General features: G+C 69.3%; 50 protein-coding genes, 1 tRNA gene, 1 pseudogene and 1 CRISPR repeat array (2 of these 53 running past the window's edge). Of the genes and pseudogenes, 28 read left to right on the plus strand and 24 right to left on the minus strand.

The window, feature by feature from the left end:
* The 8 genes in view from NI17_RS20030 to cas2e are tightly spaced (each overlapping or abutting the next) and all read left to right on the plus strand, a layout consistent with a single transcriptional unit that may run on beyond the window.
* Positions 1–586, plus strand: the 3' portion of a protein-coding gene (locus NI17_RS20030) for a CRISPR-associated helicase/endonuclease Cas3 (RefSeq protein ID WP_068693549.1). Its footprint begins 2,333 nt before the window's first position; 586 of the gene's 2,919 nt are visible here — the last part of the coding sequence; its start codon lies off the left edge, out of view; its stop codon occupies positions 584–586.
* Positions 576–2,252 carry a type I-E CRISPR-associated protein Cse1/CasA gene (casA, locus tag NI17_RS20035; protein ID WP_068693547.1) on the plus strand — a complete coding sequence of 559 codons (1,677 nt, stop codon included), beginning with the start codon at positions 576–578 and terminating at the stop codon, positions 2,250–2,252. The genes NI17_RS20030 and casA overlap by 11 nt, the downstream gene beginning before the upstream one ends.
* Entirely contained in the window at positions 2,249–2,905 is a 657-nt protein-coding gene (gene casB, locus NI17_RS20040) for a type I-E CRISPR-associated protein Cse2/CasB (RefSeq protein ID WP_068693545.1), read from the plus strand. Before casA ends, casB begins: the two co-directional genes overlap by 4 nt.
* A complete protein-coding gene (cas7e, locus tag NI17_RS20045; protein WP_068693543.1) occupies positions 2,902–4,089 on the plus strand; it encodes a type I-E CRISPR-associated protein Cas7/Cse4/CasC in 1,188 nt (395 codons plus the stop codon). The genes casB and cas7e overlap by 4 nt, the downstream gene beginning before the upstream one ends.
* Positions 4,086–4,799 carry a type I-E CRISPR-associated protein Cas5/CasD gene (gene cas5e, locus NI17_RS20050; protein WP_119268208.1) on the plus strand — a complete coding sequence of 238 codons (714 nt, stop codon included), beginning with the start codon at positions 4,086–4,088 and terminating at the stop codon, positions 4,797–4,799. The genes cas7e and cas5e overlap by 4 nt, the downstream gene beginning before the upstream one ends.
* Complete coding sequence (cas6e, locus tag NI17_RS20055; RefSeq protein WP_068693541.1) at positions 4,799–5,503, plus strand: type I-E CRISPR-associated protein Cas6/Cse3/CasE; 705 nt, start codon at positions 4,799–4,801, stop codon at positions 5,501–5,503. The genes cas5e and cas6e overlap by 1 nt, the downstream gene beginning before the upstream one ends.
* Positions 5,500–6,468 (plus strand): type I-E CRISPR-associated endonuclease Cas1e, encoded by a 969-nt coding sequence (gene cas1e, locus NI17_RS20060; RefSeq protein WP_068693535.1) that lies wholly within the window; start codon positions 5,500–5,502, stop codon positions 6,466–6,468. The genes cas6e and cas1e overlap by 4 nt, the downstream gene beginning before the upstream one ends.
* Positions 6,465–6,815, plus strand: coding sequence for a type I-E CRISPR-associated endoribonuclease Cas2e (cas2e, locus tag NI17_RS20065; RefSeq protein WP_068693534.1), 351 nt, complete (start codon positions 6,465–6,467; stop codon positions 6,813–6,815). The genes cas1e and cas2e overlap by 4 nt, the downstream gene beginning before the upstream one ends.
* Before the next feature lie 89 nt (positions 6,816–6,904).
* Positions 6,905–7,543: direct repeats of the CRISPR family, unit length 29 nt; unit sequence GTGCTCCCCGCGCACGCGGGGATGGTCCC.
* Between the two features lie 124 nt (positions 7,544–7,667).
* Here cas2e and NI17_RS24565 read toward each other — a convergent pair.
* Positions 7,668–8,681, minus strand: coding sequence for a tyrosine-type recombinase/integrase (locus NI17_RS24565; protein WP_369975008.1), 1,014 nt, complete (start codon positions 8,679–8,681; stop codon positions 7,668–7,670).
* Positions 8,682–8,759: 78 nt separating this feature from the next.
* Positions 8,760–9,026 carry a hypothetical protein gene (locus NI17_RS20075; protein ID WP_068693082.1) on the minus strand — a complete coding sequence of 89 codons (267 nt, stop codon included), beginning with the start codon at positions 9,024–9,026 and terminating at the stop codon, positions 8,760–8,762.
* Between the two features lie 1,030 nt (positions 9,027–10,056).
* Here NI17_RS20075 and NI17_RS20080 point away from each other — a divergent pair.
* Together NI17_RS20080 and NI17_RS20085 are read left to right on the plus strand one after the other, a co-directional pair.
* The gene (locus NI17_RS20080; RefSeq protein ID WP_119268209.1) at positions 10,057–10,956 is read left to right on the plus strand and encodes an alpha/beta fold hydrolase; all 900 of its coding nucleotides are present in this window, start codon (positions 10,057–10,059) and stop codon (positions 10,954–10,956) included.
* A 219-nt stretch (positions 10,957–11,175) separates the two neighbouring features.
* Positions 11,176–12,426: a PP2C family protein-serine/threonine phosphatase gene (locus NI17_RS20085; protein ID WP_068693142.1), complete on the plus strand. Its 1,251-nt coding sequence runs from the start codon at positions 11,176–11,178 to the stop codon at positions 12,424–12,426.
* Between the two features lie 15 nt (positions 12,427–12,441).
* Here NI17_RS20085 and NI17_RS20090 read toward each other — a convergent pair whose 3' ends face one another.
* Complete coding sequence (locus tag NI17_RS20090) at positions 12,442–13,401, minus strand: sensor histidine kinase (RefSeq protein WP_068693083.1); 960 nt, start codon at positions 13,399–13,401, stop codon at positions 12,442–12,444.
* A gap of 693 nt (positions 13,402–14,094) precedes the next feature.
* A complete protein-coding gene (locus NI17_RS20095; RefSeq protein ID WP_068693084.1) occupies positions 14,095–14,310 on the minus strand; it encodes a hypothetical protein in 216 nt (71 codons plus the stop codon).
* Between the two features lie 187 nt (positions 14,311–14,497).
* Here NI17_RS20095 and NI17_RS20100 point away from each other — a divergent pair, with 187 nt between their 5' ends.
* From NI17_RS20100 to NI17_RS20115, 4 genes are all read left to right on the plus strand, one after another.
* On the plus strand, positions 14,498–15,094 hold the full coding sequence (locus NI17_RS20100; RefSeq protein ID WP_234402073.1) for a TetR/AcrR family transcriptional regulator: 597 nt from the start codon (positions 14,498–14,500) through the stop codon (positions 15,092–15,094).
* Positions 15,091–15,957 (plus strand): ABC transporter ATP-binding protein, encoded by an 867-nt coding sequence (locus NI17_RS20105; protein ID WP_068693085.1) that lies wholly within the window; start codon positions 15,091–15,093, stop codon positions 15,955–15,957. The genes NI17_RS20100 and NI17_RS20105 overlap by 4 nt, the downstream gene beginning before the upstream one ends.
* Positions 15,954–17,477, plus strand: a complete 1,524-nt coding sequence (locus NI17_RS20110; protein ID WP_068693086.1) for a fluoroquinolone export ABC transporter permease subunit — start codon at positions 15,954–15,956, stop codon at positions 17,475–17,477. Before NI17_RS20105 ends, NI17_RS20110 begins: the two co-directional genes overlap by 4 nt.
* 232 nt (positions 17,478–17,709) lie before the next feature.
* Positions 17,710–18,648, plus strand: coding sequence for an amidohydrolase family protein (locus NI17_RS20115; RefSeq protein WP_084012778.1), 939 nt, complete (start codon positions 17,710–17,712; stop codon positions 18,646–18,648).
* A gap of 317 nt (positions 18,649–18,965) precedes the next feature.
* Here NI17_RS20115 and NI17_RS20120 read toward each other — a convergent pair whose 3' ends face one another.
* From NI17_RS20120 to NI17_RS20160, 9 genes are all read right to left on the minus strand, one after another.
* Positions 18,966–19,553, minus strand: a complete 588-nt coding sequence (locus NI17_RS20120; RefSeq protein WP_068693088.1) for an AAA family ATPase — start codon at positions 19,551–19,553, stop codon at positions 18,966–18,968.
* The gene (locus NI17_RS20125) at positions 19,550–20,266 is read right to left on the minus strand and encodes an HAD family hydrolase (protein WP_068693089.1); all 717 of its coding nucleotides are present in this window, start codon (positions 20,264–20,266) and stop codon (positions 19,550–19,552) included. Before NI17_RS20125 ends, NI17_RS20120 begins: the two co-directional genes overlap by 4 nt.
* Before the next feature lie 62 nt (positions 20,267–20,328).
* On the minus strand, positions 20,329–20,574 hold the full coding sequence (locus NI17_RS20130; protein WP_068693090.1) for an acyl carrier protein: 246 nt from the start codon (positions 20,572–20,574) through the stop codon (positions 20,329–20,331).
* A gap of 32 nt (positions 20,575–20,606) precedes the next feature.
* Positions 20,607–21,617 (minus strand): beta-ketoacyl-ACP synthase III, encoded by a 1,011-nt coding sequence (locus NI17_RS20135; protein ID WP_068693091.1) that lies wholly within the window; start codon positions 21,615–21,617, stop codon positions 20,607–20,609.
* A 132-nt stretch (positions 21,618–21,749) separates the two neighbouring features.
* Positions 21,750–22,445 (minus strand): AAA family ATPase, encoded by a 696-nt coding sequence (locus tag NI17_RS20140; protein ID WP_068693092.1) that lies wholly within the window; start codon positions 22,443–22,445, stop codon positions 21,750–21,752.
* A gap of 37 nt (positions 22,446–22,482) precedes the next feature.
* Positions 22,483–23,487, minus strand: a complete 1,005-nt coding sequence (locus NI17_RS20145; protein WP_068693093.1) for an AvrD family protein — start codon at positions 23,485–23,487, stop codon at positions 22,483–22,485.
* A gap of 94 nt (positions 23,488–23,581) precedes the next feature.
* On the minus strand, positions 23,582–25,024 hold the full coding sequence (locus tag NI17_RS20150; RefSeq protein ID WP_084012779.1) for an MFS transporter: 1,443 nt from the start codon (positions 25,022–25,024) through the stop codon (positions 23,582–23,584).
* Between the two features lie 382 nt (positions 25,025–25,406).
* A complete protein-coding gene (locus tag NI17_RS20155) occupies positions 25,407–26,255 on the minus strand; it encodes an MBL fold metallo-hydrolase (protein WP_068693095.1) in 849 nt (282 codons plus the stop codon).
* Positions 26,167–27,567 (minus strand): helix-turn-helix transcriptional regulator, encoded by a 1,401-nt coding sequence (locus NI17_RS20160; protein WP_424565559.1) that lies wholly within the window; start codon positions 27,565–27,567, stop codon positions 26,167–26,169. Before NI17_RS20160 ends, NI17_RS20155 begins: the two co-directional genes overlap by 89 nt.
* 324 nt (positions 27,568–27,891) lie before the next feature.
* Between NI17_RS20160 and NI17_RS20165 the strand changes: the two genes are divergently transcribed.
* The 5 genes from NI17_RS20165 (at position 27,892) to NI17_RS20185 (ending at position 34,564) form a co-directional block, all read left to right on the plus strand.
* Positions 27,892–29,043 (plus strand): acylneuraminate cytidylyltransferase, encoded by a 1,152-nt coding sequence (locus tag NI17_RS20165; RefSeq protein WP_068693097.1) that lies wholly within the window; start codon positions 27,892–27,894, stop codon positions 29,041–29,043.
* A gap of 6 nt (positions 29,044–29,049) precedes the next feature.
* A complete protein-coding gene (locus NI17_RS20170; RefSeq protein ID WP_068693098.1) occupies positions 29,050–29,961 on the plus strand; it encodes an N-acetylneuraminate synthase family protein in 912 nt (303 codons plus the stop codon).
* A gap of 88 nt (positions 29,962–30,049) precedes the next feature.
* Complete coding sequence (locus NI17_RS20175; protein WP_068693099.1) at positions 30,050–31,012, plus strand: glycosyltransferase family 2 protein; 963 nt, start codon at positions 30,050–30,052, stop codon at positions 31,010–31,012.
* A gap of 2 nt (positions 31,013–31,014) precedes the next feature.
* Entirely contained in the window at positions 31,015–32,343 is a 1,329-nt protein-coding gene (locus NI17_RS20180) for an alpha-2,8-polysialyltransferase family protein (protein WP_119268210.1), read from the plus strand.
* A 139-nt stretch (positions 32,344–32,482) separates the two neighbouring features.
* A complete protein-coding gene (locus NI17_RS20185; protein ID WP_068693100.1) occupies positions 32,483–34,564 on the plus strand; it encodes an acyltransferase family protein in 2,082 nt (693 codons plus the stop codon).
* Positions 34,565–34,570: 6 nt separating this feature from the next.
* Here NI17_RS20185 and NI17_RS20190 read toward each other — a convergent pair whose 3' ends face one another.
* The 4 genes from NI17_RS20190 to manA all read right to left on the minus strand — a co-directional run bounded on the left by NI17_RS20190 (position 34,571) and on the right by manA (position 39,335).
* Positions 34,571–35,332 (minus strand): metal-dependent hydrolase, encoded by a 762-nt coding sequence (locus NI17_RS20190; RefSeq protein ID WP_341721505.1) that lies wholly within the window; start codon positions 35,330–35,332, stop codon positions 34,571–34,573.
* Positions 35,333–35,705: 373 nt separating this feature from the next.
* Positions 35,706–36,971 carry a DUF6716 putative glycosyltransferase gene (locus NI17_RS20195; protein ID WP_068693101.1) on the minus strand — a complete coding sequence of 422 codons (1,266 nt, stop codon included), beginning with the start codon at positions 36,969–36,971 and terminating at the stop codon, positions 35,706–35,708.
* Positions 36,968–37,999 carry a hypothetical protein gene (locus NI17_RS20200; RefSeq protein ID WP_119268211.1) on the minus strand — a complete coding sequence of 344 codons (1,032 nt, stop codon included), beginning with the start codon at positions 37,997–37,999 and terminating at the stop codon, positions 36,968–36,970. Before NI17_RS20200 ends, NI17_RS20195 begins: the two co-directional genes overlap by 4 nt.
* 67 nt (positions 38,000–38,066) lie before the next feature.
* On the minus strand, positions 38,067–39,335 hold the full coding sequence (manA, locus tag NI17_RS20205) for a mannose-6-phosphate isomerase, class I (RefSeq protein WP_068693103.1): 1,269 nt from the start codon (positions 39,333–39,335) through the stop codon (positions 38,067–38,069).
* Positions 39,336–39,743: 408 nt separating this feature from the next.
* On the opposite strand from manA, the gene NI17_RS20210 reads away from it, so the two are divergent.
* On the plus strand, positions 39,744–40,976 hold the full coding sequence (locus NI17_RS20210; protein ID WP_119268212.1) for a L,D-transpeptidase: 1,233 nt from the start codon (positions 39,744–39,746) through the stop codon (positions 40,974–40,976).
* Positions 40,977–41,093: 117 nt separating this feature from the next.
* Here NI17_RS20210 and NI17_RS20215 read toward each other — a convergent pair whose 3' ends face one another.
* A complete protein-coding gene (locus NI17_RS20215) occupies positions 41,094–42,512 on the minus strand; it encodes an LCP family protein (protein ID WP_068693105.1) in 1,419 nt (472 codons plus the stop codon).
* Between the two features lie 199 nt (positions 42,513–42,711).
* Complete coding sequence (locus NI17_RS20220) at positions 42,712–43,731, minus strand: sodium:calcium antiporter (RefSeq protein WP_068693106.1); 1,020 nt, start codon at positions 43,729–43,731, stop codon at positions 42,712–42,714.
* A gap of 446 nt (positions 43,732–44,177) precedes the next feature.
* On the opposite strand from NI17_RS20220, the gene dnaB reads away from it, so the two are divergent.
* Positions 44,178–46,553, plus strand: coding sequence for a replicative DNA helicase (gene dnaB / locus NI17_RS20225; RefSeq protein ID WP_068693107.1), 2,376 nt, complete (start codon positions 44,178–44,180; stop codon positions 46,551–46,553).
* Positions 46,554–47,235: 682 nt separating this feature from the next.
* Here the strand turns inward: dnaB and NI17_RS20230 are convergent.
* From NI17_RS20230 to upp, 4 genes are all read right to left on the minus strand, one after another.
* Positions 47,236–47,748, minus strand: a complete 513-nt coding sequence (locus tag NI17_RS20230) for a PH domain-containing protein (protein ID WP_068693108.1) — start codon at positions 47,746–47,748, stop codon at positions 47,236–47,238.
* A 15-nt stretch (positions 47,749–47,763) separates the two neighbouring features.
* On the minus strand, positions 47,764–47,931 hold the full coding sequence (locus tag NI17_RS20235; RefSeq protein WP_170163103.1) for a hypothetical protein: 168 nt from the start codon (positions 47,929–47,931) through the stop codon (positions 47,764–47,766).
* Positions 47,932–48,076: 145 nt separating this feature from the next.
* Positions 48,077–48,301, minus strand: a complete 225-nt coding sequence (locus tag NI17_RS20240; protein ID WP_068693109.1) for a hypothetical protein — start codon at positions 48,299–48,301, stop codon at positions 48,077–48,079.
* 396 nt (positions 48,302–48,697) lie between these two features.
* A complete protein-coding gene (gene upp, locus NI17_RS20245) occupies positions 48,698–49,351 on the minus strand; it encodes a uracil phosphoribosyltransferase (RefSeq protein WP_068693110.1) in 654 nt (217 codons plus the stop codon).
* 310 nt (positions 49,352–49,661) lie between these two features.
* Here upp and NI17_RS20250 point away from each other — a divergent pair, with 310 nt between their 5' ends.
* The 6 genes and pseudogenes from NI17_RS20250 to NI17_RS20275 all read left to right on the plus strand — a co-directional run bounded on the left by NI17_RS20250 (position 49,662) and on the right by NI17_RS20275 (position 52,668).
* On the plus strand, positions 49,662–50,165 hold the full coding sequence (locus NI17_RS20250; protein ID WP_068693111.1) for a tRNA adenosine deaminase-associated protein: 504 nt from the start codon (positions 49,662–49,664) through the stop codon (positions 50,163–50,165).
* A 69-nt stretch (positions 50,166–50,234) separates the two neighbouring features.
* Positions 50,235–50,729, plus strand: a complete 495-nt coding sequence (locus tag NI17_RS20255) for a tRNA adenosine deaminase-associated protein (RefSeq protein ID WP_068693112.1) — start codon at positions 50,235–50,237, stop codon at positions 50,727–50,729.
* A complete protein-coding gene (locus NI17_RS20260; RefSeq protein WP_068693113.1) occupies positions 50,726–51,211 on the plus strand; it encodes a nucleoside deaminase in 486 nt (161 codons plus the stop codon). The genes NI17_RS20255 and NI17_RS20260 overlap by 4 nt, the downstream gene beginning before the upstream one ends.
* A 10-nt stretch (positions 51,212–51,221) precedes the next feature.
* Positions 51,222–51,306: transfer RNA gene (locus tag NI17_RS20265), tRNA-Ser, on the plus strand.
* Positions 51,307–51,809: 503 nt separating this feature from the next.
* Positions 51,810–52,316: pseudogene (locus NI17_RS20270) on the plus strand (IS30 family transposase); the annotation flags it as partial.
* 148 nt (positions 52,317–52,464) lie between these two features.
* The gene (locus NI17_RS20275) at positions 52,465–52,668 is read left to right on the plus strand and encodes a Scr1 family TA system antitoxin-like transcriptional regulator (RefSeq protein WP_234402083.1); all 204 of its coding nucleotides are present in this window, start codon (positions 52,465–52,467) and stop codon (positions 52,666–52,668) included.
* 203 nt (positions 52,669–52,871) lie between these two features.
* Here NI17_RS20275 and eccCa read toward each other — a convergent pair whose 3' ends face one another.
* Positions 52,872–56,753, minus strand: coding sequence for a type VII secretion protein EccCa (gene eccCa, locus NI17_RS20280; protein WP_243597721.1), 3,882 nt, complete (start codon positions 56,751–56,753; stop codon positions 52,872–52,874).
* A 288-nt stretch (positions 56,754–57,041) separates the two neighbouring features.
* On the opposite strand from eccCa, the gene eccD reads away from it, so the two are divergent.
* Positions 57,042–57,671, plus strand: partial view of a type VII secretion integral membrane protein EccD gene (gene eccD / locus NI17_RS20285; protein ID WP_243597554.1) — the start only. Its footprint extends 693 nt past the window's final position; only the first 630 of its 1,323 coding nucleotides appear in the window; the start codon lies at positions 57,042–57,044; its stop codon lies off the right edge, out of view.

The raw sequence follows: 57,671 nt of genomic DNA on the forward strand, positions 1-57,671 counted from the left end.
GGCCTACGGCTCCGAATCGGTCGGCCCCGCCACATGGCAGGAAGCCTTGGAGAAGGCCCGGTACGACCACGAGGTTCACCAGTCCGAACAGCGCGTCAAAGCCGAGGACTTCCTGCTCGACAAGGTGAAGAAGCCCGGCAGAGCCCTGACCGGGTGGGTGGACGCCGGGGTGGGCGACGCCGACGACACGCGCAAGGGCGCGGCGCAGGTCCGCGACAGCCGCGAGAGCCTGGAGGTCCTGGTCGTTCAGCGGCGCGTCGACGGTGTGTTGACCACCCTCCCGTGGCTGAGCAAGAACCGCGGCGGCCTGGAACTGCCCACCGACGCGGTGCCCCCCGCCTGGCTCGCGCGCACTGTCGCCGCGTCGGCCCTGCGCCTGCCCTACCAGTTCGGCTTCCCCAAAGTCCTCGATCAAGCCATCGCCGAACTCGAAGCCGAATGCGTCCCGGCGTGGCAGACCAAGGAATCGCACTGGCTGGCAGGGGAGCTGATCCTGATCCTGGACGAGAACTGTCGTAGCCGCCTGGCAGGCTACGGCCTCCGCTACACCCGCACCGACGGTCTTGAGGTCCACCGTGACAACTGAAACCTCTCACCTCTCCTTCGACCTGGTCACGCGGCCGTGGCTTCCGGTGCAGTACCGGGACGGTTCCCAGAGTGAACTGTCGCTGCTGGAGGTCTTCGAGCAGGCGCCGCGCCTGCGTCGTCTCGTCGGGGACGTCCCCACCCAGGAGTTCGCGCTGGTGCGGCTGCTGCTGGCGGTCCTGCACGACGCGATCGACGGGCCCGAGGACTCCGACGAGTGGTCCGAGTTGTGGACGGAGGCCGAGGAAGAACAGGAACTGCCGGTCGACCGGATCGCGGACTACCTGGAGCAGCACCGCGACCGCTTCGACCTGCTGCACCCCACCACCCCGTTCTTCCAGGTCGCTGACCTGCACACCGCGAAGAACGAGATCTTCTCGCTGGACCGGATCGTCGCCGACGTCCCCAACGGGGCGCCGTTCTTCACCATGCGGGCCCGCGGTGTGGACCGCATCGGTTTCGCCGAGGCCGCACGCTGGGTGGTGCACGCCCACGCCTACGACGTCTCCGGCATCAAGTCCGGCGCCGTGGGCGACCCCCGCGTCAAGGGCGGCAAGGGCTACCCGCAGGGGGTGGGCTGGGCCGGAAACCTCGGCGGCATCCTGGTCGACGGCACGAACCTGTACGAGACGCTGCTGCTCAACCTCGTCGCCTTCGACACCGACAACCTCAGAGTCACCCCGGACGACCGTCCCGCCTGGCGGCACACACCCACCACCGCCGCCCCCACCGACGCCAAGGAACTGGCAGGCCGCCCGCAGGGCCTGCGCGACCTCTACACCTGGCAGAGCCGCCGCATCCGGCTGCACTACGACGCCGGCGGCGTGTACGGGGCACTGCTCACCTACGGCGACCCGCTGCCCGCGCGCAACATGCACAACCGCGAACCGATGACCTCATGGCGGCGCAGCCCGGCCCAGGAGAAGAAACTCGGACTGGCACAGGTCTACCTGCCACGCGAGCACGATCCGGCCCGCAGCGCCTGGCGTGGCCTGGGCGCGCTGGTAACGGGTCAGGTACACGGAGCCGAGCAGCGCGGTGAGGCCGCCACCGTCGTGCGGCCGCGCATCCTCGACTGGGTGGCCCGCCTCGTCAACGAGGAGTTCCTCCCCAAGGACTACCTCATCCGTGCCCGGCTCATCGGCGCCTTCTACGGCACCCAGCAGTCCGTCATCGACGAGATCGTCGACGACCAGGTGGCCATGGCCGTGGTGCTGCTGCACGAACGCGACAGCGGACTCGGACACACCGCAGTCAGAGCCGTCGAGGATGCCGAAGCCGCGGTCACCGTCCTGGGGAACCTCGCCACCGCGCTGGCCGAAGCCGCCGGAGCCGAACCCGAAACGCCTCGCGCCACGGCACGCGACCTCGGGTTCGGCGCACTCGACGGCCCCTTCCGCGCCTGGTTGAGCACCCTCACCCCTGGAGTTGACGCCGCCGAACGCCGTAGCGCCTGGCAGCAGCAGACCCATCGCATCATCAGCGGCCTCGGCCGGCAGTTGGTGCACGAGGCGGGGGAAGCGGCTTGGACCGGGCGGGTTGTCGAGATCAAGAGCGGCAACTCCGTCTGGCTCAACGCCTCCCATGCCGACCTGCGGTTCCGTACCGAACTGAAGAAGAGGCTCTCCATGTCCAGCACCGAGCAGACAGGCGAGGCAGCAGCGTGACCACCACCGACACCACGCGGACATCCCTGACCTGGGTGGGGACGTTCGTCGATCAGCGCGTCCGAGAAATCCAGGAAGGCTACCGCCAAGACCGCCCCGATGCCGTGGCGGCCTTGGCCCGACTGCGGCGAGGCGCGGGCAGGACCATCGAGGAAGCCCCCGACCTGTGGGGACTCGCCCTGGACGACCGGTTCTACGAAAACGCCCCCCGCATCGGTGAGGAGGAGATGAGCCGCGCCGAGAACGCCGCGCACATCGCCCTCACCCTCTATGCGGTCCATCAGCAGTCACGCCGCGACGACCGCATGCACCAGCGCGGCCGCGGCCTGGGCGAAGCCGTGCGCAGACTCATGCCTCCCGGCGAGATCGAGGAGCCGCTGCGCCGACGCTTCGTACAGGCGGGCAGCGCCACCACTGTCCACGTTCTCGCCTACCGGCTGCGCGAAATCGTCACACTGCTGCGCCGCGACGCCATCCCACTCGACTACGGACTGCTCGCCGACCAGATCCACCAGTTCCGAACCCCAGAGGGGGCGAAGAAGGTCCGCGCCGCATGGGGACGCGGATTCCACGCCTACCGGCCCAAGGCCACCCAAAACCCCGCACCGGGCACCGGCACCTCCACCGACACGACCGACAAGGACCACTCATGAGCCGCACCATCATCGACCTGCACATCCTGCAGACCGTCCCGCCCAGCAACCTCAACCGCGACGACACCGGCACCCCCAAGACCGCGATCTACGGTGGAGTGCGCCGCGCCCGGGTCTCCAGCCAGGCGTGGAAGCGCGCCACCCGCATGGCCTTCAACAGCCTGCTGCCCCCCGAGGACCTGGGCGTGCGCACCAAGCGCGTGGCCGAGTTGCTGGCCGAGCGGATCCGCCGCCTCGACAACTCCATCGAGGAGAAGGAAGCCTGGACCCTGGCCGCCGAAACCATCCAGGCCGCCACCGGATCCAAGATCGAGGTGCCCAAGCGCAAGGCCGCCGCGGCGAAGAAGAGCGAGGACAACCCCGCCCCCGAATCCTCCTACCTGATGTTCCTGAGTACCCGCCAACTCGACGGCCTGGCCGGGCTCGCCGTCGAGGGCCGCGCCGACATCAAGGCGTTCCTCAAGGACAAGGACACCAAGAAGCGGGCCAAGGAGATCGCCGACACCCGCCACTCGGTCGACATCGCCCTGTTCGGCCGCATGGTCGCCGACGGTGCCGACATCAACGTCGACGCCGCCGCCCAGGTTGCCCACGCCATCAGCGTGCACGCGGTGGAGAACGAGTCCGACTACTACACCGCCGTCGACGACCGCAACCCCGACGACGAGACCGGCGCGGGCATGATCGGCACCGTGGAGTTCAACTCCGCCACCCTCTACCGCTACGCCGCCCTCGACGTCGACCTGCTGCGCAAGAACCTCGGCGAAGGGCTGCGCGAGGACGAGTCGGTCACCGAACCGCTGCGCCGCGCTGTTGAGGCGTTCGTGCGCGGATTCGTCGAGTCACTGCCCACCGGCAAGGTCAACACCTTCGGCAACCACACGCTCCCTGACGCGGTGATCGTCAAAGTCCGCACCTCCCGACCGGTCAGCTTCGCCAGCGCCTTCGAAGAACCCGTCACGGTCACGGAAGACAGTGGCCACCTGCGGCAGGCCAGTGAGCGCCTGGCCGCCTACATCCCCGACATCGAACGCGCCTACGGTGTCGAGGACGACACGGACACGTGGGTGCTCCGCGTGGGGCAGAGCACCGAGAAACTCTCCGGCCTCGGCACCGAGGTGGCACTGCCCGACCTGGTCACCGCGGTCGGCGCGGCCGTCGCGCAGCGAGCGGCGGACCAGTGAGCGTTCTGGCGCTGCTGCTGGCCGGCCCCTTGCAGGCGTGGGGGGCCTCGGCCCGCTTCGCACGGCGCACCACCGAACACGCCCCCACCAAAAGCGGCGTCCTCGGTCTGCTCGCCGCAGCCCAGGGACGCGAACGCACCGATGACCTGTCCGACCTTGCCGCGCTGCGCTTCGGCGTGCGTATCGACCAGCGCGGCACCCGCATCCGCGACTACCAGACCGCCAAGCACCTCGACACCGGCAGATCCATGCCGGTCTCCGAACGCTTCTACCTGGCCGACGCCGTGTTCGTGGCGGCGGTCGAAGGCGACGACACACTCGTCAACGACCTGCACCGGGCCGTACGCAATCCGGTGTACCTGCCCTACCTGGGACGGCGCTCCTGCCCACCCGCACGCCCCCTTGACCTTGGCATCCACGACGGCAGGACACTCGAACAGGTCCTGAAAGAAGAGAAGTGGCACGCCGCCGGCTGGTACCAGCGCCGCCTGCGCGACCAACCCGAGGTCACACTCGGCCTCCTCATCGACGCGTTTCCAGGAGATCCCGGCGCCGACAGCCTGCGCGACCTGCCGCTCAGCTTCGACCCGCTGCACCGCCGCTACGCCCTGCGCGGCGTCCGCTCCGACACGGTCAGCGTCCCCAACCCGTGCGCGCGCCGGACCACACCTCCCGACCACGACCCGATCTCCGCGCTGGGAGGCGAATGATGTACCTCACCCGCTTCCGCCTCAACACCGCACGCAGCGGGGCGCGTAAACTGCTGGCCTCACCACAGGCCATGCACGCCGCCGTCATGAGTTCCTTCCCGACCCTGCTGCCCAGCGACACCAGCGGTCCGCGCGTGCTGTGGCGAGTCGACCGCACCTCCAGGGCCGAGGTGTTCCTCTACATCGTCAGCCCGCCCGAACCCGACCTGACCCACCTGGTGGAACAGGCCGGATGGTCGACCCAACCAGAGTGGCAGACCCACGACTACGCCCCGTTCCTGTCCCGGCTGGCCAGGGGAGACGTCTGGGCGTTCCGGCTCACCGCCAACCCGGTGCACAGCATCCGCCGCAAGCCCGGAGAGCCGACCAAGCTCACCGCGCACGTCACCCCGCGCCACCAGATGGGCTGGCTGCTGAGTCGCCAGGACGCCGCGGGCTTCCGGGTGGTGGAGAAACCGGTGGAGCAGCGTCGGCTCCCCCAAGGAGACGAGTACGAGCTGGTCGTGCACAACCGCCAGAACCGCGCATTCACCAAGAAGACGTCGAAAGACGGCCTGGTATCCCTGGTCACCGCGACCTTCGACGGCCGACTGGAAGTCACCGACCCCGACGCGCTGCGCCGCACCCTCACCACAGGACTGGGGAGGGCCAAAGCCTACGGGTGCGGCCTGATGACCCTGGCCCCGGCGGACTCCGACCGATGACGACGGTCGGGAAACGACGCGCCTCCACCCCGCGCGAACTCACCCGGGCGGCGGACCGGCTGTCCTTCGTCTACCTGGAGCGGTGCACCGTGCACCGCGACGCCAACGCCATCACCGCCGAGGACGGCGAAGGAGTCACACACATTCCCTCGGCCACCATCGGAACCCTGCTGCTGGGGCCGGGAACCCGCGTCACCCACCAGGCGATGAGCGTGCTCGGCGACAGCGGCGCGGGCGTGGTGTGGGTGGGAGAACACGGAGTGCGCTTCTACGCGGGCGGCCGGTCACTGACACGCTCGGCCGCCCTGGCCGAGGCCCAAGCCAAAGCCTGGGCCAACCGCACCACACGGCTTCAGGTAGCCCGTGCCATGTACCGGATGCGTTTCCCCGGTGAGGACCCCTCAGGCCTCACCCGCCAGCAGATGCTCGGCAGAGAGGGAAAACGGATCAGGGAGTTCTACCGCAGGGAAGCCGCCAGGGTCGGCGTCCCCTGGCACGGTCGACGCTTCACACCCGGGGATTTCAACTCCGGCGACCCGCCCAACCAAGGAATCACCGCGGCGGCGCAGTGTCTCTACGGCATCGCCCAAGCGGTTGTCGCCGCCTTGGGGTGCGTTCCCGCACTGGGATTTGTGCACTCCGGCCACGAGCTGTCGTTCGTGCTCGACGTCGCGGACCTCTACAAGACCGAGGTGGGCATCCCCATCGCTTTCGAGGTTGCGGCGGAAAGCCCGGAAGAGGTCGGGCCCCGCACCCGCCGGGCCGTCCGTGACCACGTGAGCAGAACCGGATTCCTCAACCGCTGCGTCCGCGACATCAAAACCCTCCTCCTGCCTGAAGGGGGAGACGCCGACACCGCAGAGGACACCGCTTTCGACCGCGTCGTCCTGCTGGCGGACCGCGGAGCCGACATGGAGTCCGGCCGCAACTACGCCGACGCCTTCGAACACGGAGTGATCTGGTGACCGTCATCGTGCTCACGAACTGCCCCGCAGGACTGCGGGGCTTTCTCACACGCTGGCTCCTGGAGATCTCCCCTGGCGTCTTCATTGGAGGCCCTTCAACCCGTATCCGAGAGGTGCTCTGGGCCGAGGTGAAGGAATACGCAGGCAACGGGCGCGCCCTGCTGGCCTACAACACCGACAACGAGCAGGGCTTCGCCTTCAAAACCTACGACCACAAGTGGATCCCGGTAGACCACGAAGGCTTGGTGCTCATCCGTCGGCCCAGCGAACCGCAGACTGTCACCTCACAGGTCAAGCCCCAGGGGTGGAGCAAGGCAGCGAAACGCCGCCGATTCGGGAGGCGGTAGTAGTTCGAGTGCCAATGGCTGATTTGTCCGATTTTCAAGAAGTGAATGAAATCCGCTCCGACGGCAGGTAAAGGTGCAGGTCATTCAGTGTGCTCCCCGCGCACGCGGGGATGGTCCCGAGTACCCGCCCGGGACGAAACTGTTCCAGCTGTGCTCCCCGCGCACGCGGGGATGGTCCCATCGTCGCCGCCTTCTACGACTTCGGTGTCTCGTGCTCCCCGCGCACGCGGGGATGGTCCCTACTACCCCCAAGCCGAACCGACCAGCGTGACGTGCTCCCCGCGCACGCGGGGATGGTCCCGCTGAGGTTCGGGTCGTCGATGAACTCGTTGCGTGCTCCCCGCGCACGCGGGGATGGTCCCCTGTCCGGGCGGCCCGAGCGGGTGCTGTCGCCGTGCTCCCCGCGCACGCGGGGATGGTCCCGGCCAGACCGACATGCGAGAGCGCGCCGCCATGTGCTCCCCGCGCACGCGGGGATGGTCCCGCCGCACCAGGAAGGAGACCCCCGGTGAGTGAGTGCTCCCCGCGCACGCGGGGATGGTCCCGCCGCACCAGGAAGGAGACCCCCGGTGAGTGAGTGCTCCCCGCGCACGCGGGGATGGTCCCCTCAGCACAGCCGCCCGCGTCGCCTGGGCAGTGTGCTCCCCGCGCACGCGGGGATGGTCCCAGTGAGGGCTGCGACGTTTTCCAAGAAGACGAGTGCTCCCCGCGCACGCGGGGATGGTCCCTCCCCGGTGCGCCGTAGATCCACGCGAGAGAAGTGCTCCCCGCGCATAGAGATTTCCGCGCGTGGGTTTGGAAACTCCGTCACCGCTTGCTTCACTTCCCTATTGGTGAGTTCGCACCTATCTGTCAACTGATAGGCAATCGGTTGGCGTTCTGACGGTTTCGTCCTCGGATGTTGGCGAGTGCGTCAAGCGCGGTGTCGTCGGCGTTCGGGAGCGTGTGCAGGTAGCGCTCGGTTGTGGTGATCGATGCGTGGCCGAGGCGCTCCTTGACGACCATGAGGTCGGCTCCGCCGGCCAGGAGCCAGGATGCGTGGGCGTGGCGGAGTTCGTGCGGGGTGATGTCCTTGGGCAGGTCGGCCTCCTCGCGGGCCGGGTGCCAGATGTTGGTGCGGAAACACTGGGCGGGGATGTGGCCGTCGGTGTTGACCTGGCGGCGCCTGCGTGGTTGGTCCTTGCCTTCGGCGCGGCGCAGAGCGCGGTAGCGGGCGAACGCCGTGCGGCAGTGTTCGCAGCGGCACTTGCCGTTGGTGTAGGCCGCTGTGGTCCCGTGCCGGTAGCGGCGGCCCTTGTCGTTGGGTGAGGTCATCCCCAGGTCCACCCCGTCGGGGAGTTCGGGGATCGGAGCATCGTCGTGGTCGGGGAACTGGAACAGCAGGTCCTCGTCCCTGATGCCGTTGGCCAGGGCGAACGCTGCGATCCTGGTCACCAGCGGGCGGCGTGGCTTCAGGCGGCGGAACTTGCCGTCCTTGGGATAGTCCTTGGCGAGGAACCGGCCGCCGGTGGAGTGGAGGCGAGGCGCGATCTCGACCGCGGCGCGGCTGGCGGTGAGGATGCCGCTCGGCCGCTCCAGGTCTTTCATCCGCAGCTCGCTCGGCTCACCCCAGCGCAGCCCGGGCTCGATCGCGACCTCGACCAGAAGCTGGAAGACCTCACCGTCGATGTGGGAGTAGAACTCGCCGAACTGCTCTGGGGTGATGGTCTTCAGGGGCTTGCGGCCGACCTTCGGCAGGACGACGCCTTCGCACGGGTGGATGAAGATGATCTGGTTCAACAGGGCTGTAGAGAATATCGCGCTGAGAACGGTGACGATCCGCTGGATCGTCGAAGCCGCGAGGCTGTCCTGCTGCCGAGCACGCACCCACTCCTGGACATGGCCTGGAAGAATCTCATTCATTCTCATCGCCCCGAACTCGGGGATGAGATACCGGTTGACCGTTTAGGTGACGTTCTGTCGTGTGCTCGGCTCCATCACATGGTTGGGGAGCCAGGTCCCGGTGACGTAGTCGACAAAGCGCTGCTTGCCGTGGCGTGTGCTGGTGATACGCCCCTCTGACACCTTGACCTCGGCGCGCTGCCACGCTCTGTCGGCCTCTTTCTTCGTCGAGAAAGTCCCGGCGGAGCGCTCTCTTCTCTTGATGTCGGTGTAGTAGGCGGTGTACCGAAGTTCGCCGTTCCTGCCGATGCGCTTACGTGAGAAGCCCACTCCTCACTGAGGTTTGAGTGTTCGGTTCTGCGGTGGGCGCGGGTTCTTTTCGGAGAAACCGGAGAAAGACGAGACATTCCACCCCCGCGTTCGGGGCGCCTCGACCGGCCACCGGCAGCCCGTGGTGGCCCATCGCGGGGGTTGGTGTGGAATGCCCTGGGCCGATCGGCCGCCCCCTCCTCTCCGCACGGCCGGTGTCCGTCGCGAAGGCGGCCGTCAAACCTCAGTCTGCCCTCACTCACCTGACCGTGATCTGACCGTGGCAGCCCCCGGTACTCAGCGGTTCCAGGCAGCAGCGTGCGGCCCCTGATTCCCTGCGTCACCAGGGGAAACGGGAGAAAGGCGAAGCATGTGACAGGGCTTCGAGGAGTGTCTATTTTCGCTGATAAGGATGAGGCCCCAGGTTCAAGTCCTGGTACGCCCACTTGTTCTCCCAGTCCAGAGCCCGGTTCTCCACAGCGGGAACCGGGCTCTTGATTGTTTGGGGCACCATCCGTCCGCGAGGCGGACGGATGGTGCGCATGACCGCGGCGCCCGGGCGCGGGCACTCGTGCCCACGCCCGGGCGCCGTCGGAGAAGACGGATGCGGTATCCCTTCTCCGAGGTCGGAATCCCCCTCGGTCGACGGCGGGAGCGGCCGCTGATTCGGCGCGACGGCGGTTGCGCTGGAGCGGCTCCGTCTGGGACGCCGACACCGGACCTCGGCGTTTCCCGCCGGTCCGCGTGGCCTCGCCTCCGGACCGGAACCCGCGGACAACCTGGATCGGTTCGGCGAGGTCCTCGGCCGGAACCCGGTACTCCAGGATGTCCCTGTACCGGACCGGCCCGGGGACCTGGGCGGTGAACGGACGGAGCGGTCCCACATGCTTCGATCACCGGCCGGGTAGACCCAGGCGGAGAAGCTTTCACCGGAGGAGGAGTGGCTTGTGCTGTCCGACCGCGGTCCAACCCGCACTCCCCCATCCGTTCCGGACTCCGGCGGGAACCCTCCGCACCTCGCCGGTGGACCGGGCGACCTCGGGGACCGGCTGTGAGGCGGCTTGTCCCTCCCGAGGCCTCGGAGGAGTACCTCGACCTGGACGGTGGACGGGTCCGTGTGCTGACAGGTGGAGAGACCGACCGCCGACCGGTGCTTCTGCTGCACGGAGGCAGCATCGACAACGCGGCGGTCTCCTGGTACCGGCTCTTCGCCCCGCTCAGCGGGGACTGTCGGGTGGCCGCCCCGGACCTGCCGGGATTCGGCGCCACCTCGGGGATCGAGCCGGTGGGCGGCCCCGCCGACCAAGCCGACTTCGTCGCCCGGGTCATGGACCGACTGCGCTTGGCCGAAGCGGTGGTGATCGGGGTGTCGATGGGGGGAGACGTGGCGCTCAACCTGGCGCTGCGCCATCCCCGACGAGTTCGCGCCCTGGTGCTTGTCGCCCCCGGCGGACTCATCCCCGCGATCGCCAACCCGGTGGCGCACACCGCCAGTTGGTTGAGCATGCAACTTCCCGACAGGCTGCTGCTGGGCGCCGTGAACCTGGCCAACCGGTTCGTCCGGATCGCGCTGCGCGCCGTCGTGCACGACCCCGCGACACTTCCGGAGGAAGTGGTCGCCGAGGTCGGACGTGAGGCGCTGCGTCCGAACGCGGGCATCGGCTACCTGCGGTACAACCAGGCGTGCATCGGCCGGAGGGAGATGCGCAACAACCTGCTGCCAGTGGTCGACCGGATCACTGTTCCTGCCCTCTTCTTCCACGGGGAATCCGATCCACTGGTACCGCCGGAAGGCTCCCGCCGCGCCGCCGCACTGATGCCCGACGCCCGTCTGGTCCTGGTGCCGGAGTGCGGGCACTGGGCGCAGTTGGAGGCTCCTGGGCGTTTCGAGGCCGAGGTCACCGAGTTCCTCACCGCTTTGGACCGTGGAGGGCCGCGGATGGCGGAATGACCGTCACGTCCCGGTGCTGTGGTGCTCAGATCCTCCCGGTGGCGGCGGGATTCTTCGCCGACCGCCGGATCGCCCCGAACGCGGTACGGCGGGGCCCAGCCGACGCCTGCTGCCAGCGGTTGCGGAGCCGCAACCGAGGAGTTCCGTGGAAGGACGGTACTTCGTGCGGCGAACCGGGGTAGCGGAGTGATGACGGACGGAGGAACCGTGGGGGAGAGTATGCGCGATCGGAGCGGCTCGATGCTGGGCGGCCTGCTGAGAGCCAGCCACCTGGTCTCGTTGGAGGAAATTCCGGCTCTGGCTGCCGAGCATGCCGCCACGGGGGGGTTCTCCCAGACGATGATCTACCTGTCCGACCTGCGGCAGCAGTCCCTGCTGCCGCTACCGGGCCAGTACGACGAGTTCGGCGAGCCGCTCAAGCCGATCCGCATCGACACCACCCTGGCGGGACTGGCCTTCCGGAGCGAGGAGACCATCGCCACCAGTGCGGTCTCCCCCTCGGAGTCGGACACCGCGCCGGCGACACCCCACACCGACGGGGAACTCCAGCGGCTGTGGGTGCCGCTGCTCGACGGCACGGAGCGTATCGGCCTCCTCGGAGTCACCGCGCCCGGTGTGGACGAGGACGTCCGGCAGCGGGCGAAATGGCTTGCCTCCCTGGTCGCACTGATCGTGGTGAGCAAACGCGCCACCAGTGACGCCTACGCGCGCCTGGTGCGCGCCGACAGGATGTCGGTCTCCGCCGAGGTCCTGTGGAATCTGATGCCCACCTCCACCTTCGCCAACAGGAAAGTCGTGGTCAGCGCCGCGCTGGAACCCGCCTACGACGTCGGCGGCGACGCCTACGACTACTCTCTCGACGGCGACATACTGTACCTGGCGGCTTTCGACGCCATGGGCCACGATCTGTCCTCGGGGCTGACCGCGAGCATCGCCATGGGCACCTGGCGCAACCACCGCCGCCAGGGCAGGGATCTGCTCACGACCAGTGAGGCGATCGACGAGAGGGTCGGGGAGCAGTTCGGCTCCTCGCGGTTCGTCACCGGGATCCTCGCCGAACTGGACCTCCGAACGGGGTGGCTGACCTGGGTCAACTGCGGCCACCACCCGCCGCTGGTGCTGCGCCGCGGCCGTCCGGTCGCCGTTCCGGAGAGTTCGCCGGTGCCCCCGATGGGCCTCAGAACGGGTATCGCGGCCGAACCCGTCCGCTACCAGCTCGAACCCGGGGACCGGCTGGTGTTCTACACCGACGGTGTCACGGAGGCGCGAAGCCCCGGGGGAGAACTGTTCGGCCTGGAACGCTTCACCGATTTCCTCGTCCGCCACGAAGCCGACGGCCTGTCGACACCCGAGACCCTGCGCCGACTGATGATGAGCATCCTGGACCACCAGGACAGACGTCTCCAGGACGACGCCACGGTGCTTCTCGCCGAGTGGCGTACCCAGCGGCACCGGCAGTTCCTGATCTGATCACGGGAACGGCGCTCAGAGCCGGAAGTGCAGCCGGAACTCGGTGTGGCCCGGGCGGGTGTGGACGCGGACCAGGTCGCACAGGTGGTTGACGAACACCAGGCCCCGGCCGCGCGGCTGGGTGATGTCGGGGCGGAGGCGGCCGGTGAGCGGATTCGGGAGGTGGCCGGTGTCCTCGACCTGGCAGACGAAGACATCCGGCTCGGTCCACACGGCCACCCTGCCCCCGGTGGCGGTGTGTTCGACGGTGTTGGCGACCAGTTCGTTGACGGCGACGGCCAACTCCGCGATCCGGACCTCAGGCACTCCGGCGGCCTCGGCCTGCTTGGTGACGAAGAGGCGCGCCTCGGAGAGCGCGGTCTGGCCCGCGTAGTCGAGGACGGCCGCGTCCGAGGGCGGGAACGGCAGCGGACGGTTGAACTCGGCAGCCAGTTCCAGCGGGTCGGTGTAGGCGTCACTGGGATGGCGTGCCCCCCGCTGCTCCACGAGGGGATGGGTGCGGTGGGCGTCGGAGAGCGTGACGGTGCCGAGGCGGCGTGCGTCGTAGGGGCACAGGATCGTCGCGTCGCGTCCCGCGAAGGCGGCGTTGATGAGCGCCTCGTGGGTGACACAGGCGGGGTATTCGACGCCGGTGCGGCCCGGCCAGACGGGCTCGCCGATGATGGACACCCGCCGTCCGGGGTGGGCGTCGGCGAAGTCGAGGAGGACGCCGGGCAGGATACGGCCGGGGTTGCGGCCGGCCGTGGCCATGTCGGCGAAGTCGACCTGCCGCGCGTCGGCGCCCAGTGCGGCGCGGAGGAGGTCCAGGTTGTCCGAGGGAACGGCTACCAGGACAGGACCGCCGCTGGACAGGGCGGTCCGTACGAACGGCACGGTGCCGGCCAGGTAGTCCGCCTCGCTGCGGTACAGCAGCCCGATGTGCTCGAAGGGACTGGCTTCCCCGAGATGGTCCGTGGCGGTCGCGGTGGTGCTCATGCGATGTGTTCCCTGACAGACAAGAGGCCCTCAGCATCCGTTTCGATGGTCACTCCCGACACGTCGGACCCACCGGCGGGGCGGAGCGGTTCCACCATGAGCGGGGAGGCACCGACAATGCACAGTCCTGCGGGACCGTCAGCGTGGCGCGGGTCAGGGCATACGCGGCGGCGGAGATCGGCTCGCCCACGTCCACGACCGGTGTGACCGGACGGAAGCGGAGCGACTGTCGGTGGGTTCTTCCGGTGTCTGGTCGGACTGCTCCCGGCGGACGGGCCAGAGGCGCCGATCAGTCGTGGTCCGATCGGATCGTGGGTCCGTAGGACGTGTGGTCGGGGTTCCCGGTGATGGTCATCGGTCACCCGCGGACTCTCTCCGGCGGTGGCTCGCGGGGTGGCGCGTATGTCGGTCGCCGTCGTAGCCCCGGTCGCCGAGAGCACGGTAACACTCCGGGACGACAGGTCACGGGTGTCGGGGTTTTCCGGGGAGGTGCCTCCTCCGGTCCTACGGGGGCCGCCGGAGACGCGCGGCGGCGGTTCCCGTGAGACCGGGGATGCCGAAATGTCGACAAGGCGGCGGGGAGACTTCTCGACTTTTCGACGCGGGGGAAGGGGTGGCTCCGTCACCGTTCCGAGGGGGCGCATGGTCGGGACCGATCGATGCGCCGACGGCCCCGACCACTGCCGTGGAGGGCTACAGACGGGCCTTGAGCAACTGCTTGGCGCGCTGCGCCCGCTCCCGGTCCACCTGCTGGACCTCCCTGAAGAACTGGACCAGTTCGTCGTCTCCCGCCTCCTGGGCGTCGGCGATGTAGCGGTCGACCGTGTCGCCCTCCTGAAGCATGTGGTAGAGCACGCTCACCACGTCGTAGTGCTCGTCGCGGGTCCTGGTGGCGGTCTCCTGGGCCATCTCGCCTCCCTCGTGTCGTCATTGTGCGGTGACCTTGCCGCAGGTCACCGCATTCCTGACACGTGGATGCGCTACCCGTGGCCCCCGTCCGGAAACACGCGGTCGATCCGGTGGCCGTCTCCGGGGCGGTCCGGTCCCCGTTCCGCAGGTATGGAGAAATGTTAGTGACTAACGTATGGTGGTGTCCGTGAACCGGCGAACCGAGAAGAAGGCACGCACTCGGCGCTCCCTGCAGGAGGCGGCGTTCAGGCTGTTCCTGGAGCAGGGGTACGAGGGCACCACGGTCGCCCGGATAGCCGAGGAGGCAGGAGTGTCGCACATGACCTTCTTCCGGCACTTCCCCACCAAGGAGGACGTCGTTCTCCAGGACGAGTACGACCCCATGCTCGAAGAGCTGGTCCGCGCTCAACCCGCCGACGCTCCTCCGCTGGACCGGGTGCGTGCGGCGGTCCGGATCGGGTTCGGTGAGGTCTACGCCCGCGACCGCGAGTCCCTGCTGCGGCGCTGTCGGCTGATACTGGGCGTTCCCGTGCTGCGTGCACGCATCGCCGACAGCATGGCCTCCTCCCGTACGGCGTTCGAGCGTGGACTCAGCGCGCCGGAGGAGTACGACGATCCTCCCCTGTGGGCGCGTGCCGTTGCCGCGGCCTGCACGGCCGCCTTGGCGGTCGCGGTGGTCAGGTGGGCCGAGGACGACGGAGACACCGAGTTGCCGGATCTCGTCGACGAGGTGTTCGACGCGCTGAGTGCCTCTCCCGCGCCGGTGCAGGGGAAGCGGCCGTGACCGAGACGGTCATCACGGTCGAGAACCTCACCGTCCGCTACAGGGGCGGGGCACGACCGGCGGTCGACGGCATGTCCTTCGAGGTCGCCCGGGGAGAGGTGTTCGGCTTCCTCGGACCCAGCGGCGCGGGCAAGTCCACCACCCAGCGGGTGCTCACCCGACTGCTGCGCCGCTACGAGGGCGAGGTACGGGTGCTGGGCCGTCCGCTGGGGCGGTGGGGCGCCGACTACTTCCAGCGGGTCGGCGTCGGTTTCGAACTGCCCGCCGGGTTCGGCAGGCTCACCGTTCGGGAGAACCTGGCGGCTTTTGCGTCGCTGTACCGGGGGCCGGTCGCCGACCTCGACGAACTGCTGGCCCGGGTCGATCTCGCCGACGCCGCCGACCGTCGGGCCGGTGACCTGTCCAAGGGCATGCGCATGCGACTGAACCTGGCACGGGCCATGGTCAACCGACCGGAGCTGCTGTTCCTGGACGAGCCCACCTCGGGGCAGGACCCGGTACGCGCGGCCCGGCTGCGCGGTCTCGTCCGTGCGGCGGCCGAGGCCGGAAGCACCGTCTTCCTCACCACACACGACATGGCCACCGCCGACCTGCTGTGCGACCGGGTCGCCTTCGTCGTCGGCGGGCGGATCGCCGCCGTCGACACCCCGCGCGGTTTCAAACTCCGCCACGGCCGTCCCGGAGTGGTGGTCGAGTTCCGCGTCGACGGCGGACCTCCGCGGCGCCGGGAGTTCACGATCGGCGCACTGGTCGACGACCCGGAGTTGCGCAGGCTGCTCGCGGAGGGCGCGGTGGAGACGCTGCACACCCGTGAGGCGTCGCTGGACGACGTCTTCGCGGCCGTTACCCGGGAGACGCTGTGAACCGGTTGCTCGCCGCCGGGGCCTTGGAGGCGCGTGTGGCGGCACGGTTCGGCATCGTGCCCACAGCGGTCGGGCTCGGCGTGCTGTGGACCCTGGTGTTGGCCGCCGTGCCGGTGGAGAAGGCCCGGGCGCTCGCCGGTGTCCTGCTCTTTGTCGACACCGCCGGGTTCGGGGCGTTGTTTGTTGTGGCGCTGCTGCTGTTCGAACGGGTCGAGGGAACACGTGACGCCTTGGCGGTCACTCCGTTGCGCACCGCTGAGGGGATGACCGCCCGGTTGCTGCTGTTGACCGCGCTGTCGGTGCTCATCGCCTTCCCCATGCTGGTCGCGGCGGCTCGTGACCGGCCCGCGGAACTCGCCGGGGTGCTGGCGCCCGCCCTGCTGGGGGTGGCTGTCACCGCGCTGCTGTTCCTCACCGCGTGCCTGGCGGTGGGGGCGCGGTTCCGGGGGTTGTCGGGTTTCCTGCTGGCCATGCCGCCGGTGGTCGCGCCGCTGATTCTCGTGCCGCTGGCGTATGCCGGGGGAGTCCTGCACCATCCGGTGGTGCACGCGGTGCCCACCACCGTCGGAGTCGATCTGGTCCGTCTGGCCCTCGATCCTGGTTCGGTGGACCGGCATCCCGTCGTGCTCGCGCTCGCTGTCGGTTATGCGCTGGGCTGGGCGGCGGTGGGAGGGGTGACGGCGTGTCGCGCCGTTGCCATGGGACCGTCGCTCCCGGTGCCGCCCCCGTCTCCGAGGGGCGTCCGCGCGTCGGGCGGCGCGGTCTCCCCGCGTCGCACCTCCTTCCCGGTGGCGCGGTTCGCCCGCGTCGACCTGGTCGGTTCTCGGCGCGACCCGCTGCTGGTGCTGCTGCTGGCGGCGCCCGTGCTGCTCGCCGCCGCGATCCGAGTGTCTTTTCCCCAGGCTGTGGATATCGTCCGCGTCTCCTACGGAATCGATCTGGCCGCGCACACCCCCGCGGTGATGGCCACGCTCGTCCTGCTGCACGTGCCCATGATGTTCGGTGTCGTCGGCGGACTGCGCGCGGTGGAGGACGCCGACGAACGTGTGCTGTTGGTGTTGCGTGTCTCCCCACTCTCACTGTGGGCCTACCTGGGGTACCGCATGGTGGTCGCCGCTGCCGCCTCCCTGCTGGGGCTGGTGGTGGCCCTGCCGCTGAGCGGTCTGTCGCCCTCGGGATGGTCACCGGGGCTGGTGGTCGCCGTGGTTCTGGCCGCACTTCAGGCACCGGTGCTGGTGGTGTCGCTGACCGCGCTGGCCGCGGACAAGGTCACGGCCCTGGTCGTGGCCAAGGGAGCCGGAGCCGTGCTGGTTCTCGTCCCCGTCGTGCTGTGGGCGCTGCCGGACTGGTGGCGACTGCCGTTCCTGGTCCTGCCCCCGGCCTGGCCGGTGCTGGCGGTTCCCGAGTACGCCGCCGGGGCGCCGGGGCCGTGGGGATGCCTGCTCGGCGGGGTTCTGGTCACCGCCGTGGCCGTGGCCGTCCTCCTGGGGCGCACCCGGCGTGCGCTCGACGTGAGGTGACCCTCGGTACGTCGGCGACTCGGAGCACCGTTATCGCTCCGGTTCCCTGAGCGAGCGTCCGCCGGGATGACCCGTCGGGACGGTCCTCGGAGCGACCGCCCCTTACCGACGAGGACATCGCCCGCAAAAGCAGTGAGTGCCCGGGAGCCATACGGTGGACTGACTCCGAGCACGGGTGCGCCCCGGGGACCGGTGGTGTCTGGCGAGGCCGGGGCGGCTAGCGTGGGGAACCATGACCGAGCCGTGTGGACGGGCGGGCTTTTGCCCGGACGACCGGGGGCGCCGCGGTCCCGGCCGTGACGAGATCCGGTGGGTGACCGCGTTCTGGCGGGAGTTGGGGCTGCCCGGACTGGTTGACGTGCACACGCACTTCATGCCGGAGCGGGTGCTGGCCAAGGTGTGGGCGTACTTCGATGCCGCGGGGCCGCTGGTCGGCCGGAGTTGGCCGATCACCTACCGGTTCGCGGAAGAGGAGCGGACCGCACTCCTGCGGGCCTTCGGGGTGCGGGCGTTCACCTCCATGCTCTACCCGTACAAACCCGGCATGGCGGAGTGGCTGAACGCGTGGGCCGCCGACTTCGCCGCGCGCACCCCCGACTGTCTGCACACGGCGACGTTCTTTCCCGAACCCGACGCTCTGCGGTACGTGACGGAGGCGGTCGAGTCGGGGGCCCGGGTGTTCAAGGCCCACCTTCAGGTGGGCGGCTACGACCCGAACGATCCACGGCTCGACGGGGTCTGGGGGCTGCTGGAGGACCACGGCATCCCGGTGGTGACGCACTGCGGTTCCGGCCCGGTTCCCGGCGCGCACACCGGGCCGGAACCGGTCGCCGCCCTGCTCGCCAGGCATCCTCGGCTGCGCCTGGTCGTCGCGCACCTGGGCACCCCCGAGTACGCCGAGTTCATCGCCCTGGCGGGACGGTACCCGCGGGTCTGCCTGGACACGACGATGGCGTTCACCCGTTTCACGGAAGAGGCCGCGCCGTTCCCGCGCCGGGAACTTCCCCGCCTGCTGGACCTTCAGGGCCGCATCCTGCTCGGCACCGACTTCCCCAACATCCCCTACCCGTACGGGGAGGCGCTGCGGGCACTGGCCGACCTGGACCTGGGGGACGACTGGCTGCGTGACGTCTGCCACGACAACGCCGCCCGGCTCTTCGGGATCAGCTGAACCGGTTCCCGACAGCCCGGCTCCTTCCCCGGGCATCCGTCACGGGGCACAATCCGTGAACGGCCGTCTCGGCTGCTCCGGGAGACGCGGGGCCACTCGTGTTGTCCCCTGCCGATTGTCGCCCAACGGTTGTCGTCGCAGGTCACCGCATGCGGTGACCTGCGAGCGCGTGACCCGGTGAGTCCTGTCGGAAACACGTCACCCGCCACGCGGCCCCGGTGGTGCGAACGGGTTCCAGGACGTTGGACGCCGATGACAGCGGGCGTGGGGCACCGGCGCGCTCCGCGACCGGACGGACCGCCCGAACACCGCGGCACTCAGCGGTCCACCAGCCGAGCGAGTGCCGAAAGCCGCTCCTCCACCGGGCCGGTGACGGTGTGCACGGTCACCCCCGCGGTCCTGAGCTCCTCCAGGAGCAGTCGGTCCGACAGGACACGGAAGTGCTCGCTGATCGGCTTCACCGGATCGGTGAGGGGGAACTCGACGGGAAGATGGACGAAGACGTCGTAGGTGGCGAAGGCCCGCCGCCGTACCTCCCGGCCGAGCGCTTCGACAATCTCCGCGTACGGGAGGACCTCGGCGGAGGGGGCGCCCAGGGCGGTTCCCGGAGCGGGATGCAGGCCGACAGCCAGACGCACGGTGGCATACACCCACTCGTGGAGCAGGGAGCCGTCGGACACGAACCCGGAGAAGTGGAGCGCCTCCTCGACCGCGCGTTCGGTGAAGCGGCGCACGACCAACTGTACGAGTTCGGCGGGTGTCACCTCCTCCAGCGACTTGGGGCGGACACCGGCGGGGTCGCGCATCGGGGACCCGTGCACGGCGGGCAGCCGGCTCGACTTCGCGAACTCGCTGATCAGGGTGGTCTTCCCGGCTCCGTAGGCTCCTACGACGGCCAGTCTCACGAGCGGACTCCCTCAGTTGTGGACGGAAGAGGGAGCGGAGCCGGGGAGGGAGCCCCGGGAAGCACCCGCCAGTTGTTGCGGGCAGCGAGTTCCCGCATCACCGGATCGGTGCCGACGACGGTGGCCCGGCCCACCGAACGCAGGAGCGGCAGGTCGGATTCGTGGTCGCCGTATCCGGTCGAGGACGGCAGGTGGATGCGGCGTCGGGCGGCCAGGTCGCGGACCGCTTCGGACTTCGCCTCCCCGATCATCGGCCGCTGGACTCGTCCCGTGTACCTGCCGGATTCGGTCTCCGGTTCCGAACACAGCACGACGTCCGCGCCGACGTACCGCGCGATCGGGTCGAGGCAGGCGCGGAAGGAACCCGACACCAGTACGACCAGGTGACCGGCTCCGCGGTGTTCGTGGAGGGCGGAGAGGACGTGCCCGTTGAAGAAGCCGCCGAGGCGCAGTTCGGTCCGGAACCACTCCTCGGCCAGAGCGGCGATCGCGGACACGCTGCTGCCCCGGTAGCCCGCGAAGTAGGCGCGGTTGGTCTCAAGACGGGGGACCCCCGCGGCGGTCATGGCGCGTAGGCGCTGCCGCTCCTCCCGGTAGGCCCGGGGAGGGTTGCCCTCGGCGGCCAGGCGGTACTCGAGGAACCGGAACATGCTGGTGGCGGTGGTCAGGGTGCCGTCGACGTCGAAGAACGCCGCGGGTGTCGTGCTTGTCATGGCGGAATCCGGGAGGGGCGGGGGCGGGGCGACGCGTTCGGCGCCGCCCCGCCCGGGACGGCTCAGGAGCGGACGCCCTTGGCGGCCAGCAGTTCGGCGATCCGGGCGACGGACCCGGCGGTGAACAGTTCGTCGTCGGTGACCTCGACACCGAACTTCTTCGTCAACTGCACGCTCAGTTCGATGAGGACCAGCGAGTCGAGGTCCAGATCCTCGAACCGGGTGTCGGTGTGGATCTCCTCGGAGACGTCGCACTTCGTGGCGACAATGTCGAGGATCTCGGCGGAGAGCGCTTCGGTCTGGTTCATGGGCACGATCCCAACTGTGTGTCGACGGAGGGTCAGGAGGGGGTGATGCCAGGCCACGTCAGCACGGTGGAACCCCAGGTGAGGCCGCCACCGAACGCGGTCAGGAGCAGACGGTCGCCGATCTTGAACCGCTCCTGGGCCGCGGCGTGTGCCAGGGCCAGGGGAATGGAGGCGGCGGAGGTGTTTCCCACCTGCTCGATGTTGGTCACCACGCGCTGCCTGTCGATGCAGACCTGCTCGGCGAGGCTGTGCAGGATCCGTAGGTTGGCCTGGTGCCCCACGAGGTGGTCGACGGAGTCGATGCTCCAGCCCACCCGGTTCAGCAGGGCGGTGGAGGACTCCCCCATCCGTCGGACCGCGGTGGCGAACACCTTCTTGCCCTGCATCGTGAAGTACATGTCGCCCGGGTCGGGGGCCCGGTACGTGGAGCGCTGCCTGGACCCGCCGGCGGGGATGCAGATGAGTTCCTTCTGGGAGCCGTCGGAGCCGAGTTCGAAGCCGAGCAGCGCGCCGGGTTCGTCCGGTGTTCCGCTGCGGAGGAGCACGGCGCCCGCTCCGTCGCCGAAGATCACCGAAGTGGTGCGGTCCTCGGGGTTGAGGATCGTCGAGTACGTCTCCGCGCCGATGAGGAGGACCCGTTCGGCGTGCCCGGCCTCGATCGTGCTGGCCGCGACCATCAGTCCGTAGACGAATCCCGAGCAGACCGCGGAGATGTCGAACGCCGCGGCGGAGGTCAGTCTCAACCGGGAGGCCACGTCGGGGGCGGTCGCGGGACACGGGTGGTCGGGGGTGGTCGTGGCGAGCACAACCGTGTCGATGGGAGCGCCGAGGCCGAGGCCGGCGGACTTGAGTGCTCGGTGCCCCGCCTCGTAGGCGAGGTCACCGGTCGAGATGCCGGTGTCGGCCCACCGCCGCTGGCGGATACCGGTCCTGGAGCGGATCCAGGTGTCGGAGGTGTCGAACCGTTCGGAGAGTTCCTCGTTGGAGACTCGGCGGGGAGGAAGGTAGGCACCGAGGCCCGCCAGGACGGCTGTGGTGGTCATGGTCTTCTCCGATACGTGAAGTTCCTTCGGGGATAGCGCATGCGGGACTGGACGGGGACGGGGGTGGGGATGGAGGGGGCGTGGCGGACGGACAGCGCCGAACCGCCCGCCACGACCCGGCCGGTGGGTGGGTCAGGCGGAGACCCGTTCGAGTTCGCCGGTGGTGTCGATCAGCGCGTACTCCGCCTCCGCTCGGGCGATCGCCTCGTCGATGCTCATGCGGGGGGAGAACCCGTAGATGTCGAGGATCTTCTGCAGGCGCTCGTGAACCGTTCCCCCCACCGTGTGGTACGGGATCTCCAGTTCGTCGAGGGTCCTGAGCATCAGTTCGTCCGCCAGCGACCGGAACCGTTCGTTGACGGGCCGGTGGCCGTCGGGGACGAGCGGGAACTCGATCGGAAGGTGGACGAACGAGTCGTAGGTGGCTTTTGCGTGCTGTTTGGCGGGGATGCCCATCTGTTCGAGGACCTGCCCGTAGAAGCGGATCTCGTCGGTGAGTTCGATCGTTTCCAGGTCCACCGACTCGTTCGGGTTGATGCCGACCAGGACGCGGACGGTTCCGTAGGCCCATTCGTGCAGTGAGGAACCGTCGGAGACGAACCCGCCGGGGAGGTGGGACTCGTTGACGGCCCGTTCCTGGTTGCGCCGCATGATCAGCATGATCACCTCGGCGGCGGTGCACTCCTCAAGGGTCTTGCCGGGAACGGAGACCGGTAGGAGTTCACGCATGGTCTTCGCGGCGGACCGGGGCAGACCGGTCAGGTGGGACACGGCCATGGTGGTGAGGGTCTTGCCCACCGAGTAGGTTCCGGCGATGGCGAGTTTCACGGTGTCTCCTTCGTGGTGGCGATGGGGAGGGGTGGGGTCAGGGAAGTCGGTGGGCCACGGAACAGGTCATCCGGATTCCCGCTGCGGCCGCGGAGATGTCGGCGCTCCGCCACGTCTCTCCGCCCCCGGTCCGCAGTAGGGCGGGGTCGACCAGGGAGGCCGTGATCGGAAGCGGCTGTCGGGCCGGTCTGCGGGGGCGGTCCGCCTCGAACAGGGTCCGGCGCATCCAGAGGGTGTTGGAGTCGGCGCGGGCGACCTCGTCGAGTTCGTAGAGCATGATCTGGCCCAGTTGGAGGGCCGCGACGAACACGTCGACCAGACCGACTGAGGGCTGGAACGCCCCTTCCGTGCCGTCACCCGGCGCTGCGGCCTCCGCCCACGTGTCCACCCGCAGTAGCGCGGTGGCCCGGGTGCGGTCCGCGTCGATGACCACGTTCTCGACGTGCTGCCGGCGGGATTTGTGGGCGTCGCCGAACGGACGCCTCCCGGGGGAGCCGAGGACGGCGTCCAGGGGGTCGGCGGCAGCCGGGCCGGGCGGGGCGGGATGGTCGATCTCCGTCCAGATCCGGAGCGTTCCGACGGTGCATTCCAGAGCCGCCGTCCCGCGGTCGGGACCACTGGGCGACGGGCTCTGCCCGACGATTCGGGCGGAAACCGGGAAACCGGTCAGTTCCTCCTCGACAGGGGAGGAACCGGCCCGGATCCGTGCCCGCCGTACCCAGAGGGTGCGGCGCTGCTCGGTGTCGAGGCCGACGTGCCGGGCGAGGACGATCTCGGACAGTTGGACGCCGAGCAGCAGTACGTCGATGGTGGAGAGGTGGGGGGACTGGTCGGTGGTGCCCTTGCGGGACCAGTCCGTCGGGTAGGAGACGGCGGCGACGCCGTGGACCCACGAGGCGCCGTCGTCGACTCCGACGGTCAGGCCGTCCAGGCGGTGGTTGGCGCGCTTGTAACCCTCACCGAAGAAGCGGTGCTCGCCGGGACCGAGACAGTCCTGGACGTTGTCGTAGCTCAACGCGGACCGCTGTACGGGGACGATCATGGTCGCTTCTCCTTAGCCTTACCGCGGGAGTGCCTGGGGAGTGGCGGGGATCGGCCCCGTCGGGACGGAGACGGGCCCGATCCCCGCGGTGGGGTCAGTTGACGACGGGTTGCTTCTCCTGTCGCGGTTCGGCGGACGCGGACTTCGCGCCGCCGCCGGCGGTACGCAGGAAGAGCAGGATCAGCAGGGCGACGGCGAACACCACGAGGCCGTCGATGAGCATGCCGAACGTGGTGCCTTCCAGTACGCCCGACACGGAGGCGACGCCGTTGGTGAGGGGGCCGTACTGGGTGGCCGCGACCGCGGACATGATCGGGATGCCGATGGTGAAGCCGATCTGCTGGGTCATGGTCGCCAGTCCGGTGACGAGTCCCTGTTCGTGGTCGGGGACTCCCGAGGTCGCGGTCACGGTGTAGGCGACGATCGCCAGGACGTGCCCGAATCCGCCGATGAAGGTGGTGACCAGGATGGCGGTGATGCTCACGGCCATGTCCTCACCGAGCCAGAACAGCACGCCGGTCATCACGGCCTGGATGAGGAGGCCCAGGACCAGGGCTCCCTTGGCTCCGGTGCGGCCGATGATCCTGGGGGCGACGGTTCCCCCGATGAACGCTCCCAGGCCGAGGAAGCCGAACATCAGCCCGGTCTGGAAGGGCGTCAGGCCGAGGACCTGCTGCATGTAGAGGGTGAGCAGGAACGACAGCGCCGATTCCATGGAGAAGGTCGCCAGACCGCCGAGGTTGCCCCATTTGACGGTGTTGGCGTGCAGGATGCGCACGGGGGCCAGGGGCTCGGGGGTCTTCAGTTCGATGACGTAGAAGGCGACGAACAGGACGGCGGCGAGGAGCAGCGCTCCCCACGTCTGCGGGGCGGCCCAGCCGTCGCGTTCACCGCCGGTGACGCCGAAGGTGAAGGCCAGCAGGCCGAGAGTGACGGTGACGGCGCCCGGAACGTCCAGCTTCGGGCGGATGTCCGACCGGGACTCCCTGATGAAGAGGACGCCGCCGACGAACAGGAGCACACCGACCGGGACGTTGATGAAGAAGTCCCACCGCCAGGACAGGAGGTCGGTGAGGATGCCGCCGAGGATGGAGCCGGAGGCGAAACCGAGTGACAGGAGGGCGCCGTTGAGGCCGAGGGCCTTGTTGCGCAGCGGCCCCTCCTCGAACGACGTGGTGATCAGGGCCAGGCCGGAGGGGGTGACGATCGCCGTGGCCAGTCCCTGGGCGGCACGGGCGGCGAGCATGACTTCCGGGGAGTCCGCAAAACCGCCGACCGCGGACGAGACGGTGAGCAGGACCATTCCGAACAGGAACAGTCTCTTGCGTCCGAAGGTGTCACCGATCCGGCCGAAGAGCAGCATGAACCCTGCTGCCATGAGCGCGAAGGAGGTGACGACCCACTGCAGGTTGTCGATGCTGAAACCGAGGTCGTCACCGATCTTCGGAAGCGCGACGGTCAGGATGGAGAAGTCGATGGCGAACATGAATTGTGCGCCGAGAAGGACCACGAGAGTGGCCTTCTGCTTCCCCGTCATGCGGGGGGTACCCGTATTGGGCGCTGTAGTGGACATGCCCCCAGCATTCGTGGGAGCGGGACGGGGAACCAGTGTGCATTTGTCATATTGCTGTCGCCAACAGGATCCCCGAAGCTGAATTCTTGATTTTCTTTATTCGGGAAACAATTGCGGGACGGGGCCGCGGCCGTTCTCGCAGGTGCTGACCGGCGTGTCCTTGGCGGACCCCCGTCCGCGCCCGCCAGGGGCACGCCGACGGCGCCGGGCGGGTGGCGGTGCGCGGGACGTACGCGGGCACGCCTGCCGACGTGCCCGCGTACGGAACCGCGGTCGTGGCGCGGGGTCGGCTCACCGAAACCCCGGCTGAACGCTGTCCGACCGACTCCGGCCACCGCGGGACGTGTCAGTCGACCGGAACCCACCTGTCCCCGGACCGGTCCGCGACAACTCTGCCGAACACGACGTCGGCGAAATGGCCGCCGAATCCGAAGGTGTCCGGCTGGGACAGCTCCTTGAGCACCCTCAACCGGGTTCGGACGGCGGTCTCCGGGGAGTGGTCGAGGGAGACCCGCCAGTCGGGGCGGCCCACCTGGGCGGGGGAGTGCATGACGTCCCCGAACACGACGAGCCGGGCGCCGGCCGACGAGATGACGTACGAGGTGTGCCCCGGCGAGTGGCCGGGAGTGACCCACGCGGTGACGCCGGGGAAGATCTCGTCCCCGTCGGAGACCCCGCGCGGGGCGGTCCGGGCGGCGCGGAGGCGTCCGCCGGACCGCCACTCGGCGCCGGAGGTGACGAGGGGGGTGTCCGCGAACAGCGGGGAACCGTCGGAGGAGGACACCGACGCCCAGCCGACGTGGTCGTCGTGCAGGTGGGTGAACGCGACGGTGTCGATCGTCTCGGGAGTGCGCCCCTGGGCGGCGAGACGGTCGAGGAGCTGTCCGCCCTCCAGGACACCGAGAGCCGGGTGGGTGAGGGCGGCGGGAATGTGCTGGGGGCCGTAGCCGGTGTCGATCAGCAGGGCTCGGTCCCGGTACTCGACGAGCAGACCCCCGATCGACCCGGCCAGGAATCCTTCGGCGTCGAGGTATTCCGGACGCTTCTGCCACTCCTCGGGAGTGGAGTCGGGAAACCAGGCCAGGGGGTGGAGTTGGACGGATCCGTCAGGTATGTACGTGAGACGGTGGTCGCCCAAGCGGAAGGTACGGGTCGGGGAGATCTGGTTGAAGTGCCTCACCGGTACAGCAGGCATGGGAGAGGAACCTTTCCTCGTATTCAGCCCTGGAAGAGGGCACGGACCGGCGGCGCTGTCCTCTCACTCTAAAGGAAATGGTGTGCTTTTCGCGGGAAACCCGTAGAAGGGGTTCCAGGGCGTCCTCGGTGCCGGTCCCGGTGATCGGGACGAAGACGGTCAGACGCAGGGCGATCCGCGAGGTGAAGTCCAGCGTGGCCCGTGTGAACGAGAGGTTCCCGGTGGTGGGGTGCTGCAGGATCTCGGTTCCGCAGGAGTCCTCCAGGACTTCGTGGCGGCCCCACAGTTCCGCGAACTCCGGGCTCTCCCCACACAGGCGGGTGACCAGGGCGGCGAATCCGGGGTCGCTGCTGTAGCGGGCGGCCTGGGAGCGGAACCGCGCCACGGCGATCGGTGCGTCGTCCTCCCACAGGGGGTACCGCTTCCGGGTCTGCTCGTTGGTGAAGAAGTCCAGGAGGAGGTTCTGCGGGGCGTCCAGACCCATCAGGACGCGGACCGTCTCGTTGACGGCGACAAGGTTCCAGTAGCGGTCGGCCACGTAGGCCGGGTTGGGCAGCCAGTTGTCGACGAACGGCTGGAACGCCTTCGGATCGGGGCGTATTTCCGCGGGTTCGGGTTCCGCGCTGACACCGGCGAGGCGCCTGAGATAGAGCCGTTGGGCCTCGCCGAGGCGGAGGGCGCGGGCGATGGCGTCCAGCACCTCCCCGGAGACGCTCGCGGCCCGTCCCTGCTCGATCCAGGTGTACCAGGAGACGCCCACACCGGCGAGAAGTGCGACCTCCTCTCGGCGCAGACCGGGAGTGCGCCGGGTTCCGGAACCGGGAAGCCCCACCTGGGCCGGAGTGATCTCGGCCCGGCGGGCTTTCAGGAAATTTCCCAATTCGACGAGGTGGGGGGATGGGGGACGACGGGTGGCGGTGTTTTTGATCACCCTGGAAATGGTAAATGTGGCGACATGCGTAGTCAATGAGATAAAAGACGCTTTGGGTGGTCTGTACCATTCTGTCGGTGTGTCTGGTCTTCGGTCCGGCCGAGGGCGGGAGGTGTAACGGGAGCCTTTTACCGGGGGGAAACTTCTGGGCATCGCGACCCAGGGGGAAGAGAAGGCCAATTGTGAGTGGAGTTGCACTTTGTGGGCCTTCGGGGCGTTTTGTGGGACCGGCGTCGCCCCCGTCCCGGTCGGCTGCGTACCCGGGCGTGCGGGGGAGGCGGAGTCGGCGGTCGCGGGGCACCGCGGCCGACAGCGGCCCTCCGGGGCGGCGGAACGCCGTTGGGGCCGCTTCGCTCCTGTGCGGTGCGACACGCCGGACATGGCGACCTCCGCACCGATTGATTACTTTTCGGAGTTGCCCGTGTTCGCCCCGTGTCTTCTGTGAACGGCGGGTGAATCTCCGGGAGTGCCCTGGGGGTGGGGACATCGGCCTCCCAGGCCCGTGTCGCGCCCAGTTTTACAAGGAAGAGCCCCGGTGCGCCCCCTGTGCCGGATTAAAAGTTCGTATTCACTGTTTGCGGGGTTGCTGTTCACCGGCTTGTTGGGAAGCCCAACTAATGTCGGTGGCCTCTGCCCGGTCTCCAGGACCGCGAGCGGGGGTTCTCTTCTCTCTTCTTCTCTTCTCCCGACCCTGGAGTCCAGCCCGTGAGCGTTGTCGCCGTCATACCCGCACGAGGGGGGTCCAAGGGGGTGCCCCTCAAGAACCTCGCCAGAGTGGGCGGCCGCCCCCTGGTGGCACGAGCGGTGGACGCCTGCCGTCGCGCGGAACTGATCAGCACGGTGGTCGTCTCCACCGACCACGACGGCATCGCCAAGGCGGCCCGCGACGCCGGAGCGGCCGTGGTGGAACGCCCCGCCGAACTGGGCGGCGACACCGCGTCCTCGGAGTCGGCGCTGCTGCACGCCCTCGACCGGCTCGCCGAGGACGGCACCGACCCCCAGATCCTGGTGTTCGTGCAGTGCACCAGCCCGTTCATCGACCCCGGCGACCTCGACGACGCGGTGCGGCAGGTCCGCGACGGCCTCGCCGACTCGGTGTTCTCCGCCGTCGAGACCTACGAGTTCCTCTGGCGCATCACCCCCGACGGCGCCCGGGGAGTCAACCACGACCACGCCCACCGGCCGCGCCGGCAGGACCGCGAACCGCACTACCGGGAGACCGGGGCGTTCTACGTGATGCGCGTCGACGGTTTCCGGGAACACCGCCACCGTTTCTTCGGCCGCATCGCGCTGCAGCAGGTCGACCCGTCCCACGCCGTCGAGGTCGACTCCGCCGAGGAGCTGGACCTGGTCCGCGCGGTCGCCCGAGCTCTCGACCGCGAAGAACCGCTGGACGTCGACGCCGTGGTCACCGACTTCGACGGAGTGCACACCGACGACCGCGCCTACGTCGACCAGGACGGACGCGAGTCGGTGGCGGTGACCCGAGGCGACGGCATGGGCGTGCGCCTGCTGCTCGAGGCAGGAGTGCGCGTGTGCATCCTCTCCACCGAGGTCAACCCGGTGGTACGGGCACGCGCGCGGAAACTGGGTGTCCCTGTGACGCACGGGCTGAGCGACAAGCGCACAGCCCTGCGCCAGTGGATGGACGACGAGGGCCTCGACCCGGCCCGCGTCGCCTACGTCGGAAACGACGTGAATGACCTCGGTTGCCTGGCCGAGGTCGGATGGCCGATCGCGGTCCCGGACTCCCATCCGGAGGTCCTGGCCGCGGCCCGGCTTGTTCTGACCCGTCCCGGAGGCTCCGGGGCGGTCCGCGAGGTGTGTGAACGTGTCCTCGCGGCACGCAAAGGATAGGTAGCTATGACCCAGAATGCAACGACCGACCTCAGCGTGTCTGTTCCGGCTCCCGTGGCGATCGGCGACCTCCTGGTCGGACCCGGCCAGCCCACCTACGTCATCGGTGAGATCGGAATCAACCACAACGGCGACGTGGACATCGCACGCCAGTTGATCGAGGTCGCGGCGGAAGCCGGATGCCACGCCGTCAAGTTCCAGAAGCGGACCCCCGAGATCTGCGTCCCCAAGGAGCAGCAGAGCAAGATACGGCAGACGCCGTGGGGCGAGATGACCTACCTGGAGTACAAGCACCGGGTGGAGTTCGGGCGGGACGAGTACACCGAGATCGCCAAGATCTGCGACGACCACGGTCTCCACTGGTTCGCCTCCCCCTGGGACGTGCCCTCGGTGGAGTTCCTGGAGTCCTTCGACGTCGTCACGCACAAGGTCGCGTCCGCCTCGATCACCGACCACGAACTGCTGCGCGCGCTCGCCGCGACCGGCAAGCCGATCATCCTGTCGACCGGCATGTCGACCATCGAGGAGATCGACGCCGCGGTGGAACTGTTCGACCGCGACAAGCTCATCATCATGCACTCCACCTCCACCTACCCGATGCCGGAGGAGGAGGCGAACCTGCGCACCATCCAGACCCTGCAGGAGCGCTACGGGGTGCCGGTGGGCTACTCCGGTCACGAGCGCGGTCTGCAGATCTCCCTGGCCGCGGTCACCCTGGGCGCGGTGGCGGTCGAACGCCACATCACCCTGGACCGCGCCATGTGGGGCTCCGACCACGCCGCCTCCCTGGAGCCCACCGGGCTCCAGCACCTGGTCCGCGACATCCGGGTGATCGAGAAGGCCCTCGGTGACGGCGTCAAGCGTGTCTTTCCCGGGGAGGAAGAGCCCCGCAAGCGACTGCGTCGCACGACCGCCTGAACCCAAGGGCGTCCCCAGCGCACGTCCGGGAGGATGCCGCATCCTCCCGGACGTCACCACCTCATGTTCCCTCTCTTGGAGCCCCTCAGTGACCACGTTGTCGGTCATCGTTCCGGTGCGTGACGTCGAACCGTTCATCGCAGACACCCTGGAGAGCCTGCGACGCAACGCACGCCCCGACTTCGAGTTCATCGTCGTCGACGACGGTTCGTCCGACGCCACCCCCGACCTGGTCCACGACTCGGGGCTGCCGGGGCTGACCCTGATCCGCTCCGACCGGTCGACCGGTCCGTCAGCGGCGCGCAACCGGGGAATGGCGGCGGCGAAGGGCCGCTACCTCACCTTCCTCGACGGCGACGACTGGTTGACACCCGGCTACCTGCCCGCCGCGGTCGAGGCCATCGCCGAACTCGGTGTCGACTTCATCAAGACCGACCACATCAAAGCCACCGGAAAGGCACGGACCAGAGCCCGCGTCCCCGAAGGACGCCGCAGGGTCGCGCTTCCCGCACGGTCGGGCATCCTGCCCGAGAACGCGACCACGATGGTCGACTACCCCAACGTGTGGTCCGGCGTCTACGACCGGAACCTGTACGACAGGGGCCTGCTCTCCTTCGACGAGGACCTGCACACCGCCGAGGACCGGCTGTGGACCTGGCGGCTGCACCTGCACGCCGACACCTACGCGGCCGTGCCCCTGGTCGGCGTCTTCTACCGGCGCGAGGTCGCCCAGTCGCTCACCCAGATCGGCGACGAACGCCAACTCCAGTTCTTCGACGCCCACGACCGCATCCGGGCGGAACTGGAGTCCCTGCCCGACGGTGAGCGTTACCTGCCCAAACTCATCCGCACCTACTGCGCGCTGATCGCCTTCCACCTCGACCGGGCAGAACGTCTGACTCCCCGGGTCCGCAGGGAGTTGCGTTCCCGGGCCGTCGCGGTCCTGGCCGCCATGCCGCGCGGACTGCTGGCCCGAGTACTCCCCGCACTCGGCCCCGAACGCGAGCAGATCCTGGCGGATCTGGTCGATCTGGAAACGGTGGTGGCCTGACCATGGCACAACTCTTCGTCGCCAGTACCTTCTTCGGGGCGATGTCGCTGGCCGCCGCGATCGACTCGGGGCGTTTCGGCCCGGCCGAGCAGCGCCGGATCCTCCTGGTGTCGAACAACGCGACCGCTCCCGAAGTGGTCCCGCCGCTGGACGCCGCGCCCGGGTTCGCGGCACTGCGCCCCCGCTTCGACGAGGTCATTTCCTGGAACGACCTGCTGTGGCCGTTCCACCCCTCGACGTGGCACCCCCGCGAGCAGGAGTGGCCGCTGCTGAACCGGCTGCTGCGCCGCCACTGGAGCCTGGTGGAGGACGAACCGCTCCACCTGGTGGTCGAGTCCATCCAGGTGCCTCCGGCCCGGGCGTTCGCCGAGATCTTCGACGACGCGACGATCACCGTCTACTCCGACGGGTTGATGAGCTACGGTCCCACCCGGGAGTCCCCGCCCAGAGACATCGCCACCCGCATCGACCAGGTCCTCTATCTCGACCTGGTGTCCGGCCTGGAACCGCTGCTGCTCAGCGAGTACGACATCGCGCGGGCCACGATCGCCACCGAGGCGTTCCGCGCGGTGGTCACCGAGGTCACCAAGGCCGTCGACGGTGTCGCGGACCGGACCGAACTGGCCGGGCAGCCGATGCTCATCGGCCAGTACCTCGCGGCGCTCGACATCGTCACCGCCGCCGAGGAGGACGAACTGCACGCACGGATGCTGCGTGGAGTGGCCGCCCAGGGCAGCCGCACGGTGCTGTTCAAACCGCACCCGTCCAGCACCACACGCACCTCCAGCGCACTGCGGGCGACCGCCGAGCGGTTGGGCGTGGATCTGGTGATGCTCGACGACCCGGTCCCCGTGGAGGTCTGGTACGAGGCACTGCGCCCCTCCCTGGTGGTGGGGGCGTTCTCCACCGGACTCAGTACGGCGTCGTGCTACTACGACATCCCGATCGCGACGGTGGGCACCGAACTGCTGCTGGAGCGGATCACCCCCTACCAGAACAGCAACCGGATTCCCATCACGCTCGCCGACGCCACCATGCCCCGGCTGGCCGAGGACGGCACGGTCCACCCGCCGCGCATCCCCGCCGACCGCGTTCAGGAGGAGTTGCTGCCGCTGCTGGTGGCGGTGAGCTACTGCATGCAGAACAGCGCCTACCCGCACCTGCGTGACGAGGCCACCGCCTACCTGGCCGGCAACCTCAACGACAGCACCCGCCGCTACTTCAAGAAGCGGCGGCTCACCGCGCTGCGCCTGCCCGGCGCGACCGCTTCCAAGCGGCGCTACCCGACATGGCTGGCGGCCGGGGCACGTCGGCTGCGCGGCGGCTCCTGACACCACGCCCCTCGAGGCCGGGGCCCGCACGGACACGGGCCCCGGCGGCACGCCGCCGGGGCCTTCCGGCGGACGCCTTCTCCCGCGTCCGGCTCCGTGACGTCCCGGCCCGGACAGGCCCACAGAACGGGGAAGATTCGTGTCTGTTCCAGTTGCGCCCTCCACCGCCGCCGTACACCGCGCCGAAAGCGCCGCATCGCCGAGTACGGCGAAGAAGTCGGTTTTCCGCCCGGAGATCCAGGGACTGCGCGCTGTCGCGGTGCTCCTGGTGGTCGCCTACCACGTCTGGTTCGGCCGGGTTTCGGGCGGAGTGGATGTCTTCCTGCTGCTCACCGGTTTCCTGATCACCGGGAGCCTGGTCCGCACGGTGCAGCGGCACGGCCGGATCCGCTTCCTCGAGTTCTGGAGCAGACTGCTGGGACGGCTCACCCCGGCCGCCGCCGTGGTCCTGCTGGGCACGCTGGTCGCCACGGTGCTGTGGCTGCCGCGATCGCGGTGGCGGGACGTGCTCGCCGACACGCTGGCCTCCGCGCTCTACTACGAGAACTGGCACCTGGCCCGCAACGCGGTGGACTACCTGGCACGGGACGACGCCACCAGTCCGCTGCAGCACTTCTGGTCGCTGGCCATCCAGGGGCAGAGCTACCTGGTGCTTCCGGTGCTGGTCACCGTGGCGGCACTGGTCGCCCGCCGGTCGGGGCGCGACGTGTCCGTCCTGGTCGCGACGCTGTTGGGCGTGGTGGGCACGGCCTCACTCGCCTACTCGGTGTGGATCACCGCGACCGACCAGGCGTGGGCCTACTTCGACTCGGGGGCGCGGTTCTGGGAGTTGGCGTTCGGCGGGGTGGCCGCCGTGCTGCTGCCCCGACTGCGCCTGCCCGAGGCGGTGCGCGCGGTTCTCGGCTGGGTCGGACTCACCGCGCTGGTGCTGTGCGGGATCGTGCTCCAGGTGTCGACGCTGTTTCCCGGGTGGATCGCGCTGTGGCCCACGGGGGCGGCGCTGCTGGTGATCGTCGCGGGAGGCGCGGGCGGCCGGCTGGGCACGGGGGCGCTGCTGTCGTGGCGTCCTCTCATGACCGTCGGCGACCACGCCTATGCGCTGTACCTGTGGCACTGGCCGGTACTGGTGGTGTACCTGGAGATCAGTGGGCGCACACTGGCCTCACCGGTGGGTGGGCTGTGTGTCGTCGCGGTCTCCGCGGCGCTGGCGGCGTCCACCAAGTGGCTGGTCGAGGACGGTGCCCGCCGGTTCACGCGGACCAGGGCGACTCCGGCGTGGGCGCTGCTGGTCGCGGCGGTGTGTCTGGCTCCGGTGGGCGCCGCGGTCGGTGGAGGCGGCGCCTACCTGGACCGGCAGGAGGAGATCCGCCGGGAGTTGGCCGCGGACCCCGCCAACTACCCGGGAGCGCTCGTGCTGGTCGAGAACTCCGGTTCCGGCCCGGCGACGGCACCCGAGGGGGTGCCGGTGCTGCCCTATCCCACCGAGGCCGACCTGGACCGGGGCGACAACCAGGGAGCGGGCGGCTGTCACCTCTCCTTCGACGCGACCGAAGTGGCGGTGTGCGAGGACGGCCCCGCCGACGCCGAGCACACCATCGTCCTGGTGGGGCAGTCGCACGCCGCCCACTGGTACACGGCACTGCGCGACGCATCACTCAGCCAGGGGTGGCGGCTGGTCACCATGACCAAGGACGCCTGCCAGTTCAGTACCGAGCCCTCCTACCGGGGCGAGGAGGAGTACACCGAGTGCGGGGTGTGGAACGAGGGCGCCATGCGGATCATCGCGGACCTGCGGCCCGATGCGGTGGTGACCACCGCGACCCGGTCGAGCGCGGGCAACGGTGAGAGTGTCCTCGACGGCTACACGCAGCGCTGGCGGGAACTCGACGCGATGGGAATCCCGGTGATCGGGATCAGGGACACTCCGCGCATGGGGTTCGACACCTCCGACTGCGTGGCGCGGCACCTGGACGACCTGGACAGGTGCACCACCGACTTCCACCGCTCGCTCGCCGAACGGCCTCCGTACGAGACGGCGGCGGGCGTTCCGCAGTCCACGGAGTTCCTGGACCTCAGTGACTACGTCTGCCCGGACGGCCGCTGTCCGGCGGTGATCGGCAACGTCATGGTCTACTACGACGACTCCCACATGACCGCCACCTACTCGGCGACCCTCGCGCCGATCGTGGAGGCCGAGATCCGGCGGGTGACGGGGTGGTGACACCGGTCAGGTGATGAGGACGTAGCCGAGGGCCACGGTGCCGACGAGGGAACCCGCCTGGACGACCCACTCGGGCCAGGTCCCGGTGCGGAAACGCATCCACCGGGGCGCGCCGAGCATCGCCCAACGGCGGCCGTTGATCTTGACCGGCCAGGCCAACGGCACCCCGGAGGAGGTGAGCGCGTCGCCGAGAGAGTGGACGACCATGCCCGACGCGACGAGCAGACCGATGCCCCAGCCCGGTGACCCGTCCCCCCAGACGGTCAGGAAGAGGGCGGTGGCGCCGAACGCGGCCACGGCCGCGCCCGCCCACGAACCGAGAGTGGTACGCACCCAACCCCAGGTCATCCGGCGGACCAGTGCGCGCAGGGCGAGAAAGGACAGAAACCACACAGTGACGGCGCTCGCCCACCACGACAGGTGACAGGCCAGGGCCGCCGCGGCGCCGACGGCGATCGCGAAGGCGGGTGTGTGCACGAGATGGCGGTGCTCGCCGCCGGAGTTGTCGGCCGGGGTCCTGGTACGCCGGTAGACGGCCAGGGACAGCGCGCGCACGCCCCGCGACAGCAGGTCGGTGACGGGTCCCTGGGAGCGGGTGACGGTGGAGGAGGGGTGGTCCAGGTCGGGGACCAGCGCCGCTCCCGCACCGAGGGCCGCCCAGGCCAGCAGGCTCACCGGGGTGGGCGGGACACCTGTGGCGGCAGTCAGCGGGGCGGCGACCGCGACCCCGGCGAGCGCACCGGTCGCGGCATGGCTGAAGCCCATCATCGTGGCGGATTCCCGTTCTTCGATTGTCGGGGAGGCGAGAAACAGGCGGCTTCCTGCCCGTTGCCCCTGCGCGGTCAGGCCGAGGAGTTCCTCCACGGCCCGTGACCCCCGAGTGAGGAGTCCGAGGCCGCGAGCATGACACCCGCGAGAGTGTTCTGGACGCGGGCCCCGTCTCCGTCGAGCGGGGGAACCGGTGTTCCCGGCACGTCACCTGTTCCTGTGCCGTGCTGAGAACGGTCGCTGTCCGGGGCGTCGCACCGGACCGGTCTTCTCCCCGGGCGAACCCGCCGGGAAGTTCCACGGCCGCGTGGGAGTGTTCCGGTCCCCGGACCGCGCCCGCGGTCCCCGTGGCGGGTTCCCCGGCGGCCACCTCTCAACGGGGGATCAGTCGCCGACGAACCCTTCTGAGCCGCTTACGGAACCGGCCGATCGTGCGCAACGCGCCCGGCGGTACGTCCATGCGCAGGCGGGCACGGCGACGGCGGGTGAGATCCATCGGAGCGGCCAACAGGGGCGGACGCTGCGGGAGCCCCTCGGTGCGGGAGCGGTCCACCAGCACGGACAGCCGTCGCGCCCAGTCGTTGACGGTGGCGTCGTGGAAGTAGTTCTCCGCGCACCAGTCCTTGTCCGGCTCCCTGAAGTCGGCCGCGCGCAGGTCGTCGAGGGTGCCCAGCGCTCCGCTGTCCTCGAACACCAGGTTGATCATCTCCGCCGAGACCCCGAAGTCCGACAGGATGAGCAGCGGCACGTCCTGCGCGATCGCCTCCAGCGCCGCCGTGGAGCTGACCGTGACAAAGCCGACAGCGTGCGCCAACTGCTCCCGCATCGACCCGTCGGCGAACGACACCGCGTCGGCGGGCACCTCCCCGGCGGCCACCAGGTCGTGCCACAGGGTCTCGAAGTGGTGGCGCTCCCGGTGGGTCTGCTGCTCGTGGGCGCGGGCGCGCAGCTTGACCACCACCTCCAGGTCGGGGCGGCGGACCGCGAGGTCGGCGAGCGCACGCAGGATCGACTCGCGCTCCTCACGCTCCACCGGGACCTTCGCCTGCGTCGCGAACACCACGCGGTTGCGCGGCGCGTCCTCGGCAGGGGCGGCGATGGTCGGCGCGTCCGACCCGGGGGCGGGGCCGCCGGCCAGGAACGGCAGCGTCGCCAGCCCGACCTCTCCGGTCACTCCCAGACGCTCCCCCAGTTCGCGGAACTCGGCGACCTCACGGCGGCTGTGCAGGATGAACAGGTCGACCGGCGCGCGGTACAGCCACGCCTTCTCCGTGGCCGGAACGGACACGCCCGGCAGCCCCGACACCAGCACCGGACGGGGAGAGAGCCCCGAGAGCAGGTCGTTGACCAGGACGTCCACCACCGGACCGGTGCACGCGGTCACGACGACGTCGGGCCGGACCCGGCGTATGGCCCGGCGCAGCGCCATGGCGGACAGCACCGGCGGCAGGGCCACGTCGTTGCGTGTCCCCCGCACCGCGCCGCGCATCTGCGACGGCGAGGGCGCGATCGGGGTGCGGATCACCGCGAGTTCTCCCGACCATCCCTCAGGAAGCGCGTCCAGCAGTCCCGCCGCCCACTTCAGGTAGGAGTCGGAGTCGGCGATCGCCATGACATGCACGGTTCCACGGTCGGTCAAGGGGTGTCCTTCTGGTCGGCGACGAACGTGCTCAGGTGCGCGCGCAACCCCGGAGATGCCTGGTCGGTCCACCATGTCTCGGGAACCGGCACCGCCTCGACGGTGACGCCGTGCCGTCCCAACAGCACCCGCAGGGATGTGACGGCGGTCGACGGCAGACTCACCACCCGGTGCCGCTCACCCAGTCCGCGCAGTGCGAGTTCGGCGGGCAGCCCCTGGGGGACGACGCGCACCCGTGGATCGGCGTTCAGAGGTTCCAGGGTACGGGCATCCTCCCTGCGGTGCGGGTAGTACACGACGGGTTCCTCCCGGGCCTGCCCGGCGACCCAGGCCAGATAGGGCTCGGCGTGCAGCAGACCGTCACGCACCATCGCCGATCCGAGCACCACCCGGTCCTCGTCGGGGGCGGACCCGCCCGGCAGCGAACGCAGCCACGGAAAGTCGTGTCCGACGACGCGGATGCCGACCGCGGCGGCGTCCCGGAGCAGTTGGTCGGGCAGCGGCAGCACGGTGAACACCGTGAGTCTGCCCGCGCGCGCCGCCGCACGCAGTTTCACCGCCGCCGCCAGGCCAAGGGCGCGGCGCGGCGGGGAGGAGCGCACCCTCGCCCGTTCCAGGGGGGTCGCGGTCCTGCGGGTGAGGAGCCGCAGCAGGTGGATGGTGGCCAGGCCGTCGTCGACGATGACGTAGTCGCGGGTCCGGCCGCTCAGCAGGGCCCGCTGCACCTGCCCGGAGAACGCGTCGCCCACGAACCAGATGTCGGCGTTCGTCCGGTACAGGCTCGGGGTCGGTTCGGGCGGCAGCACGGTGAGGCCGTCGGGCAGACCGATGCGGGTGAGAGCGGCGACCGTGTCCACCAGTGCGGTCGATCCGGCGCGGGGCAGTACCCGGGTGTGCCGCGCGAAGCCGCCGATGTGGTGGGCCTCCAGCACGGACAGCAGTTGCAGCGGGGTTTCGACCCAGGCCGCGGCCGTGACGAGGTCATCGGTACGGGCCTGGGAGGAGGTGGAGAACAACGTGCTTTTCACGATGCCGACCTGCCGTCCCGGTATGCCGACACCAGGGTGGAGGGAGAGAGGATGGACCGGAGCATACTCATCGCGGGTTAACGGCATCCAGGATCGGGTGAACGTCGGACCAACGACTGTCCTGCCGTTCCACCGTCCGAGCCTTGGTGGCGGACGTGCGCGCCACCGTCGCCACGACCACGCGGCCCCGGCCGGAGACCAGCGCCGAACCGGTCTCGGCGGACAGGAAGGCCGACTCCCCCCGCGCCAGGGCGAGGTTGGCGCCGGAGGGGGCGTGCAGTTCCACCGTGCCGTCCAGGACGAGGGCGATGGCCGGTCCTCCGGGGAGCCAGACCGCCTTCTCACCGGGCTCGGCCACGACGAGCGCGAAGTCGTCGATCTCGGGCCGGTACTCCGCCAGGCCGCCACGCACCACCGGTTCCACGTAGGGGACCGGGAGTACGGCGTAGTCGAGCACGGCGAGCAGTTCCTCGGGATCCACGTGCTTGGTGGTCAGGCCTGCTCGCAGCACGTTGTCGGAGGTGGCCATCACCTCCACCGCGACCCCGCTCAGGTAGGCGTGCACGTTCCCGGCGGGCAGGAACAGCGCCTCACCCGGGGCGAGCACCACGTGGTTCAGCAGCAGCGCCGCCACCGCTCCCGGGTCCCCGGGGTAGCGTTCGGCGAGGTCGAGCACTGCCCGAAGGTGGCCTGCGGGGGACTCGACGCGCTTGGCCAACTCCTCGGTCGTCTCGGTGACGAGCGGAGCGCGGTCCTCGGCGGGCAGGGTCAGCAGTCGGGTCATCGCCGCGCGCAGTGCCTCGCTGGGGTCGGGAGCGGCAAGGTCGCCCTGGAGCGCCCGGGCGAGTGGGGTGGTGAGTTCGGCGAGGTCGGCCGCTGCCTCGGCGGGGGCGCGGAATCCGCACAGCGCCTCGAACTCCCCCAGCGCCATGACCAGTTCCGGTTTGTGGTTGGTGTCCTTGTAGTTGCGGTGCGGGGCGTCCACGGGTACTCCCGCGGCCTCCTCGGCTGCGAACCCGGCCTGGGCGCGTTCCTTGCAGGGATGCGCCTGCAACGACAGCGGCTGTTCCACCGCGAGGAACTTGAGCAGGAAGGGCAGCCGTGCACCGAAGCTCTCGGCGACGTTCGCACCGAGGGCCGCGACCGGATCGGCGGCGATCGCGGCGTCGAGTCCGATCGGGTCCGAAGCACCGTCGATTCTGCTGGGGGCGCTGGGGTGGGCGCCCAGCCACAGTTCGGCCTGGGGCTGCCCGTCCGGCTCGGTTCCGAGCAGCCGGGGGATCTCGGTCGTCGATCCCCACGCGTATCGCCGAACGTGGTTGGCGAGTCGCCACATGGTCAGGTCCCTCCGTGAGGCGGAACAGCACGCCCTCGAACTCGGTCCACCGGAGCGCGGTAGCCGCCACGCTAACCCCAACAGCAGGGGGAAAACCGTGATCAGAGAGGCGTTCCCCCCGAATTTCGTACTCGCGCCGGAAAGATTTAACTCCCTGGTAGGGAATTCGTAGGGTAGGCCAGGATCTGCACCGGTCTGCTACTTCTGTCCCCTCAAGGGGCTTGATAGGGGTTTTAGGCCTCGCGGGTTAGGTTCGCGTTCCACCGGTGTGGTCTGCGGGTGATTTCGCCCCCCGAGCCGCACGCATATCCGAACCCATTCCCGTATCGGACGGGCGAACTTCTGGAGACAGCACACGTGTCCACAACTGTGCGATCGGCCATCTCTCACGCCCGGTACAGCGTACTCATGGCAGGCGGTCTGCTACTCACCGCTGCCGGCTGCTCTTCGGAGCCGGAGGGCAACTCCGGAGCGACACCGACCGCCGACCCCGTCGACGTGGTGGTCACCCCCGACGACGGCGCCGCCGAGGTACGTCCTGACCTGCCGGTCACCGTCGAGGTGTCAGGTGGCACGATCACCGAGGTCGAGGTGGAACGCACCGACCTCGACGAGTCCGCCGAACCGCCGGAGGAGAGCGACGCCGTCACCGGAACACTGAACGAGGAGGGGACCGAGTGGGTCAGCGACTGGACGCTGCCGCCCGGCGGCGACTTCACCGTGAGAGCGGTCGTCGAGGACCAGGCGGGTGAGGCCACCGAGGTGACCAGTTCCTTCTCCACCCTGGAGGCGGTCGAGGGCCGGCGGTTGGAGTTGGAGTCGAACTTTCCGGTCAGTGGTGACGTGGTCGGTGTGGGCATGCCGATCATCGTCAACTTCGACCTTCCGGTGCAGAACAAGGCGGCGGTCGAGGCGGCGATGGAGGTCGTCTCGGACAAGCCCGCCCAGGGGGCCTGGAACTGGTTCGGCGACCGGACGGCGGTGTTTCGCACCGAGGAGTACTGGGAGCCGTACCAGGAGGTGACCGTCAACATGCGCCTCGCCGGGGTGCAGGCCTCCGAGGGTGTCTACGGCATCGAGAACTACCAGTTGAACTTCGAGGTCGGCCGGTCCCAGATCAGCGAGATCGACAACGACACCCACCGCATGGTCGTCACCCGCGACGGGGAGCAGATCCAGGACTTTCCCATCAGCAACGGCGACGGCAGCACCCGGGCCTACACCACCACCACGGGCGTCCACCTGACGATGCTCAAGTTCGAGAGCATGGTCATGGACTCGGCCACCGTCGGCGTCCCCGAGGGGCACCCCGACTACTACCGCCTGGACGTCGACTACGCCGTCCAGATCTCCAGCAGCGGCGAGTTCACCCACGCGGCTCCGTGGAACACGGACCTCGGTGTGGCCAACCGCAGCCACGGCTGCACCAACATGAGCACCGAGGACGCCAGGTGGTTCTACGAGAACTCCTCCATGGGCGACCCGGTGATCATCACCGGCACCGACCGTGAACTGGAGGTCGACAACGGCTGGGGCTACTGGCAGCGCTCCTGGGACGAGTGGCTGTCCCACAGCACGCTCGGCGAGGCGGACCGGACCGACGAGCCCGGCTCTCCCGGGTCCCCGCACGGCACGGCCTGACCAGGAGGCGACCGTCCGTTTCGGGGAGCCTCCCGGAGCGGGTACGGGCGCCCCTGATCCGTCCCCCGCCTCCCGTCCGGCAGTTCCAGTCGCGGAGGGCCGGTGGGGAGGCCGGGATCACGGGCACAGCCTGTCGAGGGAGACCGGCTCCTCACCGACCTGGCGGCCGGGACTGTCGGGTGACGGCTCGGGGCGGTCGGAGTCGGCGGTGTCCCCGTCGTCGACGTCGCGTATCGCCTCGTCGACCAGTTCCCGGATTCTCGCCCAGTCGGGATTGGCGGTGGTGACCTGCGGCGGGGACAGTTGCAGGGTCCGCATCCGCGCATCGGAGACCTGCTCGGCCAGGTCGACCAGGGCGGGCAGTCGCGACTGGGGAACGTCGCTGTCGAGGGTGCGCTGGGCGGCGTCGGCGAGCTCCTCGAAGCTCCGCAGCACGGTCATGGGCTCGGCCTGCTCCGCGACGTACTTCAGCAGGCAGCCCTGGCGTCCCATGCGGGTGTAGTCGTCGCTGCCCAGACGGCTTCGGCCGTACCACAGCGCTTCCTGTCCGCTGATGCGCCGCTCCCCCGACTCCAGCAGGCCCTCGCCTCTGCGGCCGTAGCGGATGGGGTCCTCGATGGGGACGACGACTCCGCCGATGGCGTCGATGAGGTCCGCGAATCCGCGGAGGTCGACCAGGGCGTAGTAGTCGATCGGCAACCCGATCGCCTCGCCGATGACCCGCTTCAGGGTGTCCGCGGCCGGGTCCGCGGCCTCGGGGTCGATGGCCAGTTCCTCCGGGGCCTCGGCCACCGTCTGGTAGACCTGGTTGAGCAGGTCGTCGAATCCACCCGGAGGAGGGTAGCGCTCCGCCAGTTCGGTGCCTTCTGGAAACGGCACGTTCTCCAGATTGCGGGGCAGCCCGATCAGAACCGTGTCGCCGCTGTCGATCTCAATACTGGCCGCGATCATGGTGTCGGTACGCATTCCGTAGCGGTTGTGTCCCGCGTCTCCGCCGAGCAGCAGCACGTTGATCCGCGTACGCCCCTGCCACGGATCAACCTCCTCCTGCGTGTCCCGTGGTGCCGCCTCCGCCGGGGCGAACACCTCGGACAGGGTGGCGCGGGCGGTGACGGCCGTGCGCACGACCAGTACGGAGGGGAGAACGATCGCCGCGCACAGGACGATCAGCAGTACCGTGCCCGCGACCCGCGTTTCCCGTCCAGCGGGCCGCGGCCGGGTGAGCTGCCAGGAGCGCACGACAACTCCCAGCCACAGCAGGGTCAGGGCGATGGCGACGGCCGAGGCGGCCTCCACCCAGTACGGCTGTGTGACCATCCAGGCCTGCCAGGCCAGGTCGTCGTGCAGTGTCCGTACCGCGGCCACCGCGGCGGCCGCGGACAGCAGGAAGCATCCGAGAATGCCCGCACCGGTGACACGTCGCCCGGCCCGTAGGTGGGCGATGCCGGGCAGCAGGACCGCGCCGGCGGTCCACAGTGCCGCGCGCACGGTCTCTCCGCGTCGTCTCCGTCTACCACCCTCCGCTGGATATGCCATGGTCAACCACCCCCACGCGTCCGTTGGAGACTGACTACCGAGAAGTACGGCGACCACTCGGGAACCTGCCGCCCATTTTTGGGCGAGTTGCCGAACTTCGGGGGTGATGCGGCGGTTGGTGTGCGGTGTCCGGCCGTTTCGGAGCCGTGCCCGGTTCCCTCGCCCGTCGGGGTGGAAGCGGCCCGCTGCTGCCCCGTGGTCAGGTCCTGATGAGCATGGCGACCCCGACGAGGTAGACCACGAGGATCGCGATTCCCTCGAAACCGATGCCCCTGCTCTGCCGCCGGATGAGCCCGGCGGCGACCAGCAGGTTCAGGATGATTCCCACGCCGACGACGAGGACGACTTCCGGGCCCATGGCGGAGTAGATCGTCCCTTCCCGGTAGACGATGTCGGAGACGGTCAGGAACAACATGTCGAAGCCGTTGCCGCCGATGATGTCGCCGATCGCCAGGTGCAGTGCGCGGATGCGTACCGCGTAGAGCACGGTGACCAGTTCCGGCAGCGAGGTGATGGTCCCGGTGACGAGCGCGCCCACCACACCGCCGGAGAGTCCGGTCTGCTCGGCCACGACCAGTCCCGCCTGGCCCACGGCGTAACCGGTGACCGACACCATCGCGGCCAGGAGTGCGAAGACCAGCCACATACGGCGCAGTGACTCGCCGGGGCGCTCCGACTCGGGGCCGGGGACATCGGGGCGGGTGAGGTGGGTCTGGGTGACTTTCCACAGCGGCTTCTCACGCACTGTGCGGGACAGTCGCAGCCAGTACCAGTAGAGGAAGACCAGCAGCAGGGAGACCGGATGGGTGCCCGCGACGGTGAACTGCGGTCCCGATCCGGCGACCAGCACCGTGGCGAGCATGATGGACAGGCTGATGGGCGCCAGCAGGTTCGGCAGTGAGGCCGCGGCGTGTTCCAGGTTGCCGCTGCGGTAGGCCAGGTCGGCGAGCGCGATGAACGTCGTCTGCAGCGCGATGCCGCCGAGCGCGTTGTTCATCGCGAACGCCGCGTCGCCCTCGACCGCGCCGAGGATGCTGGTGATCAGACCGGGCAGCGAGGTCACCGAACCGATCAGGACGATTCCGGCCATTGTCTCGCCGATGCCGGTCCGGTCGGCGAGGCGGTCGGCGAGGCGGGTGAAGGGGCCGCCCGACACGACCAGGACCACCACCGCCGACAGCAGTACCGCGACGCTGAGCGGTAGCGGCCAACCGTCCATCCATTGCCTCCCTGTCCCCACGGCGCGCCGCGAGGCTCCTACCCACGTGTCGCAACTGATGCCTCGACCGCGGCGCCGGTTGCGGAACTCCTGGTCCGGGAGACGGCCACGGTTCCGCGCTGCCGGGCTCGAACACACACGTGGTCCGGAAGCAAGATCATCCACAGGTGTCGGCCAAGCCTGTGGATAACTTGTGGATATCTATCTGTGGACTTTCTTCTGTACACAGCCAGTGGACGGTGTTTTTGCAGTTCAAGCCCTATGATCACGGGGCTTGGAAAAGTTATCCACAGGCTGCGTGCACAGGTTATCCCCAAGTAGACGCCAGTCATCCACAGGATGTCCCCAGGTTTATCCACAGGCTGCTTTGCGAGTGTCGGTGGAAATGGCGAGAATCCTGGTTCGGGCATGTCACGTTCAGGCATGTAGTCAGCCGGGGGGAAGCCATGAGCGTCGACCATCCAGCGGAGGAGGGCGGGTACGACCGGACCCCGCCCCACGACATCATGGCCGAGCAGTGCGTCCTCGGCGGCATGCTCCTGTCCAAGGAGGCCATCACCCAGGTCGTCGAGATCGTGCGCTCGGTGGACTTCTACCGCCCGGCCCACCAGACCATCTACGACACGATCGTCGACCTGTTCTCCCGAGGTGAGCCGGTCGACGCGATCTCGGTCAACGCCGAACTCACCAAACGCGGCGAGATCACCCGGGTGGGCGGTGCCCCCTACCTGCACACCCTCACCGACACCGTCCCCACCGCGGCCAACGCCGGATACTACGCGCGCATCGTCGCCGACCGCGCGGTCCTGCGCCGCCTGGTCGAGGCGGGCACCCGTATCGCGCAGATCGGCTACTCCGGTGACGGGGAGGTCGACGACCTCGTCGACCGCGCCCAGGCCGAGATCTACCGGGTGGCCGAGAAACGTACCGGTGAGGACTACCTGCCGCTCAGCGACATCATGCCGGGCGCGCTGGACGAACTGGAGGCGATCTCCTCCCACGACGACACCCTGACCGGTGTCCCCACCGGCTTCACCGACTTCGACGCCCTCTCCAACGGCCTGCACCCGGGACAGATGATCATCATCGCGGCCCGTCCCGCGGTGGGAAAGTCCACCCTGGCTCTCGACTTCGCCCGGGCCGCAGCGATCAAACACCAGTTGACCACCGTCTTCTTCAGCCTGGAGATGGGACGCAACGAGATCGTCATGCGGCTGTTGTCGGCCGAGGCGCGGGTCCCGCTGCACACCATGCGTTCGGGCATGATGACCGACGACGACTGGGCGCGGCTGGCGCGGCGCATGGGCGAGGTCGCCGGGGCGCCGCTGTTCATCGACGACTCGCCGAACCTGTCGATGATGGAGATCCGGGCCAAGTGCCGCAGGCTCAAGCAGCAGCACGACCTGAAGCTCGTCATCGTCGACTACCTGCAGCTGATGAGTTCCACCGGCCGGGTGGAGAGCCGCCAGCAGGAGGTCTCCGAGATGTCCCGGTCGTTGAAGCTCCTCGCCAAGGAACTTGAGGTCCCCGTGGTCGCGCTGTCCCAGCTCAACCGCGGTCCCGAACAGCGAACCGACAAAAAACCCCAGGTCAGCGACCTACGTGAATCGGGTTGTCTCACCGCCGACACCAGGGTGCTGCGCGCGGACACCGGCGCCGAGGTGACCATGGGCGAACTGTTCGCCCGCGGTGAGCGCAACATCCCGGTCTGGTCCCTCGACGAGCGGCTGAGGCTGGTGCCGCGCACCATGACCCACGTGTTCTCCAGCGGCAGGAAGCAGACGTACCGGCTGCGCCTGGCATCCGGACGCGAGGTCACCGCCTCCGCCAACCACCCCTTCCTCACCCACGACGGCTGGCGGCCCCTGGCCGACCTGTCGACCGGCACCAGACTCGCGGTGCCCCGGCACGTTCCCGGACCACAACGGACCGACGAACGGCCTGACGACGAAGTTGTCCTGCTCGCCCGGCTGGCTCGACAGGAGGCGGCCGTTCCTGACGGGGTGTTCGGACTCCCCACCGGACGCCTCGCGCTCTTCCTGCGACGGCTGTGGGCGGAGGGCGGCTCGGTGTGCTGGGACGAGACCACTGGACAGGCGCGGATCGACTATGTGTCGGCGGACCGCCGGCTCCTCGACGGCATGGCGCGGCTGCTGCTGCGGTGGGGCGTGGTGGCCCGGATCGCTCCGGTCGCTGACCGTGGATACCGGTTGTCCGTCGCCGAGGAGGACGATCAGCGGCGTTTCCTGGAGGGGATCGGCGGCGACGGGGCGCAGCGGACGCAGGTGCGTCACTGCCTGGACCGGCTGCGCGGGCGTGGAGCGGCCCCGGTCCCGGATCCGCGTTCTTCGGGGGTCTGGGAGTTGGTCCGTGAGGCTCTCCGGGAACCCGTGACCGAGCTGTCCCCCGGCGCACGGCCGCGGGGCGGGGGCGCAACCGCGGGGACGCTCACCCGTGGGCGGAGACGGCTGGGACGGGTCGCCGCGGTCCTCGAGGGCGCCGACCTGGAGATGCTGGCGGTCAACGACGTCTTCTGGGACGAGATCGCCGAGATCGAGCCGCTCGGTGAGCAGGAGGTCTACGACGCCACGGTGGTGGGGACCCACAACTTCGTGGCGAACGGGATCAGCGTCCACAACTCCATCGAGCAGGACGCCGACATGGTCATCCTGCTCTACCGCGAGGACGTGCACGAGAAGGAGTCGCCGCGTGCGGGTGAGGCCGACCTGATCGTGGCCAAGCACCGCAACGGCCCCACGGCCACGGTCACGGTGGCGTTCCAGGGCCACTACAGCCGCTTTGTCGACATGGCTCCGGGGTAACCGCGAGCGGCTCGGGAGTCCGGTGCTCCCCGCCGTGCGGGGAGCGTCGGCGTACTCGCCCCCACCGAGGTGAACCGTTCGGATCCTCCCCGGCAGAGTGGCGGAGGGCAGAAGCGCCGAGGCGCCGCCGAACACCCGCCGCCGAGCACTGACGCTCACACGGCCGCGGTCGCGCGGCCAAAGGTGCGGGAACCGCGTTCGCGGTCCACAGCGAGTGCGTGTGGGGGGCCGACCAGACACTGGTCGGCCCCCCACACGCTCAGGCGGTCGGGCTGCTCAACTCCACCGCGCCTGCGGGCGCATACGTCCGGTGCTGTCGGGCAGGAGGACCCAGGTCATTCGCGGCTGGTGCGAGAGGGCCCCCGCCTCGGCGGCGTCACGCTGCGGCGGCACGAACGTCGCGGTGTGACGCGTGGTACCAGCCACGCGGGTCGGTCGACGACGGCGCCGGGTCTGGGACGGACGGGTGGTCGATGGCGCCTTGCTCACGGGTCGAGTCATGACGTCACCCCCTAGTTCAATCAGACGATGAGTCAAGTTAACCTTCCGTTCACTTTCAAGTCAAGCTGGATCTACTGTGATGTGTAGTGCATCCACTGTGACGGGTAATGTCCGGGAAAACGACGGAGCGCCCGCCGGTGGCGGGCGCTCCGTCGATGTGGACCGCGCGGTGGCCGGATCACTACTTGTCGGGGAAGATCAGACCGACCACCTCGAGGTAGAGCTGCTCCGGATAGGGGATGAACTCGATCTTGCTGAGGGCCTGGTCCTGACCGGCGGACTCCATGACAAACGTGCCGTAGCCCAGGAGGCGCCCCAGGAGCGTGCGTTCGAAGCGCATGTCGGTCACCTTGCCCAGCGGCATCATGTTGACCTGCCGGGTGATCAGGCCGCTGGTTCCGAGCAGACGCGCGGAGGTGATGACGAAGTAGTCGACCGACCACTCCGCGACCTTCCACACGAACCACACCAGTACCAGCAGCCACAGCCACCAGATGACCGCCAGTACGGCTCCACCCGTCACGATCGCGGTGTTGCTCAGTATTCCTGCGGCGATCAGGCTGCCCAGCACAATCCCGACCGGCCCCAGCAGAACGGCCGGGTGCCGACGGATCGTGATGACCTGCTGCTCGTGTGGAAGCAGATAGCGGTTGACCGACGCGGGTGCGGAGTCACCCGGTGTTACGAGCTTCATCCGGGCTCACGCCCCTCACAGCAGGATGGTGTTCACGAAAGTGGAGAGGGAGTTGGCGGCGCCACCCAGACCGGCGAAGACGTTCAGAACCAGGTTTCCCACGGTTGCCGGCTGGGTCAGTAGATAGAAGATGACGAAGGCAATGAGGGCGTACCCCAGCCATTTTTTCAACTTTGCCGGCATGAACGCACTCCCCACTAGAGCGTGAAGACCCACTGACCCACCACGATTGTTGCATCGGGGACCGGCCGCGTAAAGACAGAGGTCCGTTACCGGCGTGCCGTCCCAGGTCGTGGGGTTGCGGTCAGGACTGTTCGCGGGGATTTGGTCAGCGCTGTTCCGACAGGGCCAGGGCGAGGACCTTCAGGTGCTGACGCGCGATCCGCTCGACCAGGTCCGGGCTGGCGTGGCCGACCACGTCCTGCGCGCCGTGCCGCGCGGCGTCGATGCAGCGGGACACGGTGGACTCCGGGTGCACGTCCTTGAACTCGGCGCTGAGTCGCGTGGCGACGGAGGCGAGGTCGCGCGGGGTCGCGTCGTGCGTCTGGGACATGTCACTCCTCGGGAAGACAAAGAGCGGTCGCGGCGCTCTGGCGCGCCCCAAGCGGCGGTCGCCGACTCGGGGGCGGGCGTGGTGTCGGTCGGCGCAGTGCGCGGGCGGCTGTTGCCGGGCCGCGGGCACCAGGTCAGGTTCTGTGTGGGTGGGTGAGAGAGATCACTGCTTTTCGGTTGGTCAAGTCGGGGATTATTGGGTGTTCGGAACTAGCATCACCACAACGTGTCACGCGCGTATCTCAAGATGAATTCGAGTGACATAAGAAACTTCCGTCCACGCCACCACCAGAATCACCTCAGGTTTTGGGTAAGAAACCCTCATTCCCACTTTGTGGAGAAACAAAACCGGATGTTTCACTACTGATACGGGAGACGGGGGTAGGGGGCCCGGACGTCAGACCGAGCCGTACAGCCGGTCACCCGCGTCGCCGAGCCCCGGCACGATGAAGCCCCGTTCGTCGAGCTGTCGGTCGACGGCCGCCGTGACCACACGGAGTTGCAGGTCGCTGCGCTCGTCGAGCACCTTTCCGAGTTCGGTGCGCAGGTGCTCCAGCCCCTCGGGGGCAGCCAGCAGGCAGATGGCGGTGATGTGGTCGGCGCCCCGGTCGACGAGGAGTCTCATGGCCGCCGCCAGGGTTCCGCCCGTGGCCAGCATCGGGTCGAGCACGTAGCACTGCCGCTCGGCGAGATCTTGGGGCAGGCGGTCCGCGTAGGTGACGGGCTGCAGGGTCTCCTCGTCGCGCGCCATCCCCAGGAATCCCACCTCGGCTGTTGGCAGCAGCCGAGTCATGCCGTCCAGCATGCCCAGTCCCGCGCGCAGGATCGGAACGACCAGAGGAGTCGGGCGGGAGAGCTGTACCCCCGGCGCCTCGGTCAGTGGTGTCCGCACGGTGACCTCGGAGACGCGGACCTCCCTGGTCGCCTCGTAGGCCAGGAGGGTGACCAGTTCCTCGGCCAGTCGGCGAAAGGTGGGGGAATCGGTGCGCGCATCCCGTAGCGTCGTGAGTTTGTGGGCGACGAGCGGGTGGTCTGCGACGAAGATCTCCATGGCAGATCAAACTACCGTTTCGGTCCTCCGCTAACACGCCTCCCGGACGAAGCGTTTCTCACCAGGGCTTTCACGAAAGGTGGTGGCGGAGGTCCGTAGAGTCACCGCGGGAGGGCGCGGCCAACCGGCAGGATCGCGTTCTGCTCCGGATGGGCGGTCCGTTCTAATAGGAGACGTGAGCGCGGACTTCTACAACGGACAGACCTCTCCAGAGGGAGGGCGGGGCGTGGACGAAGGCGCCCGTTTCGGTGACGAGGCAAGAGACGATCTGCGATTCTGGTCCGATCAGGGCCAGCCGGGTGGAGCGACGATGACGGAACTCGAACTGGATGACGACGGCTCGGGCGACTTCGCCGCCGTCGCCTACCGCGAAGAAGACTACTGGGATGTCGACCTGCTTCCGGTCGCGCTGACCCGCGACATCAGAGGGCTGCTGCACGCGCTGCGCCAGCAGCCGAGCATCAGCGGTGCGATCGGTCTGGTCTCGGTGGCCGACGACTTCTTCATCCTCGCCCGTGTCTACGGGCGCGACACCGTCAGCCTCTTCCTGTCCGACGTCACGGCCTCAGCCGACTGGAAGGTCGCCCGCGACGTCCTGGAGTACCTGGACATCGACATTCCTGACGAGGAGGACGTGGACCAGGTGCTGCCCGCGGGCGACATGTCGATCCTGGCCGACCTCGGACTGGACGAGATGGAGCTGGGTGCGCTGGCCGGCGATCTCGACCTGTATCCGGACGAGGTTTTGGCCAGTATCTCCGAACGCCTGGGTTTTCAGGCGGCTTTCCAACGCGCGCTGGATGCGATGGGGTAGAGCCAGCGCGGTGGGCGTACCGCCCCTGACCGCACGTGTCCGAAGGAGAGCAGTAGACAGGAGTCCGGGGTGCCGGTTTTCGCAGCGGTCTTCTCCCGTTCGTGGGACGGGTGGACGGGGACCGAGGTCGATTTGGCGGATCTCGACGGGATCGACGACGTCGCCGATCTGATGCGCGACGCCGTCGCGGCCATGGACGCTGACGAGGCCGCCGTGGTGTTGCTGGCAGAGGCCGATGACGAGTGGTTCGGGATCGTCCGGATCGACGACAACAACGACCCTCGGGTCTTCCTGTCGGACACGCGGGTGGTGCACAACCACCCCACCGCCCAACTGTTCCTGGAGAGCGACCCCGTTCCGGAAACGGAGGAGGAACCGGAGGGCACCGGGCAGACGCCCTACCCCGATCCCGTGGGGGACACCGAACTGCTCGCCGACCTCGGCACCCCGGGCGATGAGTTGCTCGCGTTGACCCTGCGCGAGGGGCTGCTGCCCGCGGACGCGCTCACCACCGTCGCCGACCGTGCGGGGTTCGCCGAGCCGCTGGACGAGCTGCGGGCGTGAGCACGGGACGGACGGGGGTCGACGCCGCGCTGCGCCTGGCGCTGGAGGAGGCCCGCAGGACCGCCTCCAGCGGCGACGTTCCCGTGGGCGCCGTCGTGCTCGACCCGGACGGGGCGGTCATCGGGGCCGGGCACAACGAACGCGAGGCCACCGGCGACCCCACCGCGCACGCCGAGGTGCTGGCCCTGCGCGCGGCCGCCCGGCGGGTGGGGCGGTGGCGGCTGAGCGGCTGCACCCTGGCGGTCACCCTGGAGCCGTGCACGATGTGCGCGGGCGCGACCGTGCTGGCCCGGGTGGAACGGCTGGTCTACGGCGCCCGCGACGCCAAGGCCGGAGCGGTGGGGTCGCTGTGGGACGTGGTCCGCGACCGCCGCCTCAACCACCGGCCCGAGGTCATCCCCCCGGACCTGGTCGATCCGCGACTGGCCGACGAATGCGGCCGGCTGCTTGTCGAGTTCTTTGCACACCGCCGTGTCCGGTAGAGTTGTCCGCGGTGGAGTCGCATAGCGGCCGAGTGCGCGCGCCTCGAAAGCGCGTGAGGGGAGACCCTCCGTGGGTTCAAATCCCACCTCCACCGCGAGCAGAAGCCCCAAGCTGCGAAGACGCAGCTTGGGGCTTCTCTGTGTCACGGGGAGGATTCCGAGCGGCCCCAGCCCAGATGATCTTGACAGCAGCGGGAACCGGAACGCGGTGGTTTCTGGTGTTCGGTGCAAGTGGGTGTTTGTGCTGGGCAGGGGGTCGTGGTGGCGAGGCCGGGTGTGTCGGCGTTGGGGCACCGGCAGGTGCTGGAGAATCTGTGGGGTGGTGGGCGCACGGTCACCGAGATCGCCGAGGTGTTGGCGGTGAGTGCCTCCACGGTGTGTCGGGAGTTGGACCGTAACCACTCGGGGCGGCACGGGACGAAGAATCCTCTGCCGGCCCTGTTGGCGACCGGCGGCGTCGGCGTTACCGGCCGGGGGTCGGGCCATATGGGCGCAGCGGCGGGTGGAGAAGCGGACGCGGCGGGCGCGGTGAGCGTCGCAGGCAGTCGCGTCAGGTGCGCGCGGGGCGGGGAACAAGTCCTGGACGCGCGGGCTGCGCATTTCGGAGCGGGCGGCCGAGACCGCTGACCGGGCGGCTCCGGGGCACTGGGAGGATGATCTGCTGATCGGCTGTCAGGGCCGTTCGGCGATCATCACTCTGGTGGAGCGTCACACCCGGTATGTGCCGCTGGGCGCGCTGCCCCACGGGCGTGATGCGGTCTCGGCCGCTGAGGCGTTGACGGGGGTGGCTGAGCGGCTGCCCGGCCATCTGCGTCGGTCTCTGGTCTGGGACCAGGGGATGGAGATGGCCGAGCATGCCCGTTTCACCGTGGCCACCGGGTGTCCGGTGTTCTTCTGCGATCCGCACTCGCCCTGGCAGCGCGGCTCCAACGAGAACACCAACCGGTTGCTGCGTCAGTACTTTCCCAAGGGGGTGTTCGACTTCGCCGCCATCGACCAGGGCGGGCTGGACCGGGTCGCTCGTGAACTCAACACCCGTCCTCGCCAGACTCTGGGGTGGGACACCCCGGCCCAACGCCCCAACCAGTTTCTGGCCACCGGCTAACCCACTTGCACTCACCAGTGACGTCAAGCGGCACGCATGGAGCGCCAGAAACTTCTCCAGAGCGATCCCGAGGTTCTGGCGGTTGTGGACGAAAGCGCGCCACTCCGCCATCCAACTACTCCCGTTCAGCGCTGGCCTCCACGCCTCTATGGGATCAGGATTTGTCATCCTGGACTACGCGGATGAACTCGACCCTTCACTTGTCTACCTGGAAGGACGCACCGGAGGAACCTTCCTGGAGAAGCCGGAGGAGCTTGATGACTGCCGAAGGGTCTTCGCCTCCCTCGTGCGTTCAGCCCTTAGTGAGACTGAGGCACTCAAGGCGCCCAAGAAGCTGCTGACCGAACTTTGATGGTGGGGTTCTCGTGGGGCGCCGGGTGTACGGAGGCTTCGGGCCGGTCCCGGACCGGCCGACCGGTCCAGGGCATTCCAGCCCAACCCCCACAGCGGGACACCACCGACTGCCGGTGGCCGGTCGAGGCGCCCTTGGCGCCGAGTCCGGACACGGCCCCACCCACACGATCGCTGAAGCCCCCACCGTCGATCGACACTGACCTACTCCGCCGGGTCACTCCACGGAGCCTGCACCTGCTCAGGAGAGCGGCCCCGGCGCGCCAGCAGAGCCCGACCCGGAGGAAGCCTGCGCGACGCCACCCCGTTGGCGAGACGCCCCTCCATCCGGTCTCCGGAGAACAGCATGGCCGGGGTCGCCGTGTCGCTGAGGGTCTGCAGCAGCGGCTCGTACATCGCCCGCGCGGCGCCGCCCGTGCGGCGCGCCACGACCAGGTGCAGACCCAGGTCCCGGCCCTGCGGCAGGAACTCCACGAGCGGCGCCAGCGGGTTGCCGGTGCGGTTGCCGACCAGGTCCAGGTCGTCCACGACCACGAAGATCTCCAGACCCTTCCACCAACTGCGCTCCCGCAACTGCTTCGGGGTGACGTCCGGACCCGGCAGCCGCTTCCTGATCGAGTTCGCCAACTCGGTGGCGGCGGCCTGGGTGTGCTGCGGCCCGGTGCAGTAGGCCAGAAGGTGCTTCTCCCCCACCAGCCCCAGGTGGGCGCGGCGGTAGTCGACCAGCACGATCCCCACATCCTCGGGGGGACGCGACGCGACCTGCCGCAGCAGGGCGCGCAGCAGCGTGCTCTTCCCGGTCTGCGGGTCGCCGTAGACCAGCAGGTGCGGCTCGTCGTCGAGGGACAGTCGCACCGGCGCCAGGTCGCGTTCGCCCATGCCCAGCACCAGGTCCGAACCCCGGTGGCCGCGCAGCAGTTCCGCCAGCTCCACCCGGTCGGGCAGAGTCCGGACTGTCGGCACCCGCCTGCTCGGCCAGCGTTCGGTGATCCGCCGGACCAGGTCGCGAATTCCCTCGCCGCCCAGGTCCTCGGCGTCGGCCTGCCCGTCCAGGCGGGGAAGCGCGATCTGCGCCATGTTCTCGTCGGACAGCAGCGCCCGGCCCGGCACGTCCTTCGGCAGCTCCTCAGCTTTCTTCCGCGCGATCTGGGAGTCGAACGGGTCGCTGAGCCGAAACTCCAGCCGTCCGCCGAACAGCGCCTGGAGTTTGGCGCGGATCTGCGAGTTGGCCGCACCCGTCAGCACGGTGTGCACGCCCAGGGACGGACCGCGCGAGGCGATGTCGACCACGGCGTCGTCGGCGTCCTCCACGTTCTCGCGCACCGACGCCCAGCCGTCGATCAGCAGGAACACGTCGGCGAAGACGCTGCGGGGCACCGTGCCGTCAGCGCGCGCCCGGCGCAGCGCCGCAGGTGAGTCCAACCGGAACCGGCGGAATATGCGCTCGCGTTCGTCGAGCAGGCGGCGCACGTCCGCCAGCACCCGCCGCACCCGTTCGGGGTCGGAGCGTCCGGCGATGCCCGCCACGTGCGGCAGTGCCTCCAACGCGGCCAGCGAGCCGCCGCCGAAGTCGACGCCGTAGACCGCGATCCGCCCGGGCGGGTACCGCCACGCCAGGCTCGCGATCATCGTGCGCAGCAGGGTGGACTTGCCCGACTGGGGGCCGCCCAGCACGATGACGTTGCCCTCCCCGCCGGTGAAGTCCAGAACCGTGGGCTCCTGACGCTGCTCGCGCGGGGTGTCGGTGAGCCCCACCACGGCCAGCGCCTCGGCCGGGTCGGGTTCGGCCGGACCGCTCTCGTCCTCGGGGGCGGTGGTCCGTGCCAGCAGTCCGTCCAGCGGAAGCGCGGGCGGCAGCGGCGGCAGCCACACCGGCCGCACCCGCTCCGCGTCCGCGGCCCGCAACCGCTCCACCGCCACCTGGAGGGTGCTGCGCTTCTCCCCCGTCTCCTTCGGTTGCTCCGCGACCCGCGACGCCACGGCCGTGGCGAGCGAGTCCAGCGCGTCGAGGGTGTGCAGGCCGTTGTAGGAGATCAGCGGGACCACCGACTCGGCCTCGGGTTCGTCGTCGCCGGGCGGCTGGTAGGGCTGGGAGACCATGGCGGCCTTGAACCGCTCGAACACGGAGGTGTCGACCTTCAGGTACCCCGATCCCGGGTCGGGCGGCAGGTGGTAGGCGTCGACCACCCCGATGGCCTCGCGGCTCTCGGCCTCGGAGAAGGTGCGCAACCCGATCCGGTAGGACAGGTGCGACTCCAGGCCCCTGATCTTGCCGGACTCCAGGCGCTGGGTGGCCAGCAGCAGGTGCACGCCGATGGAGCGGCCGATGCGTCCGATGGCGATGAACAGTTCGGCGAAGTCGGGGTGGGCGGTGAGCAGTTCGGAGAACTCGTCGATGATGACGAGCAGGTGCGGAAGCGGAGGCATGTCGGTGCGCCCCGAGTCGCGCAGCGCCTCGTAGGCGTGCACGTTCGGCAGGTTCCCGTACTCCTTGAGGACCTGCTGACGGCGGGTGAGCTCCCCGAACATCGCCTCGCGGAAGCGCAGCACCAGCGTGTCGTCGTCGGCCAGGTTGGTGATCAGCCCGGCGCTGTGCGGCAGCGGATCGGTGTCGGCGAACGTCGCACCGCCCTTGAAGTCGACCAGCAGCAGGGCGAGCTGTTCGGGCGGGTGGTTGATCACCAGGGACGCCACCAGGGTGCGCAGCATCTCCGACTTGCCGGAGCCGGTGGCGCCGACGACGAGGCCGTGCGGGCCCATGCCGCCGAACGCCGACTCCTTCAGGTCCAGCAGCACGGGTGTGCCGTTGGGGCCCACGCCGATGGGCACGCGCAGGAAGTCACTCTGGCTGCGCCGCCGCCACGTCCTCGCGGGGTCGAGGCGGGCGACGTCGGGCACGCCCAGGATCTCGGCGAGGCCGACCGTGGAGTGCAGGGCGTCGGCGGTGTCGTCGGCGGACAGCCGCAGCGGCGCCAGGACGCGGGCCAGCGTGGTCAGGCGGGCGACGCTGGAGCGGTCCGCGACGCCCGACAGCGGCACGTGCCCGGTCTCGGGGGAGGGGCCGAGGTCTTCGTCGAGGGAGCCGTCGGCCTCGACGAGCAGCCGCAGGTCGACCGCCTCGGGCTCCTCGCGCCGGTCACCGACCAGCACGACGACGTGGATGCCCAGGTCGGCCAGGGAGGTCACGGGTGGTTCGGCGGACAGCCCGGACAGCGTCGACTGGTACTCGCCGTCGACGACGATGACGAGTCGGCTGGTGCCGGGGCCGGGGGGACGGCCGTGCCGCCGCTGCCACTCGACGGTGCGCCGCTCGATCTCGGCTTCGAGCAGTTCGGCGAACTCCACGGTGTTGTTCGCGACCAGCCGGGCGGGCAGCGGGCCGTCGGTGAGGTTCTCGGCGGTGTTGTGCGGCAGCCACTTGACCCAGTCCCACTCGGCGAGCAGCCGGGAGTGCCGGACCACGCCCAGGCGCACGTCCTCGGGCGCGGAGAAGGTGACGAGCTGGGCGGCGAGGGAACGGGCGAGGGAGCGCCCCGCGGCGCGGTCCCCGACGACCGACACCACGCCCAGGTCACGCAGCGGCAGCACCAGCGGCTCCTCGGGGACCTCGGCGTAGAGGCCCACGAGCTGCTCGGCGATACCCCGGCAGACGGGGTCGTAGACGAGCAGCGGGTTGGAGTCGTCCACGCGCAGACTCAGCGGCCGGGCCAGGGGGCGAACCCCCTCGCCGACGCGCAGGTGCAGGAAGTCGGAGTCGGAGGCGCGCCGCTCCCACCGCCGTGCGGGCAGCCGGGCGGTTTCGGGGAGGAACGCGGGGGCGGGGTGGCGGAACGCGTTCGCGCGGCGCTGCGTGGCGGCCACGTCCCGGATGGTCTCGCGGAGCTGGTCGAGGTAGTCGAGGTAGCGTTCGCGCTGCTCCCGGATGCGTCGGCGGGGGCCGTTCTGCTGGGTGACGAACATGACGACGCCCACCGCGACGCTGGCCAGCATGATCATCAGTCCGGCGGCGGCGTACAGGGGCCGGTTGCCCATGGTGATCGTCATGAGCAGTGACCCCGAGCCGGTGATGATCGGCATGATGATCATCGCCGTGGAGCTGGTCGCCGGAGGGTTCTCCGGAAGCTGCGGAGGAGAGGCGATGACCAGCGGGCCTTCGCCTGGGTCGGGAACCGGGTGCCGCGCGGGACGCTGCACCGGCGTCGTCGTCACAGGGAATCCCTTTCCTTGCCGGGGAAGAATGGGGCGTGCTGTTGCTACGGTGATGGTTCCGTACAATCCGCACAAAGCATAATTCTGTGCGTTATCGCCGGTGGGCGCTGACTAATCGGTCACTGTCTCGACGATGGGTGGAAAGTCGTGAGCGGATACTGCCGGGTGACGATCACGGGACCTGAGCGGTGGGCTGATCTCGCCCTGCCCAGTGGGGTTCCGGTGGCGTCCCTGATTCCGCAGGTGCTTCGGGTCTGCTCTCCCGAAACGGAGGGGACCGAACCCGCCAGATGGGCGCTGACCACGGTCGACGGTGCCATTGTCACACCTGAGGAGACCCTTTCCGGAGCGGGTGTTCTGGACGGGGACGTGCTGCTGCTGCGCCGCGACCTCCGCCGCGAGCGCCCCGCGCGTATTGATGACGTGCGCGGAGCCGTCGAGGACCGGGTGGACGAGACCGCGCGGATCTGGCGTCCGCGGACGACATTCACTTTCGGAGTGCTGTTGGCCGCAATCGGCCCCCTTCTGGTCTTGACAGCGATGCTTTTTGTCCGTCCGTCGATGGTGAATTTGGCGGTCGCGCCGGCGGGAATGCTGTTCTCGCTCGGCGGGATGTGGGTGGCGTGCCGCCGGTCCATGTGGGTCTCCGCGCACGCCCTGCTGGTGACGGCCGGGGCTTGGGGGGCGTTGAGCGCGGCGCTTCCGGTGCCGGTGGTCGCCGAGGACCCCGCGCCGGCCGTGGTGGCGGTGTTCGCCTGCGTGGGCCTGCTGGTCGTGGCGGTGTGGGGGTGGCGG

Origin of the sequence: Thermobifida halotolerans, assembly GCF_003574835.2 — a bacterium.
In the GTDB taxonomy this organism is placed as follows: domain Bacteria; phylum Actinomycetota; class Actinomycetes; order Streptosporangiales; family Streptosporangiaceae; genus Thermobifida; species Thermobifida halotolerans.

Excerpts from the sequence above, each read along its gene's own strand:
- eccCa (WP_243597721.1), bottom strand. The coding sequence starts at position 56,753 with ATGATCATCATGCCGATCATCACCGGCTCGGGGTCACTGCTCATGACG.
- NI17_RS20230 (WP_068693108.1), bottom strand. The coding sequence starts at position 47,748 with ATGAAGCTCGTAACACCGGGTGACTCCGCACCCGCGTCGGTCAACCGC.
- NI17_RS20160 (WP_424565559.1), bottom strand. The coding sequence starts at position 27,567 with ATGTCCGGCGTGTCGCACCGCACAGGAGCGAAGCGGCCCCAACGGCGT.
- NI17_RS20135 (WP_068693091.1), bottom strand. The coding sequence starts at position 21,617 with ATGACCACCACAGCCGTCCTGGCGGGCCTCGGTGCCTACCTTCCTCCC.
- NI17_RS20090 (WP_068693083.1), bottom strand. The coding sequence starts at position 13,401 with ATGAGCACCACCGCGACCGCCACGGACCATCTCGGGGAAGCCAGTCCC.
- upp (WP_068693110.1), bottom strand. The coding sequence starts at position 49,351 with ATGGAGATCTTCGTCGCAGACCACCCGCTCGTCGCCCACAAACTCACG.
- NI17_RS20115 (WP_084012778.1), top strand. The coding sequence starts at position 17,710 with ATGACCGAGCCGTGTGGACGGGCGGGCTTTTGCCCGGACGACCGGGGG.
- NI17_RS20170 (WP_068693098.1), top strand. The coding sequence starts at position 29,050 with ATGACCCAGAATGCAACGACCGACCTCAGCGTGTCTGTTCCGGCTCCC.
- NI17_RS20250 (WP_068693111.1), top strand. The coding sequence starts at position 49,662 with ATGACGGAACTCGAACTGGATGACGACGGCTCGGGCGACTTCGCCGCC.
- manA (WP_068693103.1), bottom strand. The coding sequence starts at position 39,335 with ATGTGGCGACTCGCCAACCACGTTCGGCGATACGCGTGGGGATCGACG.
- NI17_RS20180 (WP_119268210.1), top strand. The coding sequence starts at position 31,015 with ATGGCACAACTCTTCGTCGCCAGTACCTTCTTCGGGGCGATGTCGCTG.
- NI17_RS20210 (WP_119268212.1), top strand. The coding sequence starts at position 39,744 with ATGGCAGGCGGTCTGCTACTCACCGCTGCCGGCTGCTCTTCGGAGCCG.
- NI17_RS20220 (WP_068693106.1), bottom strand. The coding sequence starts at position 43,731 with ATGGACGGTTGGCCGCTACCGCTCAGCGTCGCGGTACTGCTGTCGGCG.
- NI17_RS20215 (WP_068693105.1), bottom strand. The coding sequence starts at position 42,512 with ATGGCATATCCAGCGGAGGGTGGTAGACGGAGACGACGCGGAGAGACC.
- cas6e (WP_068693541.1), top strand. The coding sequence starts at position 4,799 with ATGTACCTCACCCGCTTCCGCCTCAACACCGCACGCAGCGGGGCGCGT.
- NI17_RS20095 (WP_068693084.1), bottom strand. The coding sequence starts at position 14,310 with ATGGCCCAGGAGACCGCCACCAGGACCCGCGACGAGCACTACGACGTG.
- NI17_RS20155 (WP_068693095.1), bottom strand. The coding sequence starts at position 26,255 with ATGCCTGCTGTACCGGTGAGGCACTTCAACCAGATCTCCCCGACCCGT.
- cas7e (WP_068693543.1), top strand. The coding sequence starts at position 2,902 with ATGAGCCGCACCATCATCGACCTGCACATCCTGCAGACCGTCCCGCCC.
- NI17_RS20275 (WP_234402083.1), top strand. The coding sequence starts at position 52,465 with ATGGGATCAGGATTTGTCATCCTGGACTACGCGGATGAACTCGACCCT.
- NI17_RS20145 (WP_068693093.1), bottom strand. The coding sequence starts at position 23,487 with ATGATCGTCCCCGTACAGCGGTCCGCGTTGAGCTACGACAACGTCCAG.
- cas1e (WP_068693535.1), top strand. The coding sequence starts at position 5,500 with ATGACGACGGTCGGGAAACGACGCGCCTCCACCCCGCGCGAACTCACC.
- NI17_RS20150 (WP_084012779.1), bottom strand. The coding sequence starts at position 25,024 with ATGACGGGGAAGCAGAAGGCCACTCTCGTGGTCCTTCTCGGCGCACAA.
- NI17_RS20125 (WP_068693089.1), bottom strand. The coding sequence starts at position 20,266 with ATGACAAGCACGACACCCGCGGCGTTCTTCGACGTCGACGGCACCCTG.
- dnaB (WP_068693107.1), top strand. The coding sequence starts at position 44,178 with ATGAGCGTCGACCATCCAGCGGAGGAGGGCGGGTACGACCGGACCCCG.
- NI17_RS20235 (WP_170163103.1), bottom strand. The coding sequence starts at position 47,931 with ATGCCGGCAAAGTTGAAAAAATGGCTGGGGTACGCCCTCATTGCCTTC.
- NI17_RS20085 (WP_068693142.1), top strand. The coding sequence starts at position 11,176 with ATGCGCGATCGGAGCGGCTCGATGCTGGGCGGCCTGCTGAGAGCCAGC.
- NI17_RS20130 (WP_068693090.1), bottom strand. The coding sequence starts at position 20,574 with ATGAACCAGACCGAAGCGCTCTCCGCCGAGATCCTCGACATTGTCGCC.
- NI17_RS20190 (WP_341721505.1), bottom strand. The coding sequence starts at position 35,332 with ATGATGGGCTTCAGCCATGCCGCGACCGGTGCGCTCGCCGGGGTCGCG.
- NI17_RS20240 (WP_068693109.1), bottom strand. The coding sequence starts at position 48,301 with ATGTCCCAGACGCACGACGCGACCCCGCGCGACCTCGCCTCCGTCGCC.